General features: G+C 70.0%; 53 protein-coding genes (1 of these 53 cut by a window edge). 34 read left to right on the top strand and 19 right to left on the bottom strand.

Annotated features, from left to right (window positions below):
- Positions 1 to 635, bottom strand: the 5' portion of a protein-coding gene (gene secD / locus LR948_RS04210) for a protein translocase subunit SecD (RefSeq protein ID WP_232752700.1). 1,027 nt of this gene lie to the left of the window's left edge; the window shows 635 of its 1,662 coding nt (coding positions 1-635); it begins with the start codon at positions 633 to 635; its stop codon lies off the left edge, out of view.
- A 58-nt stretch (positions 636 to 693) separates the two neighbouring features.
- On the bottom strand, positions 694 to 981 hold the full coding sequence (gene yajC, locus LR948_RS04205; RefSeq protein WP_232752699.1) for a preprotein translocase subunit YajC: 288 nt from the start codon (positions 979 to 981) through the stop codon (positions 694 to 696).
- A gap of 153 nt (positions 982 to 1,134) precedes the next feature.
- On the opposite strand from yajC, the gene LR948_RS04200 reads away from it, so the two are divergent.
- The 4 genes from LR948_RS04200 (at position 1,135) to LR948_RS04185 (ending at position 4,719) form a co-directional block, all read left to right on the top strand.
- Positions 1,135 to 1,782 carry a serine protease gene (locus tag LR948_RS04200; protein ID WP_232752698.1) on the top strand — a complete coding sequence of 216 codons (648 nt, stop codon included), beginning with the start codon at positions 1,135 to 1,137 and terminating at the stop codon, positions 1,780 to 1,782.
- A 71-nt stretch (positions 1,783 to 1,853) separates the two neighbouring features.
- On the top strand, positions 1,854 to 3,146 hold the full coding sequence (gene serS, locus LR948_RS04195; RefSeq protein ID WP_232752697.1) for a serine--tRNA ligase: 1,293 nt from the start codon (positions 1,854 to 1,856) through the stop codon (positions 3,144 to 3,146).
- Positions 3,143 to 3,859, top strand: a complete 717-nt coding sequence (locus tag LR948_RS04190) for a hypothetical protein (RefSeq protein ID WP_232752696.1) — start codon at positions 3,143 to 3,145, stop codon at positions 3,857 to 3,859. The genes serS and LR948_RS04190 overlap by 4 nt, the downstream gene beginning before the upstream one ends.
- Entirely contained in the window at positions 3,859 to 4,719 is an 861-nt protein-coding gene (locus LR948_RS04185) for a sulfotransferase family protein (RefSeq protein WP_232752695.1), read from the top strand. Before LR948_RS04190 ends, LR948_RS04185 begins: the two co-directional genes overlap by 1 nt.
- Here LR948_RS04185 and LR948_RS04180 read toward each other — a convergent pair.
- The 4 genes from LR948_RS04180 to LR948_RS04165 form a co-directional block, all read right to left on the bottom strand.
- A complete protein-coding gene (locus LR948_RS04180; RefSeq protein ID WP_232752694.1) occupies positions 4,706 to 5,743 on the bottom strand; it encodes a glycosyltransferase family 2 protein in 1,038 nt (345 codons plus the stop codon). The genes LR948_RS04185 and LR948_RS04180 overlap by 14 nt on opposite strands.
- Positions 5,744 to 5,830: 87 nt before the next feature.
- On the bottom strand, positions 5,831 to 6,328 hold the full coding sequence (gene rpsI / locus LR948_RS04175; protein WP_232752693.1) for a 30S ribosomal protein S9: 498 nt from the start codon (positions 6,326 to 6,328) through the stop codon (positions 5,831 to 5,833).
- Positions 6,328 to 6,792, bottom strand: a complete 465-nt coding sequence (gene rplM / locus LR948_RS04170; RefSeq protein WP_232752692.1) for a 50S ribosomal protein L13 — start codon at positions 6,790 to 6,792, stop codon at positions 6,328 to 6,330. Before rplM ends, rpsI begins: the two co-directional genes overlap by 1 nt.
- A 184-nt stretch (positions 6,793 to 6,976) precedes the next feature.
- A complete protein-coding gene (locus LR948_RS04165) occupies positions 6,977 to 8,389 on the bottom strand; it encodes a PLP-dependent aminotransferase family protein (protein WP_232752691.1) in 1,413 nt (470 codons plus the stop codon).
- 132 nt (positions 8,390 to 8,521) lie between these two features.
- Here LR948_RS04165 and LR948_RS04160 point away from each other — a divergent pair, with 132 nt between their 5' ends.
- Positions 8,522 to 8,752: a DUF1127 domain-containing protein gene (locus tag LR948_RS04160; RefSeq protein WP_232752690.1), complete on the top strand. Its 231-nt coding sequence runs from the start codon at positions 8,522 to 8,524 to the stop codon at positions 8,750 to 8,752.
- A 322-nt stretch (positions 8,753 to 9,074) separates the two neighbouring features.
- Entirely contained in the window at positions 9,075 to 11,234 is a 2,160-nt protein-coding gene (purL, locus tag LR948_RS04155) for a phosphoribosylformylglycinamidine synthase subunit PurL (protein WP_232752688.1), read from the top strand.
- A gap of 453 nt (positions 11,235 to 11,687) precedes the next feature.
- Here the strand turns inward: purL and LR948_RS04150 are convergent, their stop codons facing one another.
- The 3 genes from LR948_RS04150 to LR948_RS04140 form a co-directional block, all read right to left on the bottom strand.
- Positions 11,688 to 13,892: an OmpA family protein gene (locus tag LR948_RS04150; RefSeq protein ID WP_232752686.1), complete on the bottom strand. Its 2,205-nt coding sequence runs from the start codon at positions 13,890 to 13,892 to the stop codon at positions 11,688 to 11,690.
- A gap of 392 nt (positions 13,893 to 14,284) precedes the next feature.
- Positions 14,285 to 15,547 carry a VWA domain-containing protein gene (locus LR948_RS04145; RefSeq protein ID WP_232752684.1) on the bottom strand — a complete coding sequence of 421 codons (1,263 nt, stop codon included), beginning with the start codon at positions 15,545 to 15,547 and terminating at the stop codon, positions 14,285 to 14,287.
- A gap of 186 nt (positions 15,548 to 15,733) precedes the next feature.
- Positions 15,734 to 16,636: a MoxR family ATPase gene (locus LR948_RS04140; protein ID WP_232752683.1), complete on the bottom strand. Its 903-nt coding sequence runs from the start codon at positions 16,634 to 16,636 to the stop codon at positions 15,734 to 15,736.
- A 902-nt stretch (positions 16,637 to 17,538) separates the two neighbouring features.
- Here LR948_RS04140 and LR948_RS04135 point away from each other — a divergent pair.
- The 6 genes from LR948_RS04135 (at position 17,539) to LR948_RS04110 (ending at position 24,516) form a co-directional block, all read left to right on the top strand.
- Positions 17,539 to 18,570, top strand: a complete 1,032-nt coding sequence (locus LR948_RS04135; RefSeq protein ID WP_232752681.1) for a glycosyltransferase family 2 protein — start codon at positions 17,539 to 17,541, stop codon at positions 18,568 to 18,570.
- Positions 18,567 to 19,193: a sulfotransferase family protein gene (locus LR948_RS04130; protein WP_232752679.1), complete on the top strand. Its 627-nt coding sequence runs from the start codon at positions 18,567 to 18,569 to the stop codon at positions 19,191 to 19,193. Before LR948_RS04135 ends, LR948_RS04130 begins: the two co-directional genes overlap by 4 nt.
- Positions 19,190 to 21,652 carry a glycosyltransferase family 2 protein gene (locus LR948_RS04125; protein WP_232752678.1) on the top strand — a complete coding sequence of 821 codons (2,463 nt, stop codon included), beginning with the start codon at positions 19,190 to 19,192 and terminating at the stop codon, positions 21,650 to 21,652. The genes LR948_RS04130 and LR948_RS04125 overlap by 4 nt, the downstream gene beginning before the upstream one ends.
- Positions 21,652 to 22,338, top strand: a complete 687-nt coding sequence (locus LR948_RS04120; RefSeq protein ID WP_232752676.1) for an FkbM family methyltransferase — start codon at positions 21,652 to 21,654, stop codon at positions 22,336 to 22,338. Before LR948_RS04125 ends, LR948_RS04120 begins: the two co-directional genes overlap by 1 nt.
- Before the next feature lie 4 nt (positions 22,339 to 22,342).
- Positions 22,343 to 23,392, top strand: a complete 1,050-nt coding sequence (locus LR948_RS04115; RefSeq protein WP_232752674.1) for a glycosyltransferase family 2 protein — start codon at positions 22,343 to 22,345, stop codon at positions 23,390 to 23,392.
- 116 nt (positions 23,393 to 23,508) lie between these two features.
- Positions 23,509 to 24,516: a phosphoadenosine phosphosulfate reductase gene (locus tag LR948_RS04110; protein ID WP_232752673.1), complete on the top strand. Its 1,008-nt coding sequence runs from the start codon at positions 23,509 to 23,511 to the stop codon at positions 24,514 to 24,516.
- A 13-nt stretch (positions 24,517 to 24,529) separates the two neighbouring features.
- On the opposite strand, the gene LR948_RS04105 is transcribed toward LR948_RS04110, so the two are convergent.
- Positions 24,530 to 24,805, bottom strand: coding sequence for a hypothetical protein (locus tag LR948_RS04105; RefSeq protein ID WP_232752672.1), 276 nt, complete (start codon positions 24,803 to 24,805; stop codon positions 24,530 to 24,532).
- 129 nt (positions 24,806 to 24,934) lie between these two features.
- Between LR948_RS04105 and pyrC the strand changes: the two genes are divergently transcribed.
- The 15 genes from pyrC (at position 24,935) to LR948_RS04030 (ending at position 40,204) form a co-directional block, all read left to right on the top strand.
- The gene (pyrC, locus tag LR948_RS04100) at positions 24,935 to 25,969 is read left to right on the top strand and encodes a dihydroorotase (protein WP_232752670.1); all 1,035 of its coding nucleotides are present in this window, start codon (positions 24,935 to 24,937) and stop codon (positions 25,967 to 25,969) included.
- A gap of 71 nt (positions 25,970 to 26,040) precedes the next feature.
- On the top strand, positions 26,041 to 26,721 hold the full coding sequence (locus tag LR948_RS04095; RefSeq protein WP_232752669.1) for an orotate phosphoribosyltransferase: 681 nt from the start codon (positions 26,041 to 26,043) through the stop codon (positions 26,719 to 26,721).
- A gap of 473 nt (positions 26,722 to 27,194) precedes the next feature.
- Positions 27,195 to 28,685: a replicative DNA helicase gene (locus LR948_RS04090; RefSeq protein WP_232752668.1), complete on the top strand. Its 1,491-nt coding sequence runs from the start codon at positions 27,195 to 27,197 to the stop codon at positions 28,683 to 28,685.
- 531 nt (positions 28,686 to 29,216) lie between these two features.
- The gene (alr, locus tag LR948_RS04085; RefSeq protein ID WP_232752667.1) at positions 29,217 to 30,251 is read left to right on the top strand and encodes an alanine racemase; all 1,035 of its coding nucleotides are present in this window, start codon (positions 29,217 to 29,219) and stop codon (positions 30,249 to 30,251) included.
- 1 nt (position 30,252) lies between these two features.
- Positions 30,253 to 30,642, top strand: coding sequence for a hypothetical protein (locus tag LR948_RS04080; protein WP_232752666.1), 390 nt, complete (start codon positions 30,253 to 30,255; stop codon positions 30,640 to 30,642).
- A gap of 213 nt (positions 30,643 to 30,855) precedes the next feature.
- Positions 30,856 to 31,689, top strand: coding sequence for a DNA repair protein (locus LR948_RS04075; protein WP_232752665.1), 834 nt, complete (start codon positions 30,856 to 30,858; stop codon positions 31,687 to 31,689).
- Positions 31,690 to 31,735: 46 nt separating this feature from the next.
- A complete protein-coding gene (gene radA, locus LR948_RS04070) occupies positions 31,736 to 33,106 on the top strand; it encodes a DNA repair protein RadA (RefSeq protein WP_232752664.1) in 1,371 nt (456 codons plus the stop codon).
- 30 nt (positions 33,107 to 33,136) lie between these two features.
- Positions 33,137 to 33,709 (top strand): CvpA family protein, encoded by a 573-nt coding sequence (locus LR948_RS04065; protein WP_232752663.1) that lies wholly within the window; start codon positions 33,137 to 33,139, stop codon positions 33,707 to 33,709.
- 239 nt (positions 33,710 to 33,948) lie between these two features.
- Positions 33,949 to 35,406, top strand: a complete 1,458-nt coding sequence (purF, locus tag LR948_RS04060) for an amidophosphoribosyltransferase (protein WP_232753168.1) — start codon at positions 33,949 to 33,951, stop codon at positions 35,404 to 35,406.
- Entirely contained in the window at positions 35,403 to 35,963 is a 561-nt protein-coding gene (locus tag LR948_RS04055; protein ID WP_232752662.1) for a DUF2199 domain-containing protein, read from the top strand. Before purF ends, LR948_RS04055 begins: the two co-directional genes overlap by 4 nt.
- Positions 35,964 to 36,077: 114 nt before the next feature.
- On the top strand, positions 36,078 to 36,350 hold the full coding sequence (locus LR948_RS04050) for a pilus assembly protein PilP (protein ID WP_232752661.1): 273 nt from the start codon (positions 36,078 to 36,080) through the stop codon (positions 36,348 to 36,350).
- A 174-nt stretch (positions 36,351 to 36,524) separates the two neighbouring features.
- Positions 36,525 to 37,184, top strand: a complete 660-nt coding sequence (locus tag LR948_RS04045; protein WP_232752660.1) for an SDR family oxidoreductase — start codon at positions 36,525 to 36,527, stop codon at positions 37,182 to 37,184.
- A 326-nt stretch (positions 37,185 to 37,510) separates the two neighbouring features.
- Entirely contained in the window at positions 37,511 to 38,299 is a 789-nt protein-coding gene (surE, locus tag LR948_RS04040; RefSeq protein WP_232752659.1) for a 5'/3'-nucleotidase SurE, read from the top strand.
- Positions 38,296 to 38,940, top strand: a complete 645-nt coding sequence (locus LR948_RS04035; protein WP_232752658.1) for a protein-L-isoaspartate(D-aspartate) O-methyltransferase — start codon at positions 38,296 to 38,298, stop codon at positions 38,938 to 38,940. Before surE ends, LR948_RS04035 begins: the two co-directional genes overlap by 4 nt.
- Positions 38,941 to 39,064: 124 nt before the next feature.
- The gene (locus LR948_RS04030; RefSeq protein WP_232752657.1) at positions 39,065 to 40,204 is read left to right on the top strand and encodes a peptidoglycan DD-metalloendopeptidase family protein; all 1,140 of its coding nucleotides are present in this window, start codon (positions 39,065 to 39,067) and stop codon (positions 40,202 to 40,204) included.
- 323 nt (positions 40,205 to 40,527) lie between these two features.
- On the opposite strand, the gene LR948_RS04025 is transcribed toward LR948_RS04030, so the two are convergent.
- Genes LR948_RS04025 through LR948_RS04010 form a run of 4 tightly spaced genes read right to left on the bottom strand, consistent with a single transcriptional unit; the run spans position 40,528 to position 42,945 of the window.
- Positions 40,528 to 41,325, bottom strand: coding sequence for an ATP-binding protein (locus LR948_RS04025; RefSeq protein WP_255702819.1), 798 nt, complete (start codon positions 41,323 to 41,325; stop codon positions 40,528 to 40,530).
- Between the two features lie 41 nt (positions 41,326 to 41,366).
- Positions 41,367 to 42,254, bottom strand: coding sequence for a twin-arginine translocase subunit TatC (gene tatC / locus LR948_RS04020; protein ID WP_232752655.1), 888 nt, complete (start codon positions 42,252 to 42,254; stop codon positions 41,367 to 41,369).
- A complete protein-coding gene (gene tatB, locus LR948_RS04015) occupies positions 42,251 to 42,715 on the bottom strand; it encodes a Sec-independent protein translocase protein TatB (RefSeq protein ID WP_232752654.1) in 465 nt (154 codons plus the stop codon). The genes tatC and tatB overlap by 4 nt, the downstream gene beginning before the upstream one ends.
- Positions 42,716 to 42,726: 11 nt before the next feature.
- Complete coding sequence (locus LR948_RS04010; protein ID WP_232752653.1) at positions 42,727 to 42,945, bottom strand: twin-arginine translocase TatA/TatE family subunit; 219 nt, start codon at positions 42,943 to 42,945, stop codon at positions 42,727 to 42,729.
- A 213-nt stretch (positions 42,946 to 43,158) separates the two neighbouring features.
- Here LR948_RS04010 and LR948_RS04005 point away from each other — a divergent pair, with 213 nt between their 5' ends.
- Positions 43,159 to 43,827, top strand: coding sequence for a YafY family protein (locus tag LR948_RS04005; protein ID WP_232752652.1), 669 nt, complete (start codon positions 43,159 to 43,161; stop codon positions 43,825 to 43,827).
- 196 nt (positions 43,828 to 44,023) lie between these two features.
- Here LR948_RS04005 and LR948_RS04000 read toward each other — a convergent pair whose 3' ends face one another.
- From LR948_RS04000 to LR948_RS03990, 3 genes are all read right to left on the bottom strand, one after another.
- Complete coding sequence (locus LR948_RS04000) at positions 44,024 to 45,109, bottom strand: ABC transporter ATP-binding protein (protein WP_232752651.1); 1,086 nt, start codon at positions 45,107 to 45,109, stop codon at positions 44,024 to 44,026.
- A gap of 78 nt (positions 45,110 to 45,187) precedes the next feature.
- A complete protein-coding gene (locus tag LR948_RS03995; protein WP_232752650.1) occupies positions 45,188 to 45,745 on the bottom strand; it encodes an RSP_2648 family PIN domain-containing protein in 558 nt (185 codons plus the stop codon).
- Entirely contained in the window at positions 45,742 to 46,944 is a 1,203-nt protein-coding gene (locus LR948_RS03990) for an RSP_2647 family RNA methyltransferase (RefSeq protein WP_232752649.1), read from the bottom strand. Before LR948_RS03990 ends, LR948_RS03995 begins: the two co-directional genes overlap by 4 nt.
- Positions 46,945 to 47,185: 241 nt before the next feature.
- On the opposite strand from LR948_RS03990, the gene edd reads away from it, so the two are divergent.
- Both edd and eda read left to right on the top strand, forming a co-directional pair.
- The gene (edd, locus tag LR948_RS03985) at positions 47,186 to 48,991 is read left to right on the top strand and encodes a phosphogluconate dehydratase (RefSeq protein WP_232752648.1); all 1,806 of its coding nucleotides are present in this window, start codon (positions 47,186 to 47,188) and stop codon (positions 48,989 to 48,991) included.
- A gap of 57 nt (positions 48,992 to 49,048) precedes the next feature.
- Complete coding sequence (eda, locus tag LR948_RS03980) at positions 49,049 to 49,690, top strand: bifunctional 4-hydroxy-2-oxoglutarate aldolase/2-dehydro-3-deoxy-phosphogluconate aldolase (RefSeq protein WP_370634883.1); 642 nt, start codon at positions 49,049 to 49,051, stop codon at positions 49,688 to 49,690.
- Here eda and LR948_RS03975 read toward each other — a convergent pair.
- Positions 49,687 to 49,953: a hypothetical protein gene (locus LR948_RS03975; protein ID WP_232752646.1), complete on the bottom strand. Its 267-nt coding sequence runs from the start codon at positions 49,951 to 49,953 to the stop codon at positions 49,687 to 49,689. The genes eda and LR948_RS03975 overlap by 4 nt on opposite strands.
- Positions 49,950 to 52,730: a glutamine-synthetase adenylyltransferase gene (locus LR948_RS03970; RefSeq protein WP_232752645.1), complete on the bottom strand. Its 2,781-nt coding sequence runs from the start codon at positions 52,728 to 52,730 to the stop codon at positions 49,950 to 49,952. Before LR948_RS03970 ends, LR948_RS03975 begins: the two co-directional genes overlap by 4 nt.
- A gap of 128 nt (positions 52,731 to 52,858) precedes the next feature.
- Here LR948_RS03970 and LR948_RS03965 point away from each other — a divergent pair, with 128 nt between their 5' ends.
- The 4 genes from LR948_RS03965 to LR948_RS03950 all read left to right on the top strand — a co-directional run bounded on the left by LR948_RS03965 (position 52,859) and on the right by LR948_RS03950 (position 55,386).
- Positions 52,859 to 53,326: a YbaK/EbsC family protein gene (locus tag LR948_RS03965; RefSeq protein ID WP_232752644.1), complete on the top strand. Its 468-nt coding sequence runs from the start codon at positions 52,859 to 52,861 to the stop codon at positions 53,324 to 53,326.
- Between the two features lie 191 nt (positions 53,327 to 53,517).
- Positions 53,518 to 53,940 (top strand): DUF2852 domain-containing protein, encoded by a 423-nt coding sequence (locus LR948_RS03960; protein ID WP_232752643.1) that lies wholly within the window; start codon positions 53,518 to 53,520, stop codon positions 53,938 to 53,940.
- 75 nt (positions 53,941 to 54,015) lie between these two features.
- Positions 54,016 to 54,459 (top strand): RDD family protein, encoded by a 444-nt coding sequence (locus LR948_RS03955; RefSeq protein WP_232752642.1) that lies wholly within the window; start codon positions 54,016 to 54,018, stop codon positions 54,457 to 54,459.
- Between the two features lie 114 nt (positions 54,460 to 54,573).
- Complete coding sequence (locus tag LR948_RS03950; RefSeq protein WP_232752641.1) at positions 54,574 to 55,386, top strand: arginyltransferase; 813 nt, start codon at positions 54,574 to 54,576, stop codon at positions 55,384 to 55,386.
- Positions 55,387 to 55,999: the final 613 nt, after the last annotated feature.

Genomic DNA, 55,999 nt, shown 5'->3' with positions numbered 1-55,999 from the left:
TCGGCGCCCTGGCGCTGGATCGTCGGCTCGCGGGTGCCGACCTCGTCGATGCGGCGGCGGATGATCTCGAGCGCCTGGCGCACGGTGCGATCATCGGTGGCCGCCTGTTCGGCGTCCGAAAGGCGCACCACCAGGGTGTCGCCCTCGCCCGAGACGGCGAGATCCTGCGCCCCGGCGGAGGCCACAGAGGCCACCGGCTGGGCCAGCTCGCGCACCGCGGATAGCGCCTCCTGCATGCCCGAAGGCTCGCCCAGGCGCACGCGCAGCTCGCCCGGCGTGTCGGCCTGGAGCCGCACCGTGCCCACGGTGTCGCGCAGCGGGCGCAGCGTGTCGCGGACCTCGGGCCAGAGCGCCTCGAGACGGGCGTCGTAGACGTCCTCGACCTCGACCTCGGCCAAGAGATGCGCGCCGCCGCGCAGGTCCAGCCCGAGGTTGACCAGCGTCGCGGGCAGCCAGTCGGGCCAGACCGACTTCTCGGCCAGCCGGTCCTCGGTCTCGCCCTGCCGCTCGATGGCGGTCACCGCGTCGTTATGGGTCTCGACGCGGTCGTAGAAGAGGTTCGGCGCGGAGAAGACGATCCCGAAGGCCACGACAAGCCAGATGAGGACGCGCTTCCAGGTGTCGATCTGCAGCATGGCGGGGCCTTCGTGCATCGAGGGCGCGGGCGCGGGGCACCGCGCGCCCGGTCAGGGATCAGGAGTTCGCGGGCTCGGTCTTGGAGAGGACCTGGGCGACGGTGTTCTGCACCACGCGGACCTTCACGCCCTCGGCCAGTTCGACCTCGAGCTCGTTGTTCTCCTTGACCTTCACGACCTTGCCGATGAGGCCGCCCTGGGTGACCACCTGGTCGCCGCGGCGCAGGCCCTCGACCATCTTCTGATGTTCCTTCATCTTCTTCTGCTGCGGGCGGATCAGCAGGAAATACATGATCGCGAAAATGAGGATCAGGGGCACGAACTGCGCAATCGCATTGCCATCCATCGGAGGCTCTCCTTGTCAGTGAGACGCAGGGCGGCAATCCGCCCGGGCGAGGTTGCGCGGAACCTATGGAAGGCAGGGGGCCGATGCAAGCGGGCTTGGCGCCGGTGTGACGGGGCGTTTGACCCCCCGCGGCCCGCGCCTAATCTCGGCTCCATGCGCGCCGCCCTGATCCTGCTTCTGTGCCTGGCCTTCGCCCTGCCCGCCCGCGCCACCGAACCGGCGGTGGGGCGGCTCTTCGGCGGCGGATTCTCGGCGCTGCGGATCTGTTCGGGCACGCTGGTGGGCCCGGCGACGGTGCTGACCGCGGCCCATTGCGTAACCTTCCCCGACGGACGCAAGCGCGGCACGCGGGGCCTGGGCTTCGTGGCGGGCTGGGAAGAGGGCCGCCATGCGGGCGCCGCCAGCGTCGAGGAGATTCTCCTGCATCCCCGCGCCAGCGACGCCGAGGGCATCGTGGTCGCCTATGACATCGCCATCCTGCGGCTCGACCGGGCCCTGCCCATGGCCCCCATCCGGGTCGGGCGTTCGGGCCCCGAGGGCGGTTTCTCGATCATCGGCTACGGCCGCGAGGACACCGCGCATCAGGCCCTGCAGGAGGGCTGCGCGGGCCGGCTCAAGGGCCCGCGCTGGTATCTCTCCTGCCCGGTCTCGCAGGGCATGTCGGGCGGCCCGGTGCTGGCCGGCGGCGGCACCGCGCGGCGGGTGGCGGGCGTGATCTCGGCGATCTCGGGCGAGGAAGCCGTCGCCGCCCGCGTCGACCCTTGGGTCCTGCGGGAGCTGGCGCGCCCCTACACACCCTGAAAGACTTGAGGCATAAGCGTCGCGACTCGGGCCGAGAACCGACAGACGCAAGCCAATAAGGAGCCCCGGCGATGCACGACATCCGCTTCATCCGCGAGACCCCCGAGGCCTTCGACAAGGTCATGTCGCGGCGCGGGCTGTCGCAGGCATCGGCGCCGCTTCTGAAGCTCGACGAGGAGCGCCGCGCCGCGATCCACGCCGCCGAGACCGCCCAGGCCGAGCAGAAGCGCGCCTCCAAGGAGGTCGGCCAGGCCAAGGCCAAGGGCGACGAGGCCGAATTCGAGCGCCTGCGCGCGCTCGTTGGCGAGAAGAAGGACGAGGTCGCCGCCATGCAGGCGCGCGCCAAGGATCTGGACGCCGAGCTCGAGGCCCGGCTGATGGAACTGCCGAACCTCGTGTACGACGACGTCCCCGAGGGCGCCGACGAGGAGGACAACGTCGAGATCAAGCGCTGGGGCACGCCCCGCAGCTTCGCGTTCGCCCCGAAGGAACATTTCGACCTGCCCGCCGTGCGCGACGGCATGGACTTCGAGACCGCGGCCAAGCTGTCGGGCTCGCGCTTCGTGGTCATGTCGGGCGCCGTGGCGCGGCTGCACCGGGCGCTGGCGCAGTTCATGATCGACACCCATGTCGAGGAGAACGGCCTCACCGAGACCTGGACCCCGGTGCTGGTGCGCGACGAGATGATGTATGGCACCGGCCAGCTGCCGAAGTTCGGCGAGGACAGCTACCGCACCACCAACGGCTGGTGGCTCGTGCCCACCGCCGAGGTGACGCTGACCAATATCGTCAACGGGCTGACCGTCGAGGAGGACTACCTGCCCCGCCGCTACGTGGCGCATACCCAGTGCTTCCGCTCCGAGGCGGGCAGCGCGGGCCGCGACACCGCGGGCATGCTGCGCCAGCACCAGTTCGAGAAGGTCGAGATGGTCTCGGTCACCCACCCCGAGGAAAGCGAGGCCGAACACGCCCGCATGACCGCCTGCGCCGAGGGCATCCTGGAAAAGCTGGGCCTGCCCTACCGGACGGTGACGCTCTGTTCCGGCGACATCGGCTTCGGCGCGCGGCGCACCCATGACATCGAGGTCTGGCTGCCCGGTCAGGACAGCTACCGCGAGATCTCCTCGGTCTCGACTTGCGGCGACTTCCAGGCCCGCCGGATGAACGCCCGCTTCAAGCCCAAGGGCGGCGGCAAGCCCGGCTTCCTGCACACGCTGAACGGCTCGGGCCTGGCCGTGGGCCGCGCGCTGATCGCGGTCCTCGAGAACGGCCAGGAGGAAGACGGGTCCGTCACCCTGCCCGAGGTGCTGCATCCCTATCTCGGCGGCCGCAGCCGCCTGACCGCGGAGGGTGGCCTGGAATGAGGCAGGAGACGGCCAGCACGCTCTGGGCGGGTGCCGTCCTTCTCGCGGCGCTGAGCTTCGCGCTCTCGCCGCTCGTCTCGGCCGGCTTCAACGGCTTCGAGCCGGGCCAGTTCCCGGTCCCGCAGGAGGACCCGCCGGTGCAGCCCGCGGGCTATGCCTTCTCGATCTGGGGGCTGATCTACCTCTGGCTCATCGCCGGGGCGGGCTTCGGCCTCTTGCGCCGCCGCGACGAGGAGGACTGGGCCCCGGCCCGGCCCTGGCTGTTCCTGAGCCTCGCTGTCGGCACGCTCTGGATTCCCGTCGCCAACCTCTCGGTGCTGGCGGCCACGGTGATGATCTGGATGATGCTGGCCGCGGCGCTGCTGGCGCTCTTCCGCGCCGGCGACGAGGATCGCGGCTGGCAGCTCTCGCCCATCGCGGTCTACGCGGGCTGGCTGACCGCCGCCTCGGCGGTGTCGCTGGGGCTGGTCCTTGGCGGCTACGACTTCCTGCCCGGCACGCCCGCGGCCCTTGTAGCGCTGACCATCGGGCTCGCCATCGCGCTGGTGGTGCAATACCGGCTGCACCGCGCGCCGGAATACGGGATGACGGTGATCTGGGCGCTGGTCGCGGTGATCGTCTCCAACGCGCAGCCCTTCAACATCGCGGTGGCGGGCCTCGCGGTCCTCGGCATCGTGGCGATCCTGGCGCTGCGCGGCACGGACACCGAGTGATGCCGGAGCGGGTCTTCTACCTGGGCCTCGGCGGGCAGAAATGCGGCTCCTCCTGGGTGCAGGCCTACCTGGCGCGCGCCGCGGGCTCGGACTTCGGACGGCTCGGCGAATACCAGATCTGGGAGCATGCAGTAGGCGGCGCCTTCGCGCGCTACCGGGTCGCTCCGCCCGGCCCTGCCGAGCGCCTGCGCGCCCGCGCCAAGACGCTTGTCGGCGGCGCGGAACCCGCGCAGCACCTGCGCTGGCGGCTGCAATCCGATCCCGAGGCTTATTTCGACTATTTCGCGGGCCTCCTCGACCGCCCCGGCGTGACCCGCACCGGCGACATCACTCCGTCTTACGCGGCCCTGCCGCCCGAGACCCTGGCGCGCATCCGCGAGGGCATGGCCAAGCGCGGCATCGAGACCCGCGCGATCTTCGTCATGCGCGACCCGGTGGAGCGGCTGCGTTCACAGATGCGCATGGAGATGGAGAAGGGCCGCCTGCCCTATTCCGACGAGAACGAGGCGCCGCTCCGCGCCTTCTACGCCGGCTCCGAGGCCGAGGCACGCAGCCGCTACGACCACACGCTTGCGGCGCTGGAGGCGGTCTTCGCGCCCGAGGAGCGGCATGTGGCGCTTTTCGAGGAACTCTTCACCGCGCCGGGCATCCGGGCGCTGGCCGAGTTCGCGGGCGTCCCCATCGAGGCCGAGGCCGGCGGGCAGAAGGTCAATGCACGGGGCCGCGGGCTCGCCGTCTCCGAGGCGCTGGCGACCGAGATCGCGCTGCATTACGCGCCGGTCTACGAGGCCGCCGCCCGGGTCTGCCCGCAGGTCCGCAGCCTCTGGCCCAGTGCCGAGCCGGTCTTCACCAGGCCATGAGCCCCGCCGCCACGAGCTGCTCGGGCGCGCGGTAGCGCTCTGACCGGGGGCCGAGAAAGCTGCCCGAGCCCGCCGCCATCTTCTCCAGAAGTTCCGCGTAGAAGGTGTATTTCGCCGCCCCCTGGGTATGCGCCTTCCAGTGCCGCGCACGCTCGATCTTCGCCGCGAACTCGGCGGTGAAGACGAAATGCGCGATGGTAAGCAGCATCTCGGAGTCGGGCGGCAGGCTGGCGTAATGCGAGCCCACCTGCCAACTCTCACCGTCGCGGCGCAGGAAGGGCAGCTTGTGCCGGGCCGAGCGGTTGAAGGGCGCCTTGCCCTTGCGCCCGAGCAGCCGGTCGGAGAGCCGGCGCTTCGGCGCGCCGATGCCATGGGCCGCAAACAGCCGGTTGGTCTTGGAGGTGCCGAAGGGATCGGGCTGCGCGCCGGGGCTCAACGCCACCAGCGGCTCGGCCTCGAAATAGGGGTAAGCGGCGAAAAGCCCCTCGGGCGTGTCGGGCATCGGCGCCGCGAGCGCGGCCAGATCCTCGGGGAAGAACTCCACCAGCGAGGCGCAGGTCGCGGGCGTGGCGCGGGCCTCCATGCGGGCGTAGACCTCGGCGACCGAGGTCACGCCGGGCGGCAGGATCAGGAACTCGTCGGCATCGAAATAGGCGACCACCTCGCCCGGGGCCTCGACATGCGGCAGCGCCGCCTTGACCCAGGTGCCGAAACGGTCTGCCCGCGTGCTGCCGTCGGGAAAGGCAATCTCGACCGGCGCGCCGAATCCCATGCCCGCGCGGTAGAGGACCACGTCCTCCTGCGCTTCCAGATAAGCGCCGCCGCCGTCCTCGGAGCCGTCGTCGAAGACCAGGAACTGCTCGAAGCCGATGGCGCGGTAATGCGCGAGGAAGGCGGGCAGAAAGGCCATTTCGTCGCGCAGGATGACGAAGAGCTTGCGCGCGCCGGGCCGGGGCGCGCCCTGCACGCGGCGCACCTCGTCCCACAGATCCTCCAAGCCAAGCCGTTTGCCGCTGTCTGCCATATCGGAAGTCCTACCCTGCCCCGCGCACATGAAAAAGGCCGCCCCCTGGGGACGGCCTTTTCCGGTATCTCGCAATCCCGAAGGGGATCAGCGCTTCGAGAACTGGAAGCTGCGGCGGGCTTTCGCGCGGCCGTACTTCTTGCGCTCGACGACGCGGCTGTCGCGGGTCAGGAAGCCCGCGGCCTTCAGGGCCGGACGCAGCGCGGGATCGTAGAGCTGCAGCGCGCGGCTGATGCCGTGCTTCACGGCGCCCGCCTGGCCGGAGAGGCCGCCGCCCTTGACGGTGGCCATGACGTCGAACTGGTCCTCGACACCGGCGACGGTGAAGGGCTGGCGCAGGATCATCTGCAGCACCGGGCGCGCGAAGTAGACGTTCAGCTCGCGGCCGTTGACGGTGACCTTGCCGGAGCCCGGCTTGATCCAGACCCGCGCGGTGGCGTCCTTGCGGCGGCCGGTCGCATAGGAGCGGCCGAACTCGTCGCGGACGGGCTCGCGGGTGATCGCGATCTCGGTCTCGGGCGTGCCGGCAGCGTCGACGCCTGCGGCCTGGCCCAGTTCTTCGAGGGAATTGATTTGCTCAGCCATTACTTCGCCACCCGGGTGTTCTTGGAGTTCAGCGACTTGACGTCGATCACTTCGGGCGATTGCGCCTCGTGGGGGTGCTCAGCACCCGCGTAGATGCGCAGGTTGCCCAGTTGCTTGCGGCCCAGGCGGTTGCCCGGAACCATGCGCTTGACGGCCTGGAAGACCACCCGCTCGGGGTGCGCGCCTTCGAGGATCTGCTCCTTCGTGCGCGACTTGATCCCGCCCGGATAGCCAGTGTGCCAGTAGAAGTGCTCCTGGCGCTTCTTGCCGGTCAGCTGGACCTTGTCCGCGTTCACGATGATGACGTTGTCGCCCATATCCATATGGGGGGTGAAGGACGGCTTGTGCTTGCCGCGCAGCCGGTTGGCGACGATCGAGGCGAGACGACCGAGAACGACGCCTTCCGCGTCGATCACGATCCATTTCTTCTCGATATCGGCCGGCTTTGCCGAGAAGGTTTTCATGGCGGGTGACCCCTGGTTCTTGACTGTTCAGGCCGGGAGCCGGGCAGAGGCCCGGACCGGCGCGATCCGATGGGCGGGTTATAAGCATCGCGAACCGACAGTCAAGCGCGGGAAATCCGATAAAACGGCGTGTTTTCAGTGCCTTGCAAAATAGGTATCTATATACCCCACAAAATCGCGCCCCTCAGACCGCGATCCGCTCGGGCGGGTTCTCCAGAAGCCCGCGCACCCGCCCCAGCGCCGCCTCGAAGGCCGGCAACCCGACCTGGGCGTTGATCGCGATGCGCACCGCGTGGGGGGCGAAGCCGTCGCGCAGGGCGAACTCGTCGGCGGCGCGCAGCTGCACGCCCTCGAACTCGGCGGCCTGCACGAAGGTCGCCGCCCGCCAGCCCGCCGGCAGCCGCAGCCAGAGGAAAGGCACGCCCTCGCGCCAGCCCACGTCGTGCCCGCCCAGAAGGTTCACCGCCGCGCGGATGTAGCGGTCGTATTCGCGCCGCACCTCGTCGAGGATCGCGGGCAGCTCGGGCCGGCGCAGCAGGTCGGCCACAAGATCGCCCAGCGGCTGGGCCAGCCCGAAGAACCCGTGTTCGACCGAGCGGCGCAGGTCCGCCCGCCGCGCCTGCGGCGCCACAACAAAGCCCACGCGCAGCGCCGGGGTTATCGACTTCGAGATCGAGGCCACCAGCCAGCCCTGCTCCGGCAAAAGCGCCCGGTAGCCCAGCCCCGCCCGCGGGCCCAGCCGGTAGCAATCGTCCTCGAGCACGTGGAAGCCGCGCCGCTGGGCGACGGCGGCGATCTCCTTGCGGCGGCGGTCCGGGGTCTGGCGGCCGGTCGGGTTGTGAATCTCGGGCGAGGTGCAAAGAAGCTGCGCGTCGTGCCGCCGGGCGAGCTCGTCCAGCGCCTCGGGCAGGATGCCGTCCTCGTCCATCGGGACCGAGACCACCTCGGCGCGCAGCAGTTCCGCCGCGCGGCGGAAGCCCGGATAGGACAGCTCCTCGACCAGCACCACCGGCCGGGCGCCGCGCAGCACCGTCTGCATGACGATGCCGATGCCGTTCTGCCCGCCGTGGCAGAGCGTCAGATCCTCTTCGCTGACCGGTCCCAGCGGCGTGTCGGAGAGCCAGTCCAGCACCGCCTCGCGCGCCGGTTTGAAGGCCGCGCGCGAGGGATAGTTGATCAGCGATTCGAACGGGTGCCGGGAGAGCCGGGCAAAGCCCTCGCGGATCAGCGCGATCTGCCCGCAGTCGGGCAGTTTCGGCGCCACGAAGCTCACGAAACGGCCCGATTGCGGCGCCTCGGTCTGCGGCCAGGGCGCATCGGGCAGGAGCTTGCGCATGCCGCCCGCCTCGCCCCCGGCGACGAATGTGCCGCGCCCGACCTCGGCCCGGGCCGCGCCGCCGTCGGTCAGGATCGTATAGGCCCGCGCCACCGTGCCGGGCGTGATCCCGAGGTCGAAGGCCAGGTCGCGCACCGGCGGCAGCTTGTCCCCGGCCGCCAGCTGCCCCGCCGCGATGGCGCCCCGGATGGCATCGGCCAGCCGTCGGTATTTCGGCAGATCCGCGGCGCCCTCGGCATAGGCGGACAATATTGTATCCATGACAATGTTTCCCTCGACCAATACACGCACCTTATTGTATCACTCATTGCATGGCAACAGCGCCATATTGTATCGACACGAACGCAGACAACCGCAAATAACCCAAGAGATCGCATTCAAGGAGACCTCCAGATGTCCGCCGCAGCCCCTCACGCCGCACTTCTCGACACGCTTGCCCGGGCGCCGCGCCTGACCGCGCCGGCCGAGATCGCCCTCAAGGCCGCGGTGGTGCTGACGCTCTGGACCGACCGCGCCCGCAGCCGGAAACATCTGGCCGGGCTCGACGCCCATCTCCTCCGTGACGTCGGGCTGGACCGCGCCGAGGCCGCGCGCGAAGCCGCCCGCCCCTTCTGGCAGGGCTGAGCCCTCCAGGACCTCCGGGCGCCCTCCTGTATCCCTGGGCGCGCGGAGACCTCTCCCTGTTGGGCCGCCTTCGGGCGGCCCTTTTTTCGTGGTGGTTTGGGATTTTCGGGATGCTCTGGACGTTGCGCCGGGCGGCGCACATCAAGCACCGCGCCCTGCCCCAAAGCCCCGCCGTGTGCCAAGCCGCACTCGCGCGCCGCACCACCTCACGCCGCCCCCCCAGGCACCACGCAGCGCCCGGCCCCGGTCCGCCGCCCCCTTCACACCGCCCCGGCCCTGCCCTAAAGAGCGCATCACCAGTAGCGAGGATGCGCCGAGACCCATGCAAGAGCCCGACATCACCCCCGAGCTGATCGACGCCCACGGCATCAATCCCGAGGAATACGACCGGATCCTCGAGATCATCGGCCGCGCGCCCTCCTTCACCGAACTGGGCATCTTCTCGGCGATGTGGAACGAGCATTGCTCCTACAAGTCCTCGAAGATCCACCTGCGCAAGCTGCCGACCAAGGGCCCGCAGGTGATCTGCGGCCCGGGCGAGAACGCGGGCGTCGTCGACATCGGCGACGGCCAGGCGGTGGTCTTCAAGATGGAGAGCCACAACCACCCCTCCTACATCGAGCCCTACCAGGGTGCCGCGACCGGCGTCGGCGGCATCCTGCGCGACGTCTTCACCATGGGCGCCCGGCCCGTGGCCGCGATGAACGCGCTGAGCTTCGGCGCGCCGGAGCATCCCAAGACCCGGCAGCTCGTACATGGCGTGGTCGAGGGCATCGGCGGCTACGGCAACGCCTTCGGCGTGCCCACGGTCGGCGGCGAGACCCGCTTCGACCCCGCCTACAACGGCAACTGCCTGGTCAACGCCTTCGCCGCGGGCCTCGCCGATGCCGACAAGATCTTTTACTCCGCCGCCTCGGGCGTCGGCCGCCCGGTGGTCTACCTGGGCGCCAAGACCGGCCGTGACGGCGTCGGCGGCGCGACCATGGCCTCGGCCGAGTTCGACGAGACCATCGAGGAAAAGCGCCCCACGGTGCAGGTCGGCGATCCCTTCACCGAGAAGCGCCTGATGGAGGCCTGCCTCGAGCTGATGCAGACCGGCGCGGTGATCTCGATCCAGGACATGGGCGCCGCGGGGCTGACCTGTTCGGCGGTCGAGATGGGCGACAAGGGCAACCTCGGGGTCCGGCTCGAGCTCGACCGCGTGCCCTGCCGCGAGCCCGGCATGACCGCCTACGAGATGATGCTCTCGGAAAGCCAGGAGCGGATGCTCATGGTGCTCGACCCCGCCAAGGAGGCCGAGGCCCGCGCGGTCTTCGAGAAATGGGACCTCGATTTCGCCATCGTCGGCGAGACCATCGCCGAGGACCGCTTCCTGATCGAACAGGGCGGAAAGGTGATGGCCGACCTGCCGCTGAAGGCGCTCTCGGGCACCGCGCCCGAATACGACCGCCCCTGGGTGCCGACCCCCGCGGCCGAGCCGCTGGCCGACGTGCCGCAGATCGACCCGATCGACGGGCTGAAGGCGCTCCTGGCCTGCCCCAACCACGCTGCCAAGAACTGGCTCTTCGAGCAATACGACAGCCAGGTCATGGCCGACACCGTCGAGGGCCCGGGCTATGGCGCCGGCGTCATCCGGGTGCATGGCACCGACAAGATGCTGGCCTTCACCTCGGATGTGACGCCGCGCTACGTCAAGGCCAACCCCGAGGCGGGCGGCGCCCAGGCGGTGGCCGAGGCCTACCGCAACCTCTCGGCGGTGGGCGCGCTGCCGCTGGCCACCACCGACAACCTGAACTTCGGCAACCCCGAGAAGCCCGAGATCATGGGCCAGTTCGTCGGCGCCCTGAGCGGCATCGGCGCGGCCTGCGAGGCGCTCGACATGCCGATCGTCTCGGGCAATGTCTCGCTTTACAACGAGACCGACGGCACCGCGATCCTGCCGACGCCGACGATCGGCGCGGTGGGGCTGATCGCCTCGGGCGAGACGCCGATCCTCGACCGCCCGCGCGAGGGCCATGTGCTCCTGATGATCGGCGCGCGTGGCAGCCATCTCGGCTCCTCCGCGCTCCTGGCCGAGGTCTTCAACCGCACCGACGGCGACGCGCCCGCGGTGGACCTCGAGGCCGAGCGCCGGAATGGCAGCTTCATCCGCGACAACCGCGACCTGATCCGCGCCTGCACCGATATCTCCGACGGCGGGCTGGCGCTGGCCGCCTTCACCCTGGCCGAGGCCGGCGGCGTGGGCCTGACGATCGACGAGGAGGACACGCCTTTCCTCTTCGGCGAGGACCAGGCGCGCTACCTCGTCGCCTGCAACTTCGACATGGCCGAGGCGCTGATGTCGCGGGCCACCGCAGCCGGCGTGGAGATCGCCTCGGTCGGCCGCTTCCACGGCGAAAGCCTGCGCATCGGCAGCTCCGAGGCGCCGCTGGCCGAGCTCTCCGCGCTCTACCGCCGCGCCTTCGCCGAGACCTTCGCGTAAGGCCCGGACGCGCCGCCGCCGCCCGGCGCGGCGCGCGCCACCCAAACACGTCGCGCGCCCGCTCCCTTGGGGCGCGCGCCACCGCGGCTCCAGCGCCGTCGGCGCGTCACAGCATAGTCGGCGCCGCCGGCGCGCCCCGCGCGCGGCCCGCGCCTCCTGAGGCCCGCCCACCTTAACGCGCGCCACCGCCAGCCACACACCCGCCAATCCCCGGCTCGGCCCGGCGCGCGCCACCTCCACCAGCACCACCCAAAAAATCCCCCGACGCGCCACGCCGCCCACCCGCGCGCGCCCCCTTCCCCCCTTCAGCTTGGCTCAAATACCCTCGGGGTGAATTGGCGGCGCAGCCGCCAAGAGGGGCAGAGCCCCTAAACCAAAAAAACAAAAAAAGACGCCCCGCGAAGCCGCGGGGCGCCCGTTTTCTTCAACTGTATTAACCCGTGACGCGCCGCGTCACTGCCGCGCCGTCAGGAGCGGCGTGATCCGCCGCACCGCCGCGCGGCGGTTCTTGATCTCGGCTTCGGTGGTCGAGACCAGAAGGTCGCTCTCGCCGTAGCCCTGGATCACCAGGTTCTCCGGCGGCACGTCGAAATACTCGGTCAGCGCCAGGGCCACCGATTCCGCCCGCCGGTCGGAGAGCGCGAGGTTGTAGCCCGCGCCGCCCACGGCGTCAGTGTGGCCTTCGATCAGGAATACCTCGCCGGGGTTCTCGGCGATCAGCTCGGAGATGGCGTTGCCCAGCGCGCGCAGCTCCTGGGCCTCCTCGGGCTGGATCACCGCCGAGCCGGTGGCGAAGTTGATCGTGTCGACGTTGATCTCGGGCACCAGCTTGCGCACCGGGTCGATGCTGCGGATCTGGTTGAGCGAGAAGCTGCGCTCCACGCCTTCCGCCTCGATCGCCGCCAGCGCATTGGCCAGCTGGTCCTCTTCCACGTCGCGGAAGTTGGTCACCCGGCGGTCGCGGGTCTGCGGCAGCTCGTTGACCTCGACCTGCTGGCTGGCGCGGGTGTCGTCGAAGAGCACCACGCTCTCGCCGCTCGGCAGGTTGCGCACCCGGCGCAGCACCCGGCCATCGCGCGAGCGGATGGTCTCGATCTCCGAGCCGTCGCCGCGGGTCACCACGGTGCGGGTCGAGCCGTCATCGTAGCGGTAGGTGGTCACATCCGAGCCCGGCTGACGCAGCAGCGCGTCGTCGTTGCGCAGCACCCGGTACTGGCTGTCCCGCTGCACGACGATGCGGTCGCCGGAGTTCGAGACCACGTCCTCGTTCGGGCGCAGGATGTCGTCGAGGGCCAGCGCGCCGAGCCCCAGGAGCGCCGCGCCGGCGCCGCGCAGTGCCTCGTCGTTCCGGGCGTCCTCGTCGTCGTCCTCTTCCTCGGAACGCGCCTGGCTCTGCGCCTGGGCGTTGACCTCGGTGTCGAACTCCTCGTTCGAGGAACGGGCGTTCTCCTCGGTCACGGTCTCTTCGACCACTTCGGCGCCCTCGGTGCCTTCGGCGCTGGCCGCGGCGGCCGAGGCGGCCTCGGCGTCTTCCTCGGAGACGGCATCCGCCTGGGACTGCTGCTCCTCGGGGGTGGGCTCGGCGGTGGCGTCGGCTTCTGCCTCGGTGCCGGCGTCAGCGGGTTCGGCATCGGCTTCACCCGAGGTCTCTGCCTCACCGGAGGTCTGTGCCTCGCCTTCGGCGGGTGCCTCGGCGTTCTCGCCGGTCGGCTCGGCATTGCCGTCCGTCGGTTCCGCATTCGCCTCGGCAGTGCCCTCTGCGGCGGTGTCACCACCATCAGCGGGCTCGCTTGCCTCCGCGGGCTCATTGCCGTCGGCGGGCGCACCGGCATCGGCGGGTTCGCTGCCCTCGGCGGGTTCGCTGGCCTCAGCCGGTTCGGCACTTTCCGACGCTTCGGGCTCCGCGTTGCCGGTCTCGGCAGGTTCTTCGCTGCCCTCGGAGGCCTGACCTTCGGCCTGGGTCTCGGAGGTCGCAGCCGCGTCGCCTTCTGCGGGGGCGTCGGTCGGTTCGGCGGTCTCGCCGGTGCCTTCTGCGGGCGCGGACTGGGCCTCTGCACCGGCATCGCCTTCAGCGGCCTCTGCGGGCGCGTCCTGCGGTTCGGCGTTCGGCTCGGCGTTCTGCGGTTCCGCATCGGCGCCAGCTTCCGCGCCAGCCTCGGCCTCTACGTTGGCCTCACCCTGGGCGGCTTCGGCGGGCGCGTCCTGGGGTTCTTCGGCGGGGGCCTCCTGCGGCTCCGCTCCGGCGTCGGCGGGGGCTTCACCCTGGGGCTCGGCCGGGGTCTCGGCGCCGGGCTCCGTCGGCTCGGCCGGCTCCGTGGGCTCGGCCGGCTCCGTCGGCTCGGCAGGCTCCGTCGGCTCTGCGGGGGTCTCGGGTGTGGCGGGCTCCGCCGGTTCGGCGGGCTCACTAGGCTCTGCGGGGGCGGCCTCGGCGCCTTCCTCGGCCTCGAGCTGGGCGCGCAGGCGCTCCAGCTCGGCGCGGATCTCGGCCCGGGCCTCTTCGTCGTTCTGCACCTCGGGCAGCTCCAGCGCGGCCTCGAGCTCGGCGATCACCTCGGCGGTGGACATGCCGCCCTGCTCCTGGGCGGGCAGCGCCATGGGCATGGCCAGCGCGGCGCTCAGCGCCAGCGCCGTGGTGGTCTTCAGAAAACGCGGTGTCATTCGCAACACTCCTGTCATTCCGCCCCGGCGCGCTTCGCACCGGGACAATCTGGCTCAAAACGCGGCAGGAGCGCCGGGGTTGCGGGGCCCGGCGCGATCGGCGGGAAATTGCCGGATGCGCGGGGGCGGAGGGGCTTTGCGGGAGCGCCCGGCGCGGCGGGGCGCGCGTGGCGCAAGCGGCTGGGACGCAAGCGGAAATTATGGGCGGGAGGGGTGCGCGCCGGGGCGTTCCACCGCGGTGCGCCGTCGTGTGCAGAGACCGCGGCGCTTCCGCTAGGTCACCCGGAGGATGACCGCGTGTCCGCCCCGTTCTTGGCTCTCTCAGCTCTCCGTGTCCGGCCCCAGAGCGCCTCCACGCGAGGACGGCCACCCCGGGCCGTCCCACCGCCCCCTCAGCCCTCGGACAGCGCCCGCATCAGCCGGGTCTTCTCGCCCGGGTCGTCGGGCTGCGAGATCGCCAGCGCCAGGTCCTCGAGCGTCTGCACCGAATGGCCGGCGCGGAAGCTGTCGACATGGGGCAGCATGGCGCGGATCCCCTGGGCCTTGGGCGCGAAGCCGTCCCAGCGCAGGAGCGGGTTCAGCCAGATCAGCCGCCGGGCCGAGAGCTTCAGCCGCTCCATCTCGCGCCCGAGCCCGGCCTCGGGGTCGCGGTCGAGCCCGTCGGTGATCAGAAGCACCACCGCCCCCTGCCCCATGACCCGCCGCGACCAGTCGCGGTTGAAGGCGTGCAGGCATTGCCCGATGCGGGTGCCGCCCTCCCAGTCGCGGGCCTCGGAGCCCGCCGCCTTCAGCGCCTGGTCGACGTCGCGGGTCGCGAGATGCCGGGTGATGTTGGTCAGCTCGGTGCCGAAGGTGAAGGCATGCACCCGGGCCCAGCCGTCGCCCTTCTCGTTGGCCACCGCATGCAGGAAGTGCAGCACCATCCGGCTGTATTGGCTCATCGAGCCCGAGATGTCGCAAAGGACCACCAGGTTCGGCCAGCGCGGACGGGCGCGGCTGCGCGCGAAACTCGTGACCTCGCCGCCCTGGCGCATGGCCTTGCGCAGGGTGCGGCCCCAGTCGGCCCGGTGCCCCCGCGGCGAGGCCATGCGCCGGCGCGACAGGATCGGCTTCACCGGCAGCCGCAGCCGCGCCAGCATGCGCTTGGCCGCGGCGATCTCGGCGGTCGACATCTGTTCGAAGTCGAGGCTGCGCAGGCGTTGCTCCTCCGAGGCGGTCTGCGAGGCGTCGATCTCGATCGGCAGCTCCTCCTCGGGGGGATCGGGCTGGTCCGGCAGCTCGGGCGCGGTGCCTTCGAGAAGCGCCTCGGCGGCGCGTTTCTCGGCGGCCTGGGCGGGCTTGTCCTCCTGCACGCCGCGCACAGCGGGCAGCATCATCGACATCATGTGCTCGAGGTAGCGCGGGTCGCGCCAGTAGAGCCGGAAGATCTGGTGGAAGACCGCCCGGTGCTCGGGCCGGGAGACGAAACAGGCGTGCAGGGTCCAGTAGAAGTCCTGCCGCTCGGTGAAACCCGCGGCCTCGACCGCGCGGATCGCGTCGATCACCCGCCCGGTGCCCACCGGCAGCCCGGCCTTGCGCAGCGCGCGGGCGAAATGCACCACGTTCTGGGCGAGCTTGGGGTGATCGGGCAGGTTGAGAGGGGCGTATTCGGGCATCTCAGGCGGGGGGTGTTTGGGTGGTGTGCGGCGCGAGACTGGCGACGCGCGTCGTGGCTGGGGGCGCGGGGTCGCCTGCCTTGCGCGGCATCCCGGCGTCGCGCGCGCCGGGGTCGGGGAGCGCACGGGGGCTCTGCCCCCGCACCCCCGAGGTATTTGGGCCAAGATGAAGGGCTGGGTGGCGCATCAGGCGAGCTGGGCGCGGGCTTCGTCGAGGATGCGCTTGGCCTCGCCGCCCTCGATCTTCTGGATGTCGTCCTGGTATTTCAGGATCGCCCCGAGCGTGTCCGAGATCACCTCGGGCGAGAGGTCCACCACGTCGAGCGCGAGCAGGCATTTGGCCCAGTCGATGGTCTCGGCGACGCCGGGCTTCTTGAAGATGTCCTCGGTCCTGAGCCGCTGCACGAAGGCCACCACCTGCCGCGAGAGCGTCTCGGCGGCTTCGGGGGCGCGGGCCGAGAGGATCTCCACCTCGCGGTCGAAATCGGGGTAGTCGACCCAGTGGTAGAGGCAGCGCCGCTTCAGCGCATCATGCACCTCGCGGGTGCGGTTCGAGGTCAGGATCACGATCGGCGGCTCCGGCGCCTTGATGGTGCCGAGCTCGGGGATGGTGACCTGGAAGTCCGAGAGCGCCTCGAGCAGGAAGGCCTCGAAGGGCTCGTCGGTGCGGTCCAACTCGTCGATCAGCAGGATCGGCGCGCCGCTCTCGTCGGGGCGCATCGCCTCGAGGAGCGGGCGTTCGATCAGGTATTCGGGCCCGAAGAGCTGGGTCTGCAGCGCCGCGCGGTCGGCCCCGCCCGCGGCCTCGGCGGTGCGGATTGCGATCATCTGGGCGGGGAAGTTCCACTCATAGACCGCCGAGGCGGCGTCGAGCCCCTCGTAGCATTGCAGCCGGATGAGCTTGCGCCCGAGTGCCGCGGAGAGCGCCTTGGCGATCTCGGTCTTGCCGACGCCCGCGGCGCCCTCGAGGAAGAGCGGCCGGCCGAGCTTCAGCGAGAGGAAGACCACGGTGGCCAGCGCCCGTCCGCAGACATAGCCCGTGCCGGACAGGAGCGCCTGGACGTCGTCGATCGAATTGGCGGCAGTCATGGTCTCTCCTTGCGTCGCTTCGGGCCAGAGGGCCTGCTCCGGCGCCGGGAATCAATAGGGCATAGGTCGGAGGGGGGCGGTTGGGGGTTGGAGATGCGGTTTGGGGTTGGATGGGGTGAGCGGGTGGTCGGGCTGAGGGATTGGGGATGGGTTGATTGGCGGAGCGGCGTAGAGGCGTTGGAGCCTGGAAACCTAGAAGCCCAGAAGCCCAGAAGACCAGAAGACCAGAAGCCTAGAAGCCTAGAAGCCTAGAAGCCTAGAAGCCTAGAAGCCGGGCACTTCAATCCCAGACGATTGTCCAGAAGCCCAACCCCGCTCACCCCGCGCCTCTTGCGCCCGAATAGCATCGAAGATGCCGGGCGCGCGCCGGACCGGCCCCTTGGGCCGGCGCTCTTGTGGGCGAAGCGCTTAATTCTCCTCTAGCCCTGACCTTGTTGGGATAAAGCGCCTCGCTCGGAGGGCAGTAGCGCCGGCCCCCGGTCCGGTGCGCACCCTCTGTTGGTGCATGTGGCAACCGGGGTGTAGCGTGACGTGGAGCGGCGTGCGTCAGGCCGACCCGTGGGGATAGTGATGACCGGGTGATTGGGCGGATTGGAATGGTAAGCGCGACACGCGTTGGGGGACCGCTGGAAGCCTGACCGCAGCCGCCCCCTGCGCCCAGCGCATCGCGTCGTATCGCAGCGCCTCGTCTCCGAGGGCAAGTCAGCGCCGACCACATGCCACCCCACAGCATCACGCCACTTTACGCCCCAAGCCAACCACGCCCCCCCCCCCCCGCAATTGACGCCGCGCGCGGCGCCATGCGAAGCTCTCGCGCAACGAGACGGGCGGGCCTGACCGCCCGCCGCACAAGGGGCACGAGGGGCCGGGCAGATGAGCCGCGCGGGCAGAGGAGCGCAGTCATGCGGATAACCGCCGTGACCTGCGTGAAGAACGAAGGGCCGTTCCTGCTGGAATGGATCGCGTTCAACCGCCTGATCGGGGTCACCGACTTCCTGATCTATTCCAACGATTGCACCGATGGCACCGACGCGCTGCTCGACGCGCTGGCCGCGCGCGGCGGGCTCACCCATCTGCCGAACCCCGCCGAGGGGCGCAACTACCAGATGGAGGCGCTCAAGGCCGCGGCCCATCGCCCCGAGGTGCAGGAGGCCGACTGGGTCTGGATCGCCGATGTCGACGAGTTCCTGAACATCCACGCCGGCGACCACAGCATCCCCGCGCTGATCGCGGAGGCCGGCGACCCGCAGGCGATCTCGGTCAGCTTCCAGTTCTTCGCCAATGACGGCGTGGAGAGCTTCGAGGACCGCCCGGTCATCGCGCAGTTCACCCGCAGCCACAATCCCGACCTCTGGTGCGCCGAGACCGCGATCGAGGTGAAGACCCTGACCCGGCGCGACTTCCCGCTGCAATACTACGGCGCGCATCGGCCGTTCTTCCGCAAGGGCCTGCCCGAGCACAAGCGCCCGCGCTGGACCGATGGCGCCGGGCGCGCCGTGCCCGAGAAATTCCTGCTGGCCGCCAATCCCCGCCGCATCCGGCGCTTCCCGGCCCAAGGTGCCCGCAGCCTCGCGACGCTCAACCACTACGCGCTGCGCTCGCTCGACAGCTACCTGGTCAAGAACGACCGGGGCGACGTGAACCGCGTGCACAGGGCCTTCGACGACACCTACTGGCGCGAGCGCAACGACCCGGCCTGGCAGGACCTCTCGATCCAGCGATACCTGCCGGCGCTTGAAGAGGCATTGGCGGCGCTGAAATCCGACCCCGAGATCGGCGCGCTGCATGCCGACTGCGTGGCCCGCCACCGCGCGCGGCGCGACGCGCTCCTGCAGGACCCGGAGTATCGCGCGCTCCGCGACGCGCTGCGGACCGCCCCGGCGCTGCCGCCGGGCGAGGAAGAGCTGATCGCCGAACTGGGGCTCACCGCATGAGCCGGCTGCGGGTGATCAACCTCGGGCTGCCGAAATCCGGCACCACGACGCTTGGCAAGGCGCTGAGCCGGGCGGGGCTCCTGGTCGCCGACTGGAAGATCCGCCCCGGTCAGGGCAGCGCGCCCGAGCTGCAGGACCAGCTTGTCGGGCGGCTTCTCTACGAGGATTACTTCGCCACCGGCGACCCGCTGGCGCGCAGCGCCGAGTTCGACGCCTTCTCCGAGATCAGCGCCGTCGGCGGCGGCGAGAGCTTCTGGCCGCAGTTCGACTACGGGCTGCTCATGGCCATCGCCCGGCACCACCCGGGCACCCGCTTCCTGCTCTCGCACCGCGCGCCCGGCGCCATCGTGGAAAGCATGATGGCCTGGCGCAATCTCGGCACGGCGCGGCTGCCGAAACACGCGGTCCCGGGGCTGCCGGCCGGTTTCGGCACCGAGCCCGCGCATCTCGAACGCTGGGTGGCAGGGCATTACGCCTACCTGCGGGCGGCCTTCGGCGGGCGGGCGGATTTCCTCGAATACGAGATCACCGACCCGGAGGCGCCCGCGAAGATCGGCGCCTTCCTCGGGCGCGAGCTGCCCTGGTGGGGCCATGCCAACGAGCGCAGCGAGGCGGCGCGGTGAGGATCGTGCTGCACATCGGCCCCGAGGCCGGGCCCGCCGACCGGCTGCAGCGCGTCTTCGACGCCAAGCGCGCGCAGCTCGCGGGCAAGGGTGTGCTCTACGCCCGCTCGCCCGGGGCGCGGAACCACACGCGGCTCTTCATGGCGGTCTCCGACCCCGAGGCGGTGGACAGCCTGCGCTTCAACCGGGGCTTCACCCTGCCCGAGAAACAGGCCGCGCTCTGCGCCGAGGTCGCCGCCGGCCTCGCCGCCGAGGTGGCGCGGGTCCAGCCCGAGGTGCTGGTGCTCTCCTGTCACCAGCTTGGCTCGGCGCTGGCGCGGCAGAGCGAGCGGGCGCGGCTGCAGGCGCTCCTCGCGCCGCTGTCGGACGACATCACCGTTCTGGCCCAGATCGACGACCCGGCGCGGATGCTGGCACGGGCCTATGCGGCGCAGGTGATCGAGGGTCGGGCGCGGCCGCTCGATGCCGACCTGGCGCTTCTGCAGGCGGAAAGCTGGTGGGACGCCGCGCTTGCCGACCGGCCCGCCCCCGCGCCCGAGCGCGGGCGCTTCGCCGAGGTGCAATCGGCGCCCTTCTGGATCGACACGGCGCGGCTCGTGGCGGAATGGGACGCGGTCTTCGGGAAAGGCGCGACGCGGCTCTGGGGGCTCGACCCAGAGGCGCTCTGGTCCGAGGCGGCGCCCGAGGCGCTGCGCGCGGCGCTGGACCTCGCGCCGAGCTTCGGCAAGGCCGAGCCCGCCGCGCCGCCCGCGCCCCCGCCCGAGGCCTGGCTGAGCCGCGCGCGGGCCTTCAACGCGCTGGTGCTGCGGCTCTTGGAAAACCCCGAGACAATCCTCGCCCGCCCGCTCTGGCGCAAGCTCGTGATGGAGATGAAGCTCCCCGGCCCGGGGCTCGACCCCGGCGCGCTCTCCCCGGTCTCGGAGCGTTTCGCGCCGGACCTCGCGCGGCTCGCCGAGGCGCATCCGCTGTTGGCGGGCCCGGCGCTCACCCCGCCGCCCCCCGCGCCCCTTTGGCAGGAGGCCGACCCGGGCTTCGGCTTCCGCGCGACGCAATACCTCCTGGCCGCGCGCTGGCGTATCGAGAAGGCGGCGCGCGAGGAACGGGCGGCCAAGGCGGCGGAGCTTTCCGCGCTTTCCGAGGGGCTGCCTGTCGGTGACGGGACAAAGGACCCCGGGCCCAGCGCGGTGCCTGCGGGTGACGGCGACAGGACAAAGGGCAAAGGGACCGTCACCACGCCCACCAATGGTGGGGACACCATGAACGGCATCGCGCCCGGCGCCTCCGACACCACCAGCCCCCTCCCGCCGCTCGCACGGCAGAAGTTCGTCCAGCTCCAGGGCTCGCCCTTTGCCCCGCACAACCGGCTGGGCGCGGTCGACGAGGAGGCGCTCGCCGCACCCTATCCGCACGTCCCGCCCCGCGTCCTGCCCGAAGGCTCCACCGGCCGGGTGATCGTCGGCTGCATGAAGAACGAGGCGCCCTATATCCTCGAATGGATCGCCCATCACCGCGCCATCGGGGTCGATCACTTCCTGATCTACACCAATGACTGCAGCGACGGCACCGATGACCTGCTCGACCGGCTGGACGCGCTGGGGATCGTCACCCACCGCCGCAACGACGCCTGGAAGGGCAATTCCCCCCAGCAGCACGCGCTGAACCAGGCGCTGAAAGAGGAGGTGATCTGCCGCTCGGAGTGGATCATCCACATCGACGTGGACGAGTTCATCAACGTGCGCTGCGGCGACGGCACGCTCGACGCCTTCTTCGCCCGGGCGCCCGAGGCGACCCATGTGGCGATGACCTGGCGGCTCTTCGGCCATTCCGGCGTGGCGCATCTCTCGGACGGGCTGGTCACCGAAGAATTCGACCAATGCGCCCCGCGCTTCTGCCCGAAGCCGCACACGGTCTGGGGTTACAAGACCATGTCGCGCAACATCGGGGCCTATGCCAAGCTGTCCTGCCACCGGCCCAACAAGCTGGCCGAGGGCGCCGAGGCGCGGGTGCGCTGGGTCAACGGCTCGGGCCAGGACATGACCCAGGAGGCGCTGCGGAACGGCTGGCGGTCCTCGAAGAAATCCATCGGCTACGACCTTCTGCAGCTCAACCACTACGCGCTGCGCTCGGCCGAGAGCTTCCTGATCAAGCGCCAGCGCGGGCGGGCGCTGCATGTCGACCGCTCGATCGGGCTGAACTACTGGATCCGTATGGATTGGTCCGGCGCGCGCGACATCACCATCCAGCGCAACCTGCCGCGGCTCCGGGCCGAGCGGGAGAGGCTCCTGGCCGACCCGGCGCTGGCGCGGCTGCATAGCGAAGGGCTCGACTGGCACCGGGCCAAGGCGCGCGAGCTGCACGCCATCCCCGAGTTCGAAGAGCTCTACCAGCGCGCGCTGCGGCTCGAGCTGACCGAGATGGAGCGCGTCGCCTATGCGCTCGCCCTGGACCTGGAGAGCTGATGCCGGAGACCCGCGAGATCATCGAGACCCCGCAGGGGCTGCGCTTTCCCCGCACCGAGGTGCTGACCCCGGGGCTCGAGAAGCGACTGCGGGCGGGCAGCTACGAGGCCCGCGAGGCTGAGGCCGTGGGCCGCCTGGTGCGGCGCGGCGACCGGGTGCTGGAGCTCGGCGGCGGCATCGGCTTCATGTCGACGCTCATGGCCACCCGCCGCCCGCTCGAGGCGCTCGAGACCTTTGAGGCGAACCCCCGGCTCCTGCCCTACATCCGGCAGGTGCACGCGCTGAACGCCGCCGCCCCCGCCGAGGCGGTCAACGCGGTCCTCAGCACCGGAGCGACGGGCTCGGTGCCCTTCTACCTGCGCGGCAACCTCCTGGCCTCCTCGCTCGATCGCGGGGTCGACGAAGATCAGATCACCGAGACCTGCGAGGTGCCCCAGCAGCCCATCTCCGAGGTCATCGCGCGGCTGCGCCCGACCTTCCTGGTCTGCGACATCGAAGGCGCCGAGGCCCAGCTTCTGCCCGCGGCCGACCTCTCGGGCCTGCGCGCCGCGGTGATCGAGCTGCACCCCCAGTGGATCGGCCAGCCCGGGGTGCAGGCGGTCTTCGACGCCATGGCCCGCGCCGGGCTGAGCTATTTCCCCCGGGTCTCGCAGGGCAAGGTCGTCAGCTTCAAGAGGGACTTCTAAGCCTTTGCATATCCTGGGTATTCTCTGTGTCCGCAACGAGGCGGCCTATCTGCTCGACTGGCTCTCCCATGTCCGGGCAGCGGGCATCACCCATGTGCTGGCCTATTCCAACGATTGCGCCGATGGCACCGAGGCCATGCTCGACCGGCTGGCGGAGCTGGGGCATCTCACCCATGTCCCGAACCCCGGGCCCTACGACAAGGGCGGCATCCAGTTCACCGCGCTCAAGGACGCCGCGCGGCGGGCCGAGCTGAAGCGCGCCGACTGGATCCTGCCGCTCGACATCGACGAATACATCAACGTCCACATGGGCGCGGGCACCCTGCCCGACCTGATCGAGGCGCTGCCCGAGGCCACGGCGATCACCCTGACCTGGCGGCTCTTCGGCAATGCCGGAACGGTGCGCTACGAGGATCGCCCCCTGCCCGCCCGCTTCACCCGCGCCGCGCCCCGGGTGCTGCACTGGCCCTGGCGCGCGGCGATGTTCAAGACGCTCTACCGCAACGACGGCGTCTATCGCGGCCCCGGCGTGCACCGGCCGCGCGGGCCGAAACCCGACCGGATCGCCGAGGCGCGCTGGTTCGACGGCAGCGGACGGGCGCTCGACGCGCAGTTCGCCGAGCGGCGGATCTTCTCGGACTTCGGGCAGGACAACCACGCGCTGGCGCAGCTCAACCACTACCCGCTGGCCTCGATGGAGGAATACGTGCTCAAGGCAGACCGCGGGCGGGCGGTGCATTCCGATGACCTCCTGGGGCTTGATTACTGGGTCGAACGCAACTTCGCCGCCGAAGAGGACCGCAGCCTCGACCGTCTCGCCCCCCGCGCCGCCGAGATCCGCGCCGAGCTGGCGGAGGATCCGACGCTGGCCCGGCTGCACGCGGAGGCCGTCGCCTGGCGCCGCGCGCACTTCGAGGCGCTCATGCTGCAGGAGCCCTACCGCGCGCTCATGGGGCGGCTCCTCATGGCGCCCCTCAGCCGCGAGGTCAGCGCCGAAAGCGCGCGCACGCTGAAAGCCTATGGCCTCAAGGCGCGCGAATTGGGCCGCGACTAGGCAGCGCCCCCTTTGAATTTCCGCGCAACAGGCGCATTTTGAACAAATTGACGGGCGAATGTCCCGCTTCGAAAGCGTCGCCCGAAGAACGCCCGCGAATGAGGACGAGTGGCCCCATGCCCGAAGGACATCCCTGGAACGTCGAGCTGACCGGTCTCGATTATCCGACCTGGCGGTCGCGGCTCGAGACCGTGGGCGAGGCCTTGGGATTCTTCGAGCCTTTGGGGTCGAAGCACCACGCGCTGTTCCACGAGGAGGGCGACACGCTGCTCGTGAGCTTCGAGAGTTTCGCGGGCATCGGCGCGCTCAGCGAGAGCTGCCGCCCGCTCGGGCTCGAAGTGGCCGAGACCAACGGCTGGTCGCTTCTCTCGGTGGTCTCCAAGAACGACACCTGGTTCCGCGCCGAAGAGGTCTACGCCTTCTTCGACCAGCTCACCGACGACGGCTTCTTCGACGATTTCGACCGGGTGCTGTTCTACGGCGCGGGCCCCTGCGGCTATGCCGCCGCGGCCTATTCGGTCGCCGCCCCGGGTGCGGTGGTGGTGGCGCTGCAGCCGCAGGCGACGCTCGATCCCCGGGTGACCGAATGGGACGAACGCTTCACCGAGCAGCGGCGGATGACCTTCACCGACCGCTACGGCTATGCGCCCGACATGATCGAAGGCGCCGAGCGCGGCCATGTGATTTACGACAGCCGCGAGCCGCTCGACGCGATGCATGCGGCGCTCTTTCACCGGCCCAACGTGATGCGCCACCGGGTGCCCTTCCTCGGCACCACGCTGCAGGCCGCGCTGATCGAGATGGAGGTGCTGGACGAGATCCTCACCGCCGCCGCCGAGGGCGACCTGACACGGCTGAGCTTCGCCCGCTTCCTGCGCGCCCGGCGCGACTACGGTCCCTACCTGCGGCGTCTGCTCGCGCGGCTGGAGATGGACCAGAGGCTGGAACTGGTGCGCATCCTCTGCGAGTTCGTGACCGCCCGGAAGACCGCGCCGCGTTTCCGCCGCAGGCTGCGCGCCCTGCGCCGGATCGAGGGCGAGAGCGGCGAAGGCGAGGACCCCGAGGGCTCGGGCCCCGGCGCGCCCGCCGGTCCGGGCGACCCCGAGGTCGCCGCCGCGCGCTGAGCGGGGCTTCGCCTCAGTTCCGCCGGGCGGCGATGGCGGCGCGCAGCTCTTCGTGGAAATAGCCCACCAGACCGCCCGCGATCAGCGGCAGCGGGTGCTGGTCGGCGCGCAGCACCCACAGAAGCGCCGAGGCCGCCGCCAGGGCCAGCGCGAAGCCCAGCACCCGGCGCCCGGCCTCGTCGGGCAGGCGTTCCTCGGGCAGGTTGCGCCAGAGGAACTCGGTCAGGCGGGGCAGGAGCGGCTCGACCGCGTAGCCCGCGGCGGCGGCGACAAGCAGGGTCAGGATCATCTTCGGCGCGCCTCCTGGCTGGGGATCTCTGCCCCGGTTGTGCCCGATCCGTCCCGCCCGCTCAATCGCGTTCGCGCGGGCCGGGCATGACGCTGGCGCGGCGGCGGGGCGCGTGCTAACGCCAGCGCCATGAGCACGCTGACCCTCCGCCGCCCCGACGACTGGCACCTGCATCTGCGCGACGGCGCGATGCTGAAGGCCGTCCTGCCCGAAACCTCCCGGCATTTCGCCCGCGCGATCATCATGCCGAACCTGGTGCCCCCGGTGGTCACCGGCGCCGAGGCCGCGGCCTACCGCGACCGCATCCTGGCCGCCCTGCCCGAGGGTGCGGATTTCGAGCCGCTGATGACGCTCTACCTCACCGAGGACACCGACCCCGCCGACGTCCGCGCTGCGCATGAGAGCGGGCTGATCAAGGCGGTGAAGCTCTACCCGGCGGGCGCCACGACCAATTCCGCCTCAGGGGTGAAGGATTTTGACCTGGTGCGCGGCACGCTCGAGACCATGGCCGAGATCGGCCTGCCGCTCTGCGTGCACGGCGAGGTCACCGACCCCGCGGTCGACATCTTCGACCGCGAGAAGGTCTTCATCGACCAGGTGCTGGCGCCGCTGCGCGAGGCGACCCCGGGGCTGCGGGTGGTCATGGAGCATATCACCACCCGCGACGGCGTGGCCTATGTGCGCGCCGGCGGGCCCGACCTCGCGGCGACGATCACCACGCATCACCTGGTGATCAACCGCAACAACCTGCTCGTCGGCGGCATCCGCCCGCATTACTACTGCCTGCCCGTGGCCAAGCGCGAGATCCACCGCCTGGCGCTGCGCTCTGCGGCCACGAGCGGCGAGAGCTGCTTTTTCCTCGGCACCGACAGCGCCCCGCATGTGGATGCCGCGAAAGAGACCGGCTGCGGCTGCGCGGGCTGTTTCACCGCCACCAACACGCTGTCGATCCTGGCCGAGGTCTTCGAACAGGAGGACGCGCTCGACCGGCTCGAGGCCTTCGCGTCGCTCAACGGGCCGGGCTTCTACGGGCTGCCGCCCAACGAGGCGCGCATCACGCTGCAGAAGGGCGAGCCGGTCGACTACCCCGCCAAGATCGAGAGCGGCGACGGGCCGGTGACGGTCTTCGACCCGGGCTTCCCGCTGCATTGGCGGGTGAGCTGAACCGCACCCTTCCCCCGCCGGAGCTTTCGGGCTAACCGGACGGAAACGCGCGACTTGATACGAGGCCCGACATGATCCCCACGAGCTATCCCGCAGCCGAGGAAATCGCCCGTCTGACCGCGGCGATGCTGCTCGACATCGAGGCGGTGAACTTCAACACGCGCGAGCCCTACACGCTGGCCTCGGGCCTGCCCTCGCCGTCCTATATCGACTGCCGGAAGCTGATCTCCTTCCCGCGCATCCGCGCCACGCTGATGGACTTCCTGACCATGACGGTGATGCGCAACGCCGGGCTCGAGGCCTTCGACAACGTCGCCGGCGGGGAGACCGCGGGCATCCCCTTCGCCGCCCTGGTCGCCGAGCGGATGGAACTGCCGATGACCTATGTGCGCAAGAAGCCCAAGGGCTACGGGCGCAATGCGCGAATCGAGGGGGCGATGAGCGAGGGGCAGCGGGTGCTCCTGGTCGAGGACCTGACCACCGACGGCGGCTCGAAGCTCTCCTTCGTCGACGCGATCCGCGAGACCGGGGCGAGCTGCGGGCATACGGCGGTGATCTTCTACTACGACATTTTCCCCGAGACGCCGAAGACCCTGGCTGATCACGGCGTGGAACTGCACCACCTCTGCACCTGGTGGGACGTGCTGGCCGAAGCGCGCCGGCGCGAGGCCTTCGACGCCGAGACCCTGGCCGAGGTCGAGAGCTTCCTGAACGATCCCCGCGCCTGGCAGGCCGCCCGCGCGCAGGGCTGAGGCCCGGGGGCGGGAACGCGGGACGGGCCGCGGCCCGAGAGGCTCTGGGCGCCTAGAGGCGGTGTCCGAGACCTGTCCCGACGGGCCAACCTCGGGGCGCGTTATTCCCTTAAAGGCATAGGGTGCCCGACACCTTCAGCCGCTCCGAATCCATGCCCAACTCGACCTGAAAACCCCGCTCGGGCTCTTGCCGAAACCGACCACCGACCCGCACCGCTCACCGCGCGCGCCTCGCAGTGACCCACCGCAATGCGTGCCGGGTCGCGCCAGGCGGAACGCTATGTTTCCCGGCAGGATGACGCCAAGACAAAGGCCCCGCCCCGACCAGATGTTGACGCAGCCCCTGCCCTGACCGCAAGATGAACCCCAATCGGGGTTGTCCACAAGCTATCCCCAGAAAGATACAAGTTGATTGAAATGCCGCCGGAATCTATTCCCTCACTCCTGACCGATGTGACCTCCGAGGGGCAGGAATGAACGAGATCACCTCCTTCAACGCCACCGGCGCCGAGATCCAGTCTCCCGACACGATGCCGCATTCCATCGAGGCCGAGCAGCAGCTGCTTGGCGCGGTGTTGACCAACAACGACATCTACGACCGGGTCGCCTCGGTGATCTCGTCGAAGCATTTCTACGACCCGGTGCATGCGCGCATCTTCGAGGTCGCCGCCGCGCGGATCGCCAAGAACAACCTCGCCTCGCCGGTCACCCTCAAGGCCTTCATGCAGGACGACGAGGGGCTGAAGGAACTGGGCGGGCCGAACTACCTGGTGCGGCTCGCGGGCGCGGCGGTCTCGTCCTTCGCGGTGCGCGACTACGCGCAGATGATCTACGACCTCGCGGTGCGCCGCGACCTGATCGGCCTCGGGCGGGAAATCTCGGAGAAGGCCGCCAAGGTGGACGTGGCCTCCGAGCCCAAGGAACAGATCATCGAGGCCGAACAGGCGCTCTACCGGATGGCCGAACAGGGCCAGGCCGAACAGGGCTTCGTCTCCTTCCTGCGCGCGGTCACCGACGCGGTGAACGTCGCCAATGCCGCCTACCAGCGCGACGGCGGGCTGGCGGGGATCTCCACCGGGCTCATCGACCTCGACAAGAAGCTCGGCGGTCTGCACAAGTCGGACCTTCTGATCCTCGCCGGGCGCCCCTCGATGGGCAAGACCTCGCTCGCGACCAACATCGCCTTCAACGTCGCCAAGGCCTACAAGCGCGGCACCCGCCCCGACGGCACCGAGGGCGCGATCGAAGGCGGCGTCGTGGGCTTCTACTCGCTCGAGATGTCGGCCGAACAGCTGGCCGCGCGGATCCTGTCCGAGGCCGCCGAGGTGCCCTCGGAGCAGATCCGCCGCGGCGACATGACCGAAGAGGAATTCCGCCGCTTCGTCGAGGCCGCGAAATCGCTCGAGGCCTGCCCGCTCTACATCGACGACACCGCCGCGATCCCGATCGCCCAGCTCGCCGCCCGGGCGCGGCGGCTGAAGCGGACCCATGGGCTCGACGTGCTGATGGTCGACTACCTGCAGCTGGTGCGCGGCTCCGGCAAGGGCGACAACCGGGTGCAGGAGATCGCCGAGATCTCCATGGGCCTGAAGGCCATCGCCAAGGAACTCGACATCCCGGTGATCGCGCTCTCGCAGCTCTCGCGGACCGTGGAGAGCCGCGACGACAAGCGCCCGCAGCTCTCGGACCTGCGGGAATCGGGCTCGATCGAGCAGGACGCCGACGTGGTAATGTTCGTCTTCCGCGAGGAATATTACGCCGAACGCGAGAAGCCCTCGGACGACAACCTCGAGAAGATGGCCGAATGGCAGGAGCGCATGGAGCGCCTGCACGCCAAGGCCGAGGTGATCATCGGCAAGCAGCGCCACGGGCCGATCGGCTCGGTGGAACTGTCCTTCGAGGGCCAGTTCACCCGCTTCGGCAACCTGGTGAAGCCCTGGCAGCAGGATCAGGGCGGCTTCTGAGGCGGGGCGCTTCGGGGGGGTTCTGGGCGTTTTCTTGGTGTGTGCAGGGGCTCTGCCCCTCTTGGCGGCTGGCGCCGCCAATTCACCCCGAGGGTATTTTTGCCAAGATGAAGGGTGGAAGGGTGCGCGGCCTTGCGGGCGGGGCACCTTGGTGGGTCTCGGTGAGCGCTTGTGGCTGGCCGGGGGTGCGGTTTGGGGGCGGTGCGCCCGGGGGGATTGCGCTGGGTGCTTGTTGGTGGCGGCGGAGGGGGTGTCCGGCGGGCGGCGCGCCGGGTTGGGCGGCTTTCGGGGGCCCGGGGGCGGGCGCGCCCGGTGGCGCGGCGGCGCGCGGGATCTGCGGGCGCGTCTGTTGCCGAGAGGGGGGCGCGGCGCCGACGGTCCCTGTGAAGCGGCGGTCCAATGCGCGCCCAGGCCCAGGGGTTCGGCCCCTGCCCGAGGCGGCAGCGGAATGCTGCGCCGGGCGCGTTCCGGGCGGCCTGGCGGGGCAATTTGCGGCTTGACGCTGCGGCCCGCCGTGCCATGACACGGGGCATGCAACCGACCCTGACCATCGACCTCGCCGCGCTCAAGACCAACTGGCGCGATCTCGACCGGCAGAACACCGGGGAAACGGCGGCGGTGGTCAAGGCCAATGCCTATGGTCTGGGCGCCGACCGCGTGGCCCCGGCGCTGGCCGAGGAAGGCGTGCGCAAGTTCTTCGTGGCTCTCGCCGAGGAAGGCGTCGCGCTGCGCCGCATCCTCGGGCCGGGCCCCGAGATCAGCGTCTTCTCCGGCCATATGCCCGGCGATGCCGAGCTGATCCGCGAGGCCGACCTGGTGCCCATGCTGAACAGCATCGACCAGATGCTCATGCATGTGGAGACCCTGCCCGGCCATCCCTTCGGCGTGCAGCTCGATTCGGGCATGAACCGGCTCGGCATGGAGCCCGCCGAATGGGCCGCGCTGCGCGAGATCGCCCTGGCGCAGAAGCCGCGGCTGGTGATGAGCCACCTGGCCTGCGCCGACGAGCCCGCCCACGAGATGAACCCGCGCCAGTTGCAGAGCTTCCGAGAGATGGCCGCGGGGCTCGAGGCGCCGCTGTCCCTGGCGGCGACGGGCGGCATCCTGCTTGGCCCCGAGTATCACTTCGACCTGGCGCGGCCGGGCATCGGGCTTTACGGCGGGCTGCCCTTCATCGACGCCCAGCCGGTGGCCTATCTCGACGTGCCGGTGATCCAGGTCCGCGAGGTCGCGCCGGGCGAAAGCGTGGGCTACGGCAACACCTGGGTGGCCAAGCGCCCGACCCGGGTCGCCACCATCGCGGCGGGTTATGCCGACGGGGTGCTGCGCGGCATGGGGCCCGAGCTTTACGCCTTTGCCGGCGAGACCCGCTGCAAGGTGCTGGGGCGGATCTCCATGGATCTCATCGGCGTCGATGTCACCGAGGCCGAGACCCTGCCCGACCATGTCGAGCTTCTGGGTCGCCACCAGTCGATCGACACGCTGGCCGATGCCGCCGGCAGCATCGGCTACGAGATCCTGACCGCGCTCGGCGCGCGCTACGCGCGGCGCTACACCGGCGGCTGAGATGGAAAACGCCTTCAGCCCCGATCCGCTGCTCCTGACGCTGATCTTCGTGAAGCGCTTCGTCTTCCTCGAGGTGCTCCTGGTGCTGGCGGTGCTGCGCTTTGCCCTCGCCGAAGGCGCCGCGCGGCTTGTCGCGCTGGGGGTGGCGCTTCTCTGTGCGCTGTTCATCCTGGTGAGCTTCGCGCCGGCGCTCGGGCTGCAGGGCCTGCCGTTTTACGGCGAGCTCTCGCGCCTCATGGCGGCGGGACAGGGGCTGCGGCTTCTGTTTGGGCTCTCGGCGCTGTTCTTCCTTTCGGCGCTTCTGCCGAGCCGCGCGCGGGGCTGGATCGACCTGGCACATATGGCGCTTCTGACGGGCTTTCTGGGGCTCTGGGCGGCCAGTCTGGCCTGAGCCATTCCCGAAGGTTTCCGGCTGAGGGACAAACGTGGCATTTCCGCCGCATTGTAAAGATGCCTCCCGAACACTGAAATTTTTCTGCATCTTTTTTCGAATTCGGACGTTGTCGGCGTAACATTGCCGATGCGGGCAGTGATTAACGATTCGTTTTTGGGCTCGGGGGCTATTTTCATGAAACCTGCCGCGACGATCGCGTGGGCCATTCGCGTGTCATTTCAATTTCTGACCATGGCCCTTCTCCTGGTCCTGGGTGCCGGCGCGGTGGCCGCCTGCATCGCGGCGGCGGCGGGATATATCGCCTGGCTCGACATGCCGCTGAGCTTCGGCGGCTTCGATTTCCCCCAGGCCGGCATGGCCGCGCAGATCGCCGGGACCGTGTTGATCGTGGGGCTTCTGGCCTATCTGCCGGGAAATGCGCGGGTGCTGGCGCTGGAAAACAGCCACCGCCGCTTTCACCTGACCATGCAGGATGTGACCCGCGCCTATCGGCTGGCCCATGCCGCCGACCGGCAGGGCAATTTCAATCTCAAGTCCGAGTTCGATTCGGTCCGCGAGCGCATCGCCTATCTGCGCGACCACCCCGACCTGGCCGAGCTCGAGGCGCCGGTGATCGAGGTGGCGGCCCAGATGAGCCATCTCTCGCGCGACCTCGCGCGGGTCTATTCCGTGGACGCGGTCACCCGCGCGCGGGATTTCCTGACCCAGCGCCAGAACGAGCTCGAGGATTTCAACCGCCGCCTGGGCGAGGCCAAGGCCATGGCCGTGGAGCTGCGCTCCTGGACGGAGGCGGTGGAGATGGACGAGGCGGTGGCGCAGAGCCAGCTGTCGCGGCTGCGCGAGGAGCTGTCGGAGCTTTTGCCCGAACTGCAGGCGCGCGAGATCGAGGAGATCGCGCCTCTGCCCGAGCGCGCGGCGGTCGCGGGCCCGGCGCACGAGCGCGATTGGCTCGAGGTCTCCGAGGGTTACGGCGAGGACGAGGACACCGAGGGCCCGACCGCGCCGGACATCGTGGCGCTCAATTCGCGGCGCGCGGCGCAATGATCCAGGCGGCTTGTCACGGGGCGGCTGATCGGTGAAAACCGCCGCCATGGCCAAAGCCTCCAAGAGCAATTTCGTCTGCGCCAATTGCGGCAATGTCACCACCAAGTGGTCCGGCCGCTGCGAGGCCTGCGGCGAATGGAATTCCATCCAGGAAGAGGCCCCGCTCGGCACCGGGCCGGCCTCCAAGACCATCGGCGCGGCGCGCGGGCGCCGGGTCACGCTGAGCGACCTGGCCGCCGAGGAGGCGCCGCCGCCGCGCACCTCCTCGGGCATCGCGGAGTTCGACCGGGTGCTGGGCGGCGGGCTGGTGCCCGCCTCGGCGATCCTGGTCGGCGGCGATCCGGGCATCGGCAAGTCCACCCTTCTGCTGCAGGCCGCCGCGGCCTTCGCGGCCGAAGGGCTGAAGGTGGTCTATATCTCCGGCGAGGAAGCCTCGGCGCAGATCCGCATGCGGGCGCAAAGGCTGGGGCTCGGGGCGGCGCCGGTGATGCTCGGGGCCGAGACCAACCTGCGCGACATCCTCACCACGCTCGAGGCCGAGAAGCCGGACCTGGCGATCATCGACTCGGTGCAGACCATGTGGGCCGATCACGTCGAAAGCGCCCCGGGCTCGGTCAGCCAGGTGCGCGCCGCGGCCCATGAGCTGACCGCCTTCGCCAAGCGGCGGAATACCGCCGTGATCCTGGTCGGCCATGTCACCAAGGAAGGCCAGATCGCGGGCCCCCGCGTGGTCGAGCACATGGTCGACACCGTGCTTTATTTCGAGGGCGAGCGCGGCCACCAGTTCCGCATCCTGCGCGCGGTGAAGAACCGCTTCGGCCCTGCCGACGAGATCGGCGTCTTCGAGATGACCGGCGGCGGGCTGTCGGAAGTGCCGAACCCCTCGGCGCTTTTCCTGTCCGAACGTGGGCAGCCGGCGCCGGGCTCGGTGGTCTTCGCGGGCATCGAGGGCACGCGGCCGGTTCTCTGCGAATTTCAAGCACTTGTGGCGCCGACACCGCTGGCGCAGCCGCGCCGGACCACGGTCGGCTGGGACGGCGGGCGGCTGGCGATGATCCTCGCCGTGCTCGAGGCGCGCTGCGGCATCCCCTTCGCGGGGCTCGACGTCTACCTCAACGTCGCGGGCGGCATGAAGATCTCGGAGCCCGCCGCCGACCTTGCCGTCGCCGCGGCGCTTCTGTCGGCGCGCGAGGACGCAGGCCTGCCGCCAGAGACGGTGGTTTTCGGCGAAATCAGCCTCTCGGGGGCGCTGCGCCCGGTGTCGCAAACCGAAAACCGGTTGAAAGAGGCGCAGAAACTTGGTTTCTCCGCAGCGATTGCGCCGGAAGGCGGCAAGGCCGTGGACCCGTCCGGGCTGAAGCTGAACCGCATGAGCGATCTCGCAGCCTTCGTCGGTGACGTGTTCGGGGCGGGATAACGCTCGTTAAGACGAGGAAAGAGCAGGCCTATGGAAGGGTTCACCATCATCGACGGCGTCGTGGCGATCGTCATCGTGCTCTCGGCGCTCCTGGCCTATTCGCGCGGTCTCGTGCGCGAGGTCATGGCCATCGCGGGCTGGGTCGCGGCGGCCTTCCTGGCCTTCATCTTCGCCCCGCAGGCGCAGCCCCTGGTCAAGGAACTGCCGGTGATCGGCGAGTTTCTGGCCGACAGCTGCGAATTGTCGATCATCGCGGCCTTCGCGGCGGTCTTCGCGGTGGCGTTGATCGTGGTCTCCTTCTTCACGCCGCTCTTCTCCTCGATCGTGCAGCGCTCGGCATTGGGCGGGCTCGACCAGGGGCTCGGCTTCCTCTTCGGGGTGGCGCGCGGCATCCTGCTCGTGGCGATTGCCTTCTTCGTCTACGACACGGTGATCACCTCGCAGGACATCGCCATGGTCAACGACAGCCGCGCCGCGGCGGTCTTCTCGCGCTTCACCGACGAGATCGCGAGCCGCAACCCCGACCAGGCGCTCGGCTGGGTCACCCGCCAGTACGAAGAGCTGGTCGGCATCTGCGAACTGCCCGCGGGCAACGACGCCTAAGCCAAGTGGACGTGGGGCGCGCACGCACATGCGCCGCGCCCTGCCCCGGCACCTCCCGAGGCGCCTAATAAGGCACCCTGCCCGCCCGGATTTCGCGCCCTGCGTGTCCTCTGCACCAGCCTTCTGCTCTCCATGTGGAAATCTTCTGTGATAGTTCCGTGACAGCGCCGCGCGGAGCCACTAAGACACCCCCGTAAGCGAAGCTGGAATCGGAGCGACACTCCTTGTCCGACGCCCAAATGCCCCCCGCCCATCCTTTCGACGACGACAAGCTGCGCGAGGAATGCGGCATCTTCGGCCTCGTCGGCGCCTCGGATGCGGCGAATTTCGTGGCCCTCGGGCTGCACGCCCTTCAGCACCGGGGACAGGAGGCGGGCGGCATCGTCTCCTACGAGCCCGAGCAGGGCTTCAACTCCGCGCGGCGCTTCGGCTACGTGCGCGACAACTTCACCTCGCAGTCGTTGATGCAGACCCTGCCCGGCAGCCTCGCCATCGGGCATGTGCGCTATTCGACCTCGGGCTCGAAAGGCCCGACGCAGATCCGCGACGTGCAGCCCTTCTTCGGGGAGTTCTCGGTCGGCGGCGTCGCCATCGCGCATAACGGCAATATCACCAATGCCGATGCGCTCCGCCGCGAGCTGATCGAGCGCGGCTCGATCTTCCAGTCCTCCTCGGACAGCGAATGCATCATCCACCTCATGGCGCGCTCGCTGCAGCGCGACATCCCGGCCCGGATGGAGGATGCGCTGCGCCGGGTCGAGGGCGCCTTCTCGGTCATCGCCATGACCCGCACCAAGCTGATCGGCGTGCGCGACCCCCTGGGCGTGCGCCCGCTGGTCCTCGGCCGCGTCGGCGGCGCCTGGTGCCTGGCCTCCGAGACCTGCGCGCTCGACATCATCGGGGCGGAGTTCATCCGCGAGATCGAGCCGGGCGAGATGGTCGTCATCACCGAGGCCAAGGGCGTCGAGAGCCACCGCCCCTTCCGCCCGCAGCGCCCGCGCTTCTGCATTTTCGAACACGTCTATTTCTCGCGCCCCGACAGCCTGATCGGCGGGCGCTCGGTCTACGAGACGCGCCGCCAGATCGGCGTGGAACTGGCCCGCGAGGCGCCGGTCGATGCGGATCTCGTCTGCCCGGTGCCCGACAGCGGCACGCCCGCGGCCATCGGCTTCGCGCATGAAAGCGGCATCCCCTTCTCCATGGGGATCACCCGCAACCAGTACATGGGGCGCACCTTCATCGAGCCGACCGAGCAGATCCGCAACATGGGCGTGCGGCTGAAGCTCAACGTCAACCGCGCGCTGATCAAGGGCAAGCGGGTCATCCTGGTCGACGACTCGGTGGTGCGCGGCACCACCAGCCGCAAGATCAAGGAGATGGTCCTCGATGCCGGCGCCAAGGAGGTGCACTTCCGCATCGCCTCGCCGCCGACCGCCTGGCCCTGTTTCTACGGTGTCGACACGCCCCAGCGCGAGAAGCTCCTGGCCGCCTCGATGAGCGAGGACGAGATGCGCGACCACCTCTCGGTGGATTCGCTGCGCTTCATCTCGCTGAACGGGCTCTATCGCGCGGTCGGGGAATCGAAGGGCCGCGACAACGCCAGCCCGCAGTATTGCGACGCCTGCTTCTCGGGCGAATACCCGGTGGCGCCCTCGGACCAGATCGAAAAGGGCTTCCAGCTCAAGGCGGCCGAGTGAACCTTCTGGCACTCGACGACCGCTGGCGGCGGCTGAACGACCCCGAATATGCCTGCCCCTGCTGCGGACGCAGCTTCGGCGGGCTGATCGACTTCGGCTTCGGCGCGCCGGACGACTGGCCTTTCGCCCTGCCCGAGGAGGGCGGCGTGGTGGCCGAGGGGGAGGACAAGCTCTCCGAGGAGCTCTGCCGGCTCGGCGACCGGCGCTTCCTGCGGGCGCATCTGCCGCTCGCGGTGCGCGGTGCTGAAGACGCCGCGCATCTGGCCCCCTGGGTCGAGGTCGCGCCCGAGCACTTCTACGCCGCGCTCGACCGCATCGAGAGCGGCGCGACCGAGACGGTCGAGGTGCCCACAACCCTCGCCAATGCCCTGCCCGCGCCATTCGACGGGCCGCAGCCGGGCACCCTGGTCCTCGGCGCCCCCGAGGCGCGGCCGGGCTTTTTCCCCGAGGCCGGGCCGCTGGCCGAGGCACTGCGCGAGGGGCTTTCCTTCGACGCGCTCCTCGATCTTTACGCCGGGCTCGGAGAGGACATCAGGCCGCATCTGACCGGGCGCTGATCCGCCGATCGTCCGGGGCGCGCTGGCGGGCGCCCGCCGATCCCTCCACACCCCCTTGCTGCGCTGCGGCAGAGACCATATCTGCGGCCTCTCTTCGGAAATTCGAGGCAAGGAATGGCCAACGCAGCAACGCCCCGCAACGTCGCGGACCAGGCGACGACACACGCCAATATCGACATGAACGGGATCTCCCTCCTGGGGGTCATGGGCACCGAGGCCCAGCCCACCGCGCTTCTGCGCCTGCCCTCGGGCACGGTCGCCAAGGTCGCGCCGGGCACCCGGGTCGGACGGCGCGTGGTGGCGGCGATCGACGCCGACCGGCTGGCGCTGGTCGAGGGCGACGGCCGCACGACCTGGATCCGCATCCCCGGCACGAACGGCGGTTGAAGGCGGCGGGGCGGCACGGTCCGCCCAAGTGAACAGCAGGCGTGATAATTGGGGTCGTGGCGTGCGCCACCCTCGGGCCCGATGCGGCCCCGCTCGTCCAGCCCCCCACGCCCAAGCCCATCCGTCGCGCGCGGGAGTTGACACCGCCGCGCTGACGGGTGACATGCCCGGGCCATGACCAAACCCGCCGCCCTCATCACCGGTGCATCCCGAGGCCTGGGCTTTGCCCTCGCCGAAGCGCTTTCAGACCAGTATCACATCGTCGCCGTCGCCCGCACCGTGGGCGGGCTCGAGGATCTCGACGACCGCATCCAGGCCAGGGGCGGCGAGGCCACCCTGGCGCCCATGGATGTCACCAACCGCGATGCCATGGCGCATCTCTGCCGCTCGGTGCACGACCGCTGGGGCGGCGCGGCGCTCTGGGTGCATACGGCGGTGCATACTGGCCCGCTGACCCCCGCCGACCACATCACCGAGAAGGACTGGGCCAAGTCGGTCGAGACCAATGTCACCGCCATGGGGCACCTCGTGCCCTATGTCTCGGCGCTGATCGGGCGCGAAGGCCGCGCGGTCTTCTTCGACGATGCCCAAGGCGGCCAGAAGTTCTTCGGCCTCTACGGCTCGACCAAGGCGGCGCAGATCGCGCTGGCCCGCTCCTGGGCGGCCGAGAGCGACAAGACCGGGCCGGATGTGCGCATCCTGACGCCCGAGGCCTTCAGCGGCGCGACCCGCGCGCGGTTCTATCCCGGCGAGGACCGCGAGGCGCTGCTTTCGCCGCAGGAGGCCGCGGAGCGGCTCCTGCCGCAGATCACCGGGCCGCGCGCCACGGAGTGACGTGAGGGGGCCCGGGCGGGCCCCTTTTTCGTTGGGCGCGAGCGCGAGGTTTGGCGGGTCCGACCTCTGGAACGGCGGCGGGCCGTCAGCATCCCGAAAGCCTTGCGCGAGAGCGGCTTCGGCTCCCAGTAGGCCGCGACGCGGAACGCCCACCGCTCCCTGACACACGCCCGTCTGGCCCAGCCCGTCCCACACACCTCCGCCCCCTGCCGCAAACCCGTGCTTCCCGGGCCGCACCCCGGGCCAGCCCGGGCGAAAACACCCGCGGACCTTGCCCCGCATCGCCCCATTGCCTAGAGAACATGGCAAGGCAAACAGGCGGTTTCATGCGCATCCTCATCACCAATGACGACGGTATCAACGCGCCGGGGCTCGCGGTCCTGCGCGACATCGCGACCGAGATCGCAGGCGAGGCCGGCGAGGTCTGGACCGTCGCGCCGGCCTTCGAGCAATCGGGCGTCGGTCACACGATCTCCTATTCGAGCCCCTTCATGGTCTCCGAGCTTGGCCCGCGTACCTTCGCCGCCGAGGGCAGCCCCGCCGACTGCGTGCTGGCCGCCGTGCACGACGTGATGAAATCCGCCCCGCCGGACCTCGTGCTCTCGGGCGTGAACCGGGGCAACAACTCGGCCGAGAACACGCTCTATTCCGGCACCCTCGGCGCGGCCATGGAGGCCGCCCTGCAGGAGCTGCCGGCAATCGCGCTCTCGCAGTTCCTCGGCCCCGAGATCTGGGACGCGCCGGACATGTTCGAGGCCGCCCGCGTGCATGGCGCCGCGGTCGTCCGCCGCCTCCTGCCCCGGCTCGAGACCCGAGGTGCGGCCAATTACCGGCTGTTCTACAACGTGAATTTCCCGCCCGTCCCCGCCGCAGCGGTCAAGGGCACCCGCGCCGCCGTGCAGGGCCGCCGCGAGGGCACCGGCTTCTCGGTCGCCCCGCAGCTTTCGCCCGCCGGGCGGCGCTACCTCTGGATCAAGGGCGGCGACCAGCGGGTGCGCACGGCGCCCGGCTCGGACGCCGAGACCAACCTCGACGGCTATATCTCGGTCACGCCGATGCGCGCGGACCTCACCGACCACGCCGAGCTGAGCGCCACCGAAGAGCTGTTCGGATGACCGACGAGGCGGAACGCAAGATGCAGTTCCTCTTCGCGCTCCGCTCGCGCGGGGTGACCAACGCGCGCGTCCTGCAGGCGATGGAGACCATCGACCGGGGCCGCTTCATCCGCCACTACTTTCCCGACCGCGCCTATGAGGACATGCCCCTGCCGATCGCCTGCGGGCAGACGATCTCGCAGCCCTCGGTGGTCGGGCTGATGACCCAGGCGCTGCAGGTCAGCCAGCGCGACAAGGTGCTCGAGGTGGGCACCGGCTCGGGCTACCAGGCGGCGATCCTCAGTCAGCTCGCCCGGCGGATCTACACCGTCGACCGCCACATGCGGCTGGTGCGCGAGGCCCGCGAGGTCTTCGAGGCGCTGGGGCTCGCCAATATCACCGCCTTCACCGCCGACGGCAGCCACGGGCTGCCCGACCAGGCGCCCTTCGACCGCATAATCGTGACCGCCGCGGCCGAGGACCCGCCGGGGCCGCTCTTGGCCCAGCTGAAGATCGGCGGTATCATGGTGCTGCCGGTCGGGCAGTCGGACGCGGTGCAGAGCCTGATCCGTGTGACGCGCACGGAGACCGGCTTCGAATACGACGAGCTTCGTCCCGTGCGCTTCGTGCCGCTGGTCGAAGGGCTCGGAAAGGACAGCTAGGGCGCGCCGACACGGGCACGCCGGGACAGGAACCACACGCCCCGGAGACAAGGGGCGGCGAAAGTTGAGGGAAGTCGAGATGGTCGAAGCGACCCGCCCGCTCCGCGCACGCGCAGGTTTTACCATGCTGATGACCGGGAGCCTCCTGGCCCTGACTGCCTGCGGGGAGGGGCCGATCGACCTCGACCTGCGCCCCGGGCCCTCGAGCACCGCAGAGGCCGCGGTCAATGCCACCGCCGACCGCCCGCAGCCCGATGCGCGCGGGGTGATCTCCTATCCGACCTACCAGGTCGCCGTGGCCCGCCAGGGCGACACGCTGGCGACCCTCGCGCAGCGCATCGGCGTCGATGCCGGTGCGCTGGCCCGCTACAACGGCATCGGCGCGAACGACCCGCTGCGCGGCGGCGAGGTCGTGGCCCTGCCGAGCCGGGTCTCCGAAGGCCCCGCTGCGGGCGAGGCCAATGACATCGCGGTCCTGGCCTCCAACGCCATCGATTCCGCCTCGCCCACGCCGATCACCAGCGGCACCCTGGCCCCCGCCCCGGGCGGGATCGAGCCGGTGCGCCACCAGGTCTCGCGCGGGGAGACCGCCTATACCATCGCGCGGCTCTACAACGTCACCCCCCGCGCGCTGGCGGAATGGAACGGGCTGGACGAGAATTACGCCGTGCGCGAAGGCCAGTACCTGCTGATCCCCGTGGGCGCCAATGCCGCCGCTTCGGGCAAGGCCGAGGCCAGCGCCTCGGCGTCGGCCTCGGATGTGACCGAGCCGGGCCAGGGCTCGCCCACGCCGACGCCGCCCTCGGCCTCGCAGCCCCTGCCCGACGCGCCGACCGAGACCGCCGCGGCCGAGGAAGAGGCCGCCGCCACGCCCGCGCCGGACGTGGGCGAGGTCAGCGCGTCGCAAAGCTCCGACGCCGCCTTCCGGATGCCCGTCGACGGCACGATCATCCGCGAATACGCGCCCGGCACCAATGACGGCATCGACATCGCCGCCCCCGCCGGCACGCCGGTCCGCGCCGCCGCCAGCGGCACCGTCGCGGCGATCACCACCAACACCGACGGGATCCCGATCCTGGTGATCAAGCATCCCGACAACATCCTGACCGTCTACACCCATATCGACGGCGTCTCGGTCGCCAAGGGCGATGCGGTCAGCCGCGGCCAGGCCATCGCCCAGGTCCGCGCGGGCGACCCGGCGCGGATGCACTTCGAGGTGCGCGACGGGTTCGATTCCGTCGATCCGGGGCTTTATCTGAACTGAGTTGTTGGGCCTTTCGCGCGGGGGCTTTGTTTCGGGCCGTCGCGCGGGGATGTGAGGTGAGGCCGGGGGGCCAGCCCCCCGGACCCCCCGAGGTATTTTTGCCAAGCTGAAGGTGGGGGCTGGGCGCTCTGGTGGAGCGGTCAGTTGGCTGGGCCATGGGGGTCGCCTGCCGGGCGTCAGGCCGCCTCTGCGGCTGCTGGAAGACATCCACCACGTGCTCTGTCGAGCGCGAGCGAGGCGCTCTGGTGCGGGCCCCGGTTCCCGATATTGACCGCAAAGCGCGAGAGCCCCGCGACGCCAGCACCTCCGCGAAGGGCCGCGCCTCAGCCGACGGAGATCCCGGCGCGGCCGGCGAGGTCGGTGAAGAACTGCCAGGCAACCCGGCCGGAGCGCGCGCCGCGCGTGGCCTGCCATTCGATCGCCTCGGCGCGCAGCGCCTCTTCCTCGAAAGGCACGCGATAGGCCCGGCAGTAGCCGCGGATCATCTCGAGGTATTCGTCCTGGCTGCAGGGGTGGAAGCCCAGCCAGAGCCCGAAACGGTCGGAGAGCGAGACCTTCTCCTCCACCGCCTCGGAGGGGTTGATGGCGCTCGAACGCTCGTTCTCGATCATGTCGCGCGGCATCAGGTGGCGGCGGTTCGAGGTGGCGTAGAACAGCACGTTTTCGGGCCGGCCCTCGATGCCGCCGTCGAGCACCGCCTTCAGCGATTTGTAATGCTCGTCGTCATGGCTGAACGACAGGTCGTCGCAGAACAGCAGGAAGCGGTAGGGCGCGCCGCGCAGGTGCCCCAGGAGCCGCGCCACGCTGGGCAGGTCCTCGCGGTGCAGCTCGACGATCTTCAGATCGTGCCCCTCGGCCCGGATCGCCGCATGCACGGCCTTCACGATGGAGCTCTTGCCCATACCCCGCGCGCCCCAGAGGAGCGCGTTGTTGGCCGAGAGCCCCTGGGCGAACTGCCGGGTGTTGCGCAGAAGCGTGTCGCGGGTCCGGTCGAGGCCCAGGAGCAGGTCGATCTCGACCCGGTTCACCTGGGCCACCGGGTCGAGCCGGTCCGGCGAGACATGCCAGACGAAAGCCTCGGCGCCGTCGAAATCCGGCGTCTCGAGCGGCGCCGGGGCCATCCGCTCGAGCGCGGCGGCGATGCGCGTCACGGCCTCATCGGTCACTTCCGCGCATCCCCGTCGTCATCCGCGGCGTCGAAGTCTTCCTCTTCCTCGTCGTCCTCGAACCAGAGACCCTGGGCCTTCAGCTCGGCGATGCGCTTGCGCTCCACCCGGGCCACCAGGAAGATCGAGATCTCGTAGAGGCCGTAGACCACCACGAAGAGGATCACCTGGGTAATCACGTCCGGCGGCGTCACCAGCGCGGCCAGCACCAGGATTGCCACCACCGCGTATTTGCGGACGTTGCCGAGCCCCTTGGCCGAGACCAGCCCGGCCTTGCCCATGAGCGTCAGCAGCACCGGCAGCTGGAAGCAGAGGCCGAAGGCCACGATGAACTTGATGGTCAGGTTCAGATATTCCTGCGCCGAGCCCTGGAAGACCACCGAGAGGCCCTGGTTCACCTCTTCGCCGACCACCGCCTCGCCGTCGTTGCCGAACTGCTGGAAGCCCAGGAAGAAGTCATAGGCCAGCGGCGTGACCACGTAGAAGGCGAAGGAGGCGCCCAGGAAGAACATGAAGGGCGAGGCCACGAGGAAGGGCAGGAAGGCGCCCTTTTCGGACTTGTAGAGCCCCGGCGCCACGAAGCGCCACATCTGGTTGGCGATATAGGGAAAGGCCAGGATGAAGCCGCCCAGCAGCGACACCTTGATCGCCACGAAGAAGCCTTCCTGCGGGCTGATGAAGATTAGGTCGCAGTTCTGCCCGCGCTCCGAGAGCACCTGGCAGAGCGGCGCGGTCAGGAAGTTGAAGATCGGCGTCGCCACGGTGAAGCAGATCACCATGCCGATGATGAAGGCCACCACCGAGTGGATCAGCCGGTTCCGCAGCTCCGCCAGATGCTCGATCAGCGGGGCGGAGCTGTCCTCGATCTCGTCCTCGACGCTCACGCCTTGTCTCCTTCGTCCGAGGCGAGGTCACGTTCCAGCTCGTCGGCGCGGCTGCGGGCTTCGTCGGCCTCGCGGGCCTTGCGCTCGGCGGCCTTGCGGGCCGAGGCGGCCTCGATCTTGCGGCGCGCGGCGTCCTTCTCGGGCTTCTGCGCCTCCGAGGTCTTGGCGGTCTTGGAGGTGCCGCCCTCCTTGAAGGAGGTCAGGTCCTTGGCGGCGTCCTTGACCCCGTCCATCGCCGAGGACATCGGGTTGGTCGCGGATTTGAATGTTTTCTGCACGTCGCGCATGCCCGACTCGTCGGCGGCGTCGTTCATGGCGCGCGAGAACTCGCGGGCCATGCCCTTGGCCTTGCCGACGAAGCGGCCGACGTTGCGAAAGAGCACCGGCAGGTCCTTCGGGCCGACGACGATAAGCGCGACGATCCCGATGACCAGTAGCTCGGTCCAGCCGAGGTCGAACATTCAGGGGCGCCTCAGGCTTTGTCTTTCTCTTCCTCGGGCGTCACGTCGCGCGCGCCCTCGGCCTCGTCGTCCTTCTCGAGCTCTTCAGAGCCGTCCTTCACGCCTTTCTTGAAGGCGGTGATGCCCTTGCCGACCTCGCCCATCAGGCTCGAGATCTTGCCGCGCCCGAACAGGACGAGCACGACGACGGCGATCAGCAGGAGGCCCGGCAGGCCGATGTTGTTGAGCATGGTTCACGTCTCCCAAAGGTCCGGCGCGGGCTCCGTCGCAGCCCGTCCCCGGTCAGAATACCGGCCCCCGGAATAACGTCTCGCGGGCCCTCACGAAAGCGCCAATGCGGGGAAATCACCCGCCCGAGGGGGTGGATTTGTCGCTTTCTTTGTCATTAATCTGTCAGTTGTCAGTTTTTTGGCAAAACCTGCCGTCAAAGCCCCGGAATCACCATGCCCCGCGCCGACCGACTCTATGCCCTGATGACCCGCCTGAAGGACGGGCGGCTGCACCGCGCCGAGGACCTCGCCCGCGAGCTGGGCGTGTCGCTGCGCACGGTCTATCGCGACATGGAGACGCTCGCCGCCTCGGGCGTGCCCGTCGAGGGCGAGCGCGGGCGCGGCTATGCCGCCCGGGCGATGACCACCCTGCCGCCCCTGAACCTCACCGATGCCGAGATGGAGGCGCTGCACCTCGGGCTCGCCGCCGTGGGGGCTGCCGAGATGGACGAGATCTCCGAGGCCGCGCAGGGGCTCTCGCGCAAGATCGAGGCGGTGCTGCCCGAGGACACCGGCATGGCCGCGCAACGCTTCGGCTTCGCCACCTACCCTTTTGCCGAGGCCGCCGCAGGCTTCCGGCACATGCCGGCTTTCCGCAAGGCGATCCGCGCGCGGCAGAAGCTGCGCATCACCCTGAGCGACGATCCCCGGCGGCGCGACGTGCGGCCGCTGCACTTGGACTACTGGGGGCGGATCTGGACGGCGGTGGTCTGGGACGAGGGCGCCGAGGCCTTCGACACCTTCCGCATCGACCGGGTGGCGACGCTGACCCCGATCGCGGGGCTTTTCGTCGACGAGCCGGGCAAGCGGCTCGAGGATTTCCACGCCCTCGACACAGGCTGACCGGCCCCGTGCGGCGCCGGGCCAAGACCGTGGAACGTCCGGCGGAGCACTCGCCAAACGAAGCACAGATAACCATCCCCATAGGGGCCCACCGGACGTCCCGCGCGTAGTCACGGACGACCTGGCCGCCAAGTTTCTAAAAAAGATGAGAAAAATATGCTGACTTGGCGTCAAGCGCATTTCTCGACTGCCCGGTTCATCCGTCCTGGGCGGGAAAGACGAAGCAGCGGTCGCGCCGCACCGAAAGCCACATCGGCGTGCCGGGTTTCGGCAGGAAGACATTGGGCACCGTGGCGCGCAGCACCTCCTTGTCGTGGTCCATGCGGAACTCCACGAGGCTCTCCGAGCCCATGAAGCGCGCCCGTTCGACCAGCCCGCGCGCGGGCGTGCCCTGCATCGAGGTCGGGTTCGGGCCCCGGCCCTGGCGGTCGAAGTCGATGGCGACATGCTGCGGGCGGAAGACGATCTCCACCCGGCCGCCGTCGGGCACGCCGGGGGCCAGGAACTGCCCGAAGGGCGTGTCGGTCAGCGCCCCCTGCACCGTGCCGGAGAGCACGTTGATGTCCGAGAAGAAGGCCACGGCGGCCTTGTCGGCGGGGGCGTTGTAGATGTTGTAGGGCGCGCCCTGCTGCACGATCCGGCCCGCGCGCATCAGCGCAATCTCGTCGGCCATGCGCATGGCCTCTTCGGGCTCATGGGTGACCAGGAGGACGCTGGTGCCCTCTTCCTTCAGAAGCGCCAGGGTCTCGTCGCGGATGCCGTCGCGCAGGCGGTTGTCGAGCCCCGAGAAAGGCTCGTCCATGAGCATCACCCGCGGCCGCGGCGCCAGCGCCCGGGCCAGCGCCACGCGCTGCTGTTCGCCGCCCGAAAGCTCGTGCGGGAAGGCCTCGAGGTAATGCAGCAGCCCCACCCGGTCGAGCAGTTGCTCGACGCGGGCGCGGTTGGCCTCGCGCGAGCCGCTGAGCCCGAAGGCCACGTTCTGCGCCACCGAGAGATGCGGGAACAGCGCGAAGTCCTGGAACATCAGCCCGATCGAGCGCCGCTCGGGCGGCAGCCGGTAGATCGTATCGCAGATGAGCTGCCCGTCGACGTAAATCTCGCCCGAATCCTGCATGTCGACGCCGGCGATGATCCGCAGCGTCGTCGACTTGCCGCAGCCCGAGGGGCCGAGCAGGCAGGTCACCTCGCCCGGCGCGATGCGCAGCGAGACGTCGTCGACCACCGTCTTCCCCTCGAAGCGGCGGGTCAGATTGCGGATCTCGAGCCTGGGCGCGTCGCTCACCGCCGGAGCCTCCTGAAAGACCGATGAAAAGCCTCGGACCCGCAGGCAGCTAGCAGCGTGCCCCCCGGGGTTCAAGGCTCAGCCGTCGCCGAGATGCGCGGCAAGCGCCTTGCCGAGCCGCGGCAGCCCGGCCTTCTTCAGAAGCGGGCGCATCCGCCAGCCGGAATCCGAGAGCCGCCGGGCCTCGGCCAGGACCGCCTCCGCGGCGCGGGCGACGGCCTCGGGGTCGGCCTTGAAATGCCCCAGCAGGAAGCTGTCGGGATCGGCGCGCGACAGGCCCTCCTCGGCCAGGGTGCCGCGCGGGAAATCCTTGGCGTTGAGGGTCAGGATGACATCCGCCGAACCCGCGATTGCGGCCGCCAGCACATGCACATCCGCCGGGTCCGGCAGCCAGAGCCGCGCGGCCAGCGCCTCGGGCACGGCGACCTCGCGGCCCGGCCAATCGGCGGAAAGCGCGGCGATCTCGGCCCGGGCCTGGGCCTCGCCGTCGGGGCCGATCTTGCGCGCCGCCCGGGCCCATTCCTCGAGGATGCGCGCCGACCAGAGCGGCCGGAAGGCGCCGGTCCCCGCCACCCCCAGCACCACCTCGCGCAGCACCGTGGGGTACAGGACGTTGGTGTCGATCAGGACCTTCACAGCCGGAAGAACAGCGCCTTGAGGTAGCCGCTCTCGGCCAGTTGCGGCAAGAGCGGATGGTCCGGCCCGGCGCCGCCGGTATGGATCAGCTGCGCCCGCCGCCCCGCGCGCCCGATGCCGCGCAGGCAGGCGCCTTGGAAGGCGCTCAGATCCGCCGCATGGGAGCAGGAGCAGAGAACCAGGTAGCCGCCCTCGGCCACCAGGGGTGCGGAGAGCCGCGCGACGCGCTCATAGGCCCGCAGCCCCGCCTCGAGCGCGGGTTTTGCAGGCGCGAAGGCCGGGGGATCGCAGATCACCAGCTCGAAGCGCGCCTGTTCCTCTCCAAGCGCGGTCAGCACCTCGAAGGCATCGCCCGTGCGGGTGGCAAAGCGCGCCTCGGCACCCATGGCCTCGGCCCCGCGTGTCGCGAGCTCCAGCGCCGGGGCCGAGCCGTCGACCGCCAGCGCCGACTGCGCCCCGCCCGCCAGCGCCGCCAGCCCGAAGCCGCCGACATGGCTGAAGACGTCGAGCACCCGCGCGCCCTTGGCGAGCCGTTGGGCAAAGGCGTGGTTCGGGCGCTGGTCGAAGAACAGCCCGGTCTTCTGCCCGCCGGTCACATCGGCGAGGTAGCTGGCGCCGTTCATCTCGACCGTGAGCGGCGCCTCGGGCGCCGTGCCAGAGAGCACGCGGTCCTCGTCGTCCAGCCCCTCGAGTTGCCGTCCGCGCCCGCCGGCGTTCTTCAGGACCGTGGTGACGCCCGCCACCTCGCGCAGCGCCGCAGCGATCTCGTCGCAGAGCCGGTCGGCCCAGGCGGCGTTGGGCTGCATGACCGCGAGGTCGCCGAAACGGTCGATGATCACGCCCGGCAGCCCGTCGGCCTCGGCATGGACCAGCCGGTAATAAGGCGCGTCATAAAGTGTCTCGCGATGCGCCAGCGCCCGCGCCAGCCGCGCGCGCAGCCAGTCGGGGCCGATCTCGGCCTCGGCGTCGCGGTCGAGCATCCGCGCGGCGATCTTCGAGGCGGGCGTGAAGCCGACGAGGCCCATGGGCTTGCGGTCGGCATCCTCGAGCCGGGCGATGGTGCCCGGGGCCAGCGCCTTGGCGCGGCGGTCGAGGACAAGCTCGTTGGAAAACACCCAAGGGAACCCCCGGCGGATCGCGCGGGCGTTGGATTTGGGCTTCATGCGCAGGGTCGGCATGTCGGAGGAAGGCGATGTCATGGCGCCCTCATACTGGCTTCCGCGCGCCGCGGAAAGCCCGGGAAGTGGGGTGCGCGGCGGCCCCCGCGCGGGCCTCTCCGACCGCCCTGCCCGGCCCCGCGCGCCCTGCCGCCGACACGCCCGCCACAGAGGGCGCGCGCGCCCCGATGAGACCACCGAACAGGGCTTTACCGTTAGCGCTAACCGCGCTATGTCACCGGCAAGGACCACAGCTCCCAGAGACGACGGGAAAGGACGCGCCATGGCTCTCAACGCCACCATCGCCAAGGTCACCGACCGCATCGAGGAACGCTCCGAGACGCGCCGCGCCACCTATCTCGACCGCATGCGCCGCGCCGCCGAGGAAGGCCCGCGCCGGGCGCATCTGTCTTGCGGCAACCAGGCCCATGCCTATGCCGCCATGGCCGGCGACAAGGACGCGCTGGCGAGCGGCCGCAGCCCCAACATCGGCATCGTGACCGCCTACAACGACATGCTCTCGGCGCATCAGCCCTTCGAGCGCTTCCCCGACGTGATCCGCGCCGCCGCCCGCGAGGCCGGTGCCACCGCCCAGGTCGCCGGCGGCGTGCCCGCGATGTGCGACGGCGTCACCCAGGGCCAGGTCGGCATGGAGCTGTCGCTCTTCTCCCGCGACGTGATCGCGCTGGCCGCGGGCGTGGCGCTCTCGCACAACACCTTCGACAGCGCGCTTTACCTCGGGGTCTGCGACAAGATCGTGCCGGGCCTCGTCATGGCCGCGGCCACCTTCGGCTACATCCCGGGCATCTTCCTGCCCGCCGGGCCGATGACCTCGGGCCTGCCCAACGACGAGAAAGCCAAGGTGCGCCAGCAGTTCGCCGCGGGCGAAGTCGGCCGCGACAAGCTGATGGAGGCCGAGATGGCCTCTTATCATGGGCCCGGGACCTGCACCTTCTACGGCACCGCGAACTCCAACCAGATGCTAATGGAGTTCATGGGCCTGCACCTGCCCGGCGCCTCCTTCGTGAACCCGGGCACGCCGCTCCGCGAGGCGCTGACCGTGGCGGGCACCGAACGCGCCGCCGAGATCACCGCGCTTGGCAACGACTACCGCCCGGTCTGCGACGTGCTGGACGCCAAGGCCTTCGTGAACGGCATCGTCGGGCTGATGGCCACCGGCGGCTCGACCAACCTGGTGCTGCACCTGCCCGCCATGGCCCGCGCGGCGGGGATCGAGCTCGAGCTCGACGACTTCGACGAGATTTCCAACGTCGTGCCGCTCATGGCGAAGGTCTATCCGAACGGCCTGGCGGACGTGAACCATTTCCACGCCGCGGGCGGGCTGTCCTACATGATCGGAGAGCTGCTCTCGGCGGGGCTCCTGCACGACGAGGTCAAGACCGTCGCGGGCGACGGGCTGTCGCTCTACACCCAGGAGCCGAAGCTCGAGGAAGGCCGCGTGGTCTATGCCCCCGGCGCCGGGACGACGCAGAACGACAAGATCCTGCGCCCCGCCACCGATCCCTTCCAGAAGACCGGCGGGCTGCAGCAGCTCCGCGGCAATCTCGGCCACGGAATGATGAAGACCTCGGCGGTCGACCCCTCGCGCCACGTGATCGAGGCCAAGGCCCGGGTCTTCCAGGACCAGCAGCAGGTCAAGGACGCCTTCAAGGCCGGCGAGTTCACCGAGGACACGATCGTCGTGGTGCGCTTCCAGGGCCCCTCGGCCAACGGCATGCCCGAGCTGCATTCGCTGACGCCGACGCTGGCGGTCCTGCAGGACCGCGGGCTCAAGGTGGCGCTGGTCACCGACGGGCGCATGTCCGGCGCCTCGGGCAAGGTGCCCTCCTGCATCCATATCGCCCCCGAGGCGGCCAAGGGCGGCCCCCTGGCGCGGGTGCGCGACGGCGACATGATCCGCGTCGATGCCACCAATGGCGAGATCACCTGCCTGGCGCCCGATTTCGACAGCCGCGAGGCCGCGACGCCGGACCTCTCCGACAACGGCCATGGCGTCGGGCGCGAGCTCTTCGCCGCCTTCCGCGAGAACTGCGGGCTTTCCTCGAACGGCGCGGCCGTAGTGGTCTGACCCACGCCGCCCTCCGCCCTCTATCCTGACGACACCCAGAAAAGCGACTGACCCATGATCACACCCGCCGATGCCAGCGCCGCCTCCGAAGACCTCTGCCGCCTGGCCCCCGTCATCCCGGTCCTGGTGATCGACGACCTGGCCCATGCCAAGCCCCTGGCCGAGGCGCTGGTCGCCGGCGGCCTGCCGGTCCTCGAGGTGACGCTGCGCACGCCCGTGGCGCTCGAGGCGATCACCGAGATGGCCCAGGTCGAAGGCGGCGTCGTGGGCGCGGGCACGCTCCTGTCGCCGACCGACGTGGAGGCCGCGGTGACCGCCGGGGCGCGCTTCGGCGTCTCGCCCGGCGCGACCGAGGCGATCCTCGACGCCTGCGAGGCGCGCGACCTGCCGCTCCTGCCCGGCGCGGCCACCTCGACCGAGGTCATGCGGCTTCTCGAACGCGGCTACACCGTGCAGAAGTTCTTCCCCGCCGAGGCCAACGGCGGCGCCAAGGCGCTGAAGGCCATCGGCGCGCCCCTGCCGCAGGTGCGGTTCTGCCCCACGGGCGGCGTCTCGCTGGCCAATGCGCCGGACTACCTGGGCCTGTCGAACACGCTCTGCGTCGGCGGCTCCTGGGTGGCGCCGAAGGACAAGATGGAGGCCGGCGACTGGGCCGGGATCACCGAACTGGCCCGCGAAGCGGCGGCGCTGGCGCGCTAGTGCCGTGAGCGGCTGCGGCCCCGCCAGCCGCCCCGGCGACGGGGGCTCTGCAGCCCGCTGAGCCCTTCCCGCAAGACCTGCGTCATCGGGTGTTCCGGGTCGCCGTAGCGCTCCAGCATGGCCCTGATGGCGGCGCCGTTGTCGGCCTCGAGCGGCAGGCCGAGCGCCCAGTCGAGGAAGATCGTCCGGCAATCCTCGAGCGTGATGCCCTCGATGCGATAGGCCTCGCGGATGAGGCCCTTGGGGTCCATCTCCTGGCTCATGCGCCCTCCTCCTGTCCGAGTGCCCGGTCGATGATCGCTCCGGCCTCGGCGCCTTTCTCTTCCAGAAGCGCGCCGAGCGCGGCCATGTCCTCGGCCCCGGTCAGCCGCGACAGCAAGGCCCGCGCGCCGCCGCCGGCCTCCTCGGGGTCGAAGGCCCCGTCCGAGACCAGCCGCCCGCCGATCTGGAGCGCCCAGAACAGGTCATAGGCCGCGCAAAGCGTGTCGCCCTCACCCGGGGCGATCATGCCGATGCGCTCGGCCTCCGAGAGGGCCGCGTCGATGCGCTCGGGCGTGTGTTCCGACAGAAGCGCCGCGGCCTGGGCCAGAAGCTCGATCTCCTGCATCCGGCCACGGCCGATCTTCACGTCCCAGGTGGCGCCGGTGCCCTTGGCCGCGGCGATGCGGCTGCGCATCTCGGCCAGCTCGCCCAGCACCTTGGCGCGGTCGCGCGGCTCGGCCAGGAGCGCCTGGCGGAACTCCGAGACCTCTTGGGCCAGCGCCGGCTCGCCCGCAACCGGGCGGGCGCGGGTCAGCGCCAGGTGTTCCCAGGTCCAGGCCTCCTCGGTCTGGTAGCTGCGGAAGGAGGCCAGCGAGGTCGCGACCGGCCCCTGGTTGCCCGAGGGGCGCAGCCGCATGTCCATCTCGTAGAGCCGCCCCTCGGCCATGGGCGCGGTCACGGCGGCCACCAGCGCCTGGGTGAGCCGCGCGTAATAGGCCCTTGAGGACAGGGACTTTTTGCCGTCCGAGGCCTCGATGCCGTCGGGGTCGTAGATGACGATCACATCGAGGTCCGACCGCGCATGCAGCCGCCCGGCACCGAGCGAGCCCATGCCCAGGACCACCGCGCCCTTGCCCGGCGGCTGGCCGTAGCGGCGGGCGAAATCCTCGACCACATAGGGCATGAGCCCCGAGAGCGAGGCCTCGGCGATCTCGGCATATTGCGCGGCGGCCTCCTCGGCGGTGGCGAGGCCCCGCAGCAGATGCACGCCGGTGCGGAAGTGCCATTCCTTGCCCCAGCGCCGCGCCGCGTCGAGCCGCCGCTCGTAGTCGCCCTCGCGCTCCAGCGTCTCCTGCAGCGAGGCTTTCAGCGCCTCGAGCCCCGGCCAATCTGCAAAGAAATCCCCGCCGATCACCGCGTCGAAAACTCCAGCGTTACGTGAAAGATACCGCGCAAGGTCCGGGGAAGTCGCGACAATATCGACCAGAAGGTCGATGAGCTGGGGGTTGGCCTCAAACAGCGAGAAAAGCTGCACGCCCGCCGGAAGCCCCTCGAGGAAGCCGTCGAAAGCCGCCAGCGCCTCTTCGGGGCGCGCGGCGCATTGCAGCCGGGCGAGGATGTCCGGCTTCAGCCGGTTGAAGATCGCCACCGCGCGCGAGGAGCGCAGCGCCGGATAGCTGGGCCAGCGCTCCGTGATGCCCGCGCCGAAGTCCGGCTCCACCACGCCTTCGCTGGGCGCATCGGGGGCGAAGAAGCCCTCGGTCGTGGCGTGGGTCTCTTCGAGTCTCGCACGAATATCACTCCGCAACTCACTGACATCCTTGTCACAAAGCGCCGCAAGCCGCCCGAATCCCTCGTCGTTCGTCGGCAGGAGATGCGTCTGCGCGTCGTTCATCATCTGCACCCGGTGCTCGATCTCGCGATGGGCGCGGTAATGGCCGGTGAGCGTCTCGGCGCTGGCCTCGGGAATCCAGCCCTTTTCGGCGAGCCGTGCCATGCCCGCGACGGTGCCCTGCACGCGCAGGTCCGGGTCGCGGCCCCCGGCGATGATCTGCTGGGTCTGGGTGAAGAACTCGATCTCGCGGATGCCGCCGCGGCCCAGCTTCATGTCGTGGCCCTCGAGCGCGATGCGCTTGCCCTGCCCCTTGTGCTTGCGGATCCTGAGCCGCATGTCGTGGGCGTCCTGGATCGCCGCGAAATCGAGGTGCCGCCGCCAGACGAAGGGGCGCAGCGTCTCGAGGAATGTCGCGCCCGCCTTGAGGTCGCCCGCCGCGGGCCGGGCCTTGATATAGGCCGCGCGTTCCCAGGTGCGGCCGAGGCTCTCGTAGTAATGTTCCGCCGCCTCCATGGCCATGCAGACCGGCGTCACCGCCGGGTCGGGACGAAGCCGCAGGTCGGTGCGGAAGACATAGCCCTCGCCAGTCAGATCCGAGAGCATCTGGCACATCTTGCGCGTCGCCCGCACCAGGCTGGCCCGCGCCTCGTGGAAATCCTCGGGCGCAAAGCGGGTCTCGTCGAAAAGGCAGATCAGGTCGATGTCCGAGGAATAGTTCAGCTCATGCGCGCCCATCTTGCCCATGGCCAGCGCCACCATGCCGCCGGCCTCGGGGATGTCCTCCTCGGTCGCGCCGGGCAGCTTGCCCCGCCGGATCTCGGCGCCGACCGTGGCCTCGAGCGCGAGCTGCACCGAGAGATCGGCAAAGCGCGTCAGCGTCGCGGTCACCGTCTCGAGCGGCCAGACCCCGCCGAGGTCGGCCAGCGCGGTCAAGAGCGCCACCCGCCGCTTGGCCTCGCGCAAATCGCTCGGGCGGCTCTCGACGGGCCCGGCGCGCAGCGCCTCGAAGAGCGTCTCGATCGCCGCCTCGGGGTTTTCGGCCGCGCCTTCGAGCCAGGCGCCCTCGCGCTGGATCAGCGTGCCGAGGTAAGGCGCGGTGCCGCCCGCCCCGGCGATCAGCTCACCCATGCCGCCCGCGGCCCAGGGCGCGGCGGCGCGCGCCTCGGCGCCCTGTTCGGGGTCATAGGGTCGGGGACAGCGGGTCATGCGGGCATCGAAGGACATGGGCCGATCTGGTCACGAGACCGGCCCGAGCGCAATGGCCCGAAGCGCCCCCGGCTTGCACATCCCGCGGCGATCCTGTCTCGTCCGCGCCAGCCATCGGAACGGACAGGACGGGAGGGCATCGGCAGATGAGCAAGAGCCTCAAGCGCGTGCGCGCGGCCTTGGAAGCGGCGGGACTGGAGCCCGAGATTCGCGAGGTCGGCCAGGCCCGAACGGCGGCCGAGGCGGCCTCTTCGGTGGGCTGCGAGATCGACCAGATCGCCAAGTCGATCATCTTCCGCGCCGAGGAAAGCGGCGCGGCGGTGCTGTTCCTGACCGCGGGCGGCAACCGGGTCGACGCCGAGAAGGCCTCAGGCCTGGCGGGCGAGCCCCTGGGCAAGGCCGATGCGGCGCTGATCCGGGCGCAGACCGGCTTTGCCATCGGCGGCGTCGCCCCGGTGGGGCATCTGAACCCGATCCGGGCCTGGATCGACCCGCGGCTCCTGGAGTTCGAGGCCGCCTGGGCCGCCGCCGGCACCCCGCGCCACGTGGTGCGCATCGAAAGCGCCCGCCTGCCCGAACTGACAGGCGCCGAGGAGGCGGATTTCACCCTCTGAGCGGCCCGGGGCGCGGTTTTCCGGGGTTTATTTTCCGGGGTTTTCCGGCCCCGGGCGCGACCTGCACCGAAAAAATGTAAAGCTCATTCACATCGCCCCTTGAAAGCGCGGGTTCGCGTTCCGATCTGAAGTAATGTGAAAGACATTCACATCACGTCCCCGCGATACCGCCGCAACCCAAGGAGACCCAAATGAGCACCGTCGCCCAATCAAGCACCCTGCCCGCCACCGCAGGCTGGCTGAGCCGCGCGGAAGCCTGGCTCGACGCCAGGGGCAAAGGCGCCTGGATCGTCGCCATGATCGCAGGTTTCGTCCTTTTCTGGCCCCTCGGGCTCGCGCTTCTCGCCTATATGATCTGGAGCAAACGCATGTTTTCCTGTTCGTCCCGCCGTTCCTCGGCCTCGCGCCGCGCCTTCTCGGCCATGAAGCCCTCGGGCAACAGCGCCTTCGACGCCTACAAGGAGGAGACCCTCCGCCGGCTCGAGCATGAACAGGCCGAGTTCGAGAGCTTCCTGCGCCGCCTGCGCGAGGCCCGCGACAAGGCCGAGTTCGACGAGTTCATGAAGGAGCGCGACACCCGCGCCCGCGACGACGAGGGCGAGACCGCCTCCTGACAATGCCGCCCGCGGGGCCCATATGGGCCCCGTGACCCCGCCCGCCCGGACAGTGACCGACCGAGAGACAGACCCATGCACGCCGCAACCTCCCATCTTCCCGACCCGGTGACGCAGCCGGAGTTCTATGACAGCGTGACCACCAAGCGCCTCCTGGCCTGGGTGATCGACATGATCCTGGTGGCGATCCTGGTGATCCCGGCGGTGGTCTTCACCCTGGGCATCGCGCTGTTCTTCCTGCCGCTCGTCTGGCTGATGGTCAGCTTCCTCTACCGCTGGATCACCATCGCCCACGGCTCGGCCACCTGGGGCATGCGCGCCATGGCGATCGAGCTGCGCGACGCCTACGGCCAGCGGCTCGACGCCGGGCTCGCCTTCTTCCACACGCTGGGCTACGCGCTCTCGGTCTCGACCGCGATCGTGCAGGTCGGCTCGATCGTCCTGATGCTCACCAGCGAGCGCCGCCAGGGCCTGACCGACCTGGTCCTGGGCACGGTGATGATCAACCGCCGGGCCTGAGCTTCGGGCCCGGGTTGAAGGGTCCCCTGCAGGCGCGCGTCAGACCTTGGCGCGCGCCGGTTTCGTTGCTACCTTCCCGGATTACAGGCTGAGCAGGACGGAACCTTTCACGACATGCGCCACACGCTGCCCCTTGCCCCGCAATTCTACGTGACGGCGCCGCAGCCCTGCCCCTATCTCGAGGGGCGGATGGAACGGAAGCTGTTCACCGCCCTGCAGGGGCCGCAGGCCGAGCGGCTGAACGACTCGCTGTCGAAACAGGGCTTCCGGCGCTCGCAGAACGTGCTCTACCGGCCGTCGTGCTCGGAATGCACGGCCTGCCTTTCGGCGCGGATCGACGTGTCGAAATTCGCCCCGTCGAAAAGCCAGCGCCGCACGCTGAAGCGCAACGCCCACCTGCTGCGCCGCGCCACCAGCCCCTGGGCCACCGAGGAGCAATACGGCCTCTTCCGCCGCTACCTCGACACCCGCCACGCCGATGGCGGCATGGCCGACATGGACATCTTCGAGTTCGCCGCGATGATCGAAGAGACCCCGATCCGCAGCCGGGTGATCGAATATGTCGACGGCGCCGACGACCATCTGACCGCGGTCTGCCTGACCGATGTGCTCGATGACGGGCTGTCGATGGTCTATTCCTTCTACGAGCCCGACACGCCCCGGCAGTCGCTCGGCGGCTACATGATCCTCGATCACATCGAGATCGCGCGGGAGGCGAAGCTGCCTTACGTCTACCTGGGCTACTGGGTGCCGGGCAGCCCGAAGATGGGCTACAAGCGCAACTTCAAGGGCCTCGAGGTCTTCCGCGACGGCGGCTGGGTGGCGCTGGACGGCAGCGAGGATTTCTCGCGCGACATGGACCCCGGGCATACCGACCCGATCGCCGAGCAGGTGGCGAATATCTCGCTGCCGGATACGGTGGGGTGAGAGGGGCGGCTGGGGCTGAGGGCGCGAAAGTGATCGGATCCCCTTTAGAGGAACGCCCTATAGCCCCGCGCCTTCTTGCGCCCGAATTGCATCGAAGATGCCGGGCGCGCGCCGGACCGGCCCCTTGGGCCGGCGCTCCTTGGGATGGCGTGCTTAGCTCACCCCTGGTCCTGACCTTGCTGGGATAAAGCACCTCGCTCAAAGGTCAGCAGCGCCGGCCCCCGGTCCGGTGCGCGCCCTCTGTTGAGGCTTGCTGATGAGTTGGGGAGCCGCGACCTCACCCCGATTTCCGCCGAACAGACCGCCGGTGCCTGGGTGTTCGGCAACACCCCGCGCCTACTTGCGCCCGAATAGCACCGAAGGTGCCGGGCGCGCGCCGGACCGGCCCCTTGGGCCGGCGCTCCTTGGGATGGCGCGCTTAGCTCACCCCTAGTCCTGACCTTTCTGCCATAAAGCGCCTCGCTCAGAACTCAGCGGCGCCGACCCCCGGTCCGGTGCGCGCCCTCTGTCGAGGCTTGCTGATGGGTTGGGGAGCCGCGATCTCAACCCCGTTTTCTCTGAATAGACCGCCGGTGCCTGGGCCTTCGGCTGGCACCCACGCCCTCTTGCGCCC

Source organism: Roseivivax sp. GX 12232, from assembly GCF_021272185.1.
In the GTDB taxonomy this organism is placed as follows: Bacteria; Pseudomonadota; Alphaproteobacteria; order Rhodobacterales; family Rhodobacteraceae; genus Roseivivax.
The sequence above is the reverse complement of the archived record's forward strand: the minus strand, read 5'-3'. Positions and strand labels throughout refer to the sequence as shown.

Coding starts and splice junctions, on each gene's coding strand:
- yajC (WP_232752699.1), bottom strand. CDS start 981: ATGGATGGCAATGCGATTGCGCAGTTCGTGCCCCTGATCCTCATTTTC.
- LR948_RS04200 (WP_232752698.1), top strand. CDS start 1,135: ATGCGCGCCGCCCTGATCCTGCTTCTGTGCCTGGCCTTCGCCCTGCCC.
- serS (WP_232752697.1), top strand. CDS start 1,854: ATGCACGACATCCGCTTCATCCGCGAGACCCCCGAGGCCTTCGACAAG.
- LR948_RS04190 (WP_232752696.1), top strand. CDS start 3,143: ATGAGGCAGGAGACGGCCAGCACGCTCTGGGCGGGTGCCGTCCTTCTC.
- LR948_RS04185 (WP_232752695.1), top strand. CDS start 3,859: ATGCCGGAGCGGGTCTTCTACCTGGGCCTCGGCGGGCAGAAATGCGGC.
- LR948_RS04180 (WP_232752694.1), bottom strand. CDS start 5,743: ATGGCAGACAGCGGCAAACGGCTTGGCTTGGAGGATCTGTGGGACGAG.
- rpsI (WP_232752693.1), bottom strand. CDS start 6,328: ATGGCTGAGCAAATCAATTCCCTCGAAGAACTGGGCCAGGCCGCAGGC.
- rplM (WP_232752692.1), bottom strand. CDS start 6,792: ATGAAAACCTTCTCGGCAAAGCCGGCCGATATCGAGAAGAAATGGATC.
- LR948_RS04165 (WP_232752691.1), bottom strand. CDS start 8,389: ATGGATACAATATTGTCCGCCTATGCCGAGGGCGCCGCGGATCTGCCG.
- LR948_RS04160 (WP_232752690.1), top strand. CDS start 8,522: ATGTCCGCCGCAGCCCCTCACGCCGCACTTCTCGACACGCTTGCCCGG.
- purL (WP_232752688.1), top strand. CDS start 9,075: ATGCAAGAGCCCGACATCACCCCCGAGCTGATCGACGCCCACGGCATC.
- LR948_RS04150 (WP_232752686.1), bottom strand. CDS start 13,892: ATGACACCGCGTTTTCTGAAGACCACCACGGCGCTGGCGCTGAGCGCC.
- LR948_RS04145 (WP_232752684.1), bottom strand. CDS start 15,547: ATGCCCGAATACGCCCCTCTCAACCTGCCCGATCACCCCAAGCTCGCC.
- LR948_RS04140 (WP_232752683.1), bottom strand. CDS start 16,636: ATGACTGCCGCCAATTCGATCGACGACGTCCAGGCGCTCCTGTCCGGC.
- LR948_RS04135 (WP_232752681.1), top strand. CDS start 17,539: ATGCGGATAACCGCCGTGACCTGCGTGAAGAACGAAGGGCCGTTCCTG.
- LR948_RS04130 (WP_232752679.1), top strand. CDS start 18,567: ATGAGCCGGCTGCGGGTGATCAACCTCGGGCTGCCGAAATCCGGCACC.
- LR948_RS04120 (WP_232752676.1), top strand. CDS start 21,652: ATGCCGGAGACCCGCGAGATCATCGAGACCCCGCAGGGGCTGCGCTTT.
- LR948_RS04110 (WP_232752673.1), top strand. CDS start 23,509: ATGCCCGAAGGACATCCCTGGAACGTCGAGCTGACCGGTCTCGATTAT.
- LR948_RS04105 (WP_232752672.1), bottom strand. CDS start 24,805: ATGATCCTGACCCTGCTTGTCGCCGCCGCCGCGGGCTACGCGGTCGAG.
- pyrC (WP_232752670.1), top strand. CDS start 24,935: ATGAGCACGCTGACCCTCCGCCGCCCCGACGACTGGCACCTGCATCTG.
- LR948_RS04095 (WP_232752669.1), top strand. CDS start 26,041: ATGATCCCCACGAGCTATCCCGCAGCCGAGGAAATCGCCCGTCTGACC.
- LR948_RS04090 (WP_232752668.1), top strand. CDS start 27,195: ATGAACGAGATCACCTCCTTCAACGCCACCGGCGCCGAGATCCAGTCT.
- alr (WP_232752667.1), top strand. CDS start 29,217: ATGCAACCGACCCTGACCATCGACCTCGCCGCGCTCAAGACCAACTGG.
- LR948_RS04080 (WP_232752666.1), top strand. CDS start 30,253: ATGGAAAACGCCTTCAGCCCCGATCCGCTGCTCCTGACGCTGATCTTC.
- radA (WP_232752664.1), top strand. CDS start 31,736: ATGGCCAAAGCCTCCAAGAGCAATTTCGTCTGCGCCAATTGCGGCAAT.
- LR948_RS04065 (WP_232752663.1), top strand. CDS start 33,137: ATGGAAGGGTTCACCATCATCGACGGCGTCGTGGCGATCGTCATCGTG.
- purF (WP_232753168.1), top strand. CDS start 33,949: ATGCCCCCCGCCCATCCTTTCGACGACGACAAGCTGCGCGAGGAATGC.
- LR948_RS04050 (WP_232752661.1), top strand. CDS start 36,078: ATGGCCAACGCAGCAACGCCCCGCAACGTCGCGGACCAGGCGACGACA.
- LR948_RS04045 (WP_232752660.1), top strand. CDS start 36,525: ATGACCAAACCCGCCGCCCTCATCACCGGTGCATCCCGAGGCCTGGGC.
- surE (WP_232752659.1), top strand. CDS start 37,511: ATGCGCATCCTCATCACCAATGACGACGGTATCAACGCGCCGGGGCTC.
- LR948_RS04035 (WP_232752658.1), top strand. CDS start 38,296: ATGACCGACGAGGCGGAACGCAAGATGCAGTTCCTCTTCGCGCTCCGC.
- LR948_RS04030 (WP_232752657.1), top strand. CDS start 39,065: ATGCTGATGACCGGGAGCCTCCTGGCCCTGACTGCCTGCGGGGAGGGG.
- LR948_RS04025 (WP_255702819.1), bottom strand. CDS start 41,325: ATGGCCCCGGCGCCGCTCGAGACGCCGGATTTCGACGGCGCCGAGGCT.
- tatB (WP_232752654.1), bottom strand. CDS start 42,715: ATGTTCGACCTCGGCTGGACCGAGCTACTGGTCATCGGGATCGTCGCG.
- LR948_RS04010 (WP_232752653.1), bottom strand. CDS start 42,945: ATGCTCAACAACATCGGCCTGCCGGGCCTCCTGCTGATCGCCGTCGTC.
- LR948_RS04005 (WP_232752652.1), top strand. CDS start 43,159: ATGCCCCGCGCCGACCGACTCTATGCCCTGATGACCCGCCTGAAGGAC.
- LR948_RS03990 (WP_232752649.1), bottom strand. CDS start 46,944: ATGACATCGCCTTCCTCCGACATGCCGACCCTGCGCATGAAGCCCAAA.
- edd (WP_232752648.1), top strand. CDS start 47,186: ATGGCTCTCAACGCCACCATCGCCAAGGTCACCGACCGCATCGAGGAA.
- LR948_RS03975 (WP_232752646.1), bottom strand. CDS start 49,953: ATGAGCCAGGAGATGGACCCCAAGGGCCTCATCCGCGAGGCCTATCGC.
- LR948_RS03970 (WP_232752645.1), bottom strand. CDS start 52,730: ATGTCCTTCGATGCCCGCATGACCCGCTGTCCCCGACCCTATGACCCC.
- LR948_RS03965 (WP_232752644.1), top strand. CDS start 52,859: ATGAGCAAGAGCCTCAAGCGCGTGCGCGCGGCCTTGGAAGCGGCGGGA.
- LR948_RS03960 (WP_232752643.1), top strand. CDS start 53,518: ATGAGCACCGTCGCCCAATCAAGCACCCTGCCCGCCACCGCAGGCTGG.
- LR948_RS03955 (WP_232752642.1), top strand. CDS start 54,016: ATGCACGCCGCAACCTCCCATCTTCCCGACCCGGTGACGCAGCCGGAG.
- LR948_RS03950 (WP_232752641.1), top strand. CDS start 54,574: ATGCGCCACACGCTGCCCCTTGCCCCGCAATTCTACGTGACGGCGCCG.